Origin of the sequence: Muricoccus harenae, assembly GCF_009848505.1 — a bacterium.
GTDB classification, from domain to species: Bacteria; Pseudomonadota; Alphaproteobacteria; order Acetobacterales; family Acetobacteraceae; genus Roseomonas; species Roseomonas harenae.
In genome coordinates this window covers 1-57,016 of the sequence record NZ_WWDL01000030.1, presented here as the reverse complement: position 1 = coordinate 57,016, position 57,016 = coordinate 1, and the positions used below count along the sequence as shown (strand labels likewise).

Sequence of the window (57,016 nt, the reverse complement as noted above, 5' to 3'; positions counted from 1 at the left end):
GTCTTCTATTGCCGCGATGAGCGCGGCGTGGTCGCCATAGGGGAAGTCGGTGCGCCCCACTGAGCCGCGGAAGATCACGTCCCCCACCAACGCAATACCGAGCGCGGTGGAGACGAAGGCCACGTGGCCGGGCGTGTGGCCGGGGCAGTGCAGCACCGCGAAGTCCTGCCCAGCGACGGAGACCTTGTCGCCCTCCGCCAGCCAGCGGTCGGGAGTCACGCTCTCCAGCCCCTCGATTCCGAAGCGCGTGCCCTGATCGGCCAAGCCTTCGAGGAGGAAGGCATCGCGGCGGTCTGGCCCCTCGATCGGGACGGCGTCACCCTGCCGCGCCTCCAACTCGCGCTTCAGCGCGGCGGCACCGCCGGCATGGTCCAGGTGGCCGTGCGTGAGGAGGATGCGGTCCACCTTGAACCCGGCCTTATCCAGCGCGGCCAGGATGCGCGGCACGTCACCGCCCGGGTCGATTACCGTGCCGCGTCCGGTTTCCGCGTCCCAGATCAGGGCGCAGTTCTGTTGAAATGGCGTGACCGGGATCTGTGCGGCCTGGAGCTGGGGCATGGACCCGCCCTGCCATGCCGGGCCTGAGTGGTCAACGGCCCCGCCTTTCCACAAATCTCGACCGTCCGAATACCGGCGCGCCAAGGCCGCTTTCGAGGAGCTTACCGCGGAGCAGAGATGACCAACATGGCCGCGAAGCGGAAGGGGTAAATCTAGCCGAAAGCCGAAAGCCGAAAGCCGAAAGCCGAAAGGCCGCTTTCGGCCGGAGAGCAGAGGAAAGCTGATCTTCGTTCAGGTCACCGCTGACTGACGGTGGACGGCTATGGGGGGACCTCCGTGCGGTTTTGGGCGCGCCTCTTGGGAGGAAAGATGCGCGTCGGCCTCCGGGAGGGCGTTTGGTGATTCTTTTTCGCATCAAGTGGTGCGGCAGGCGGCCGGCCAGCGACGATCTGGCTTGGATGTGGTCCGAACCCTGTTTCTCTGAACTGCGCGGTGGCGAGTGGGCCATCTTGCGTCCACTCCTCACTCCTGCACTGCAGGCGGACCATCCCGCATGAGTTTCCGCCTTGGCCTGCGGTGTACTGGCATTATCCCAGATGGCGGCGAGCTGGCACCTGGAAGACGCTCAACGCGGCGCTCCGTGAGCGCCAGCGAATAGCAACAGGACGGGCGGCCCAGCCAACTGCCGAGATCATCGACAGCCAGGTCCGCAACGTTCGTCGATCCATCCCCGCAGCCCCGGCCGCCGCCTCTCGGTTCATGCCGTCCAGGACATTTGCGAGCGCGATAAGCCGCGCCGACACTGGCCCAACCTGATTCCGGCGCGCCAGAAGCCTCAGCTCCGCCCCCTTGATGTTGGCCCAGGTCACCACCGCCGCGCCCATCCAGTGACTTCCGCTAAGCCGGAGAACACGAAATCACGCCCCTGCGAACCACGCCTCACACAAACGAGTCAGCAGCTCGTGGAACGGGTATAAGAGGGCTCGCATCGCCCCTCCAGGGCGCAGCGCAACCAAAACCAGGGAGACGTTCTCGATGGCCACCCGCCGCCAAGCCCTCACCCTTACCCTTGCTGCCGGCCTCTCGCCGTCTGTCGCCCGTGCACAGACCGCGCAGGCTTGGCGGCCCGAGCGGCCGATCCGGATGATCGTTCCCTTCGCCCCTGGTGGCTCGAACGACATCGTCGCGCGGATCATTGCGGAAGCCGCCGGTCAGACGTTCGGTCAGTCAGTTGTCATCGAGAACCGCGCCGGGGCCGGCAGCGTCGTCGGCTCCGAGCATGTCGCGCGTTCGGCTCCGGATGGCTACACGGTGCTCATCAACAGTTCCCATGCGACAGTGCCGGCGATCGTCGCACGTATGCCCTATAACCCGGTCAGCGATTTCGTCGGCGTGGCGATGGCCGGCTTCTCCCCGCATGTGCTTGTCGTCAATCCACGACTGCCGGCGCAGACGGCGCAAGAGTTGGTGGCGCTGCTGAAGGCCGCTCCGGGCCGCTACAACCTGGCCACGGCCGGCCTCGGCAGCGGTGTGCACCTCGCCGGGGAACTGCTCCGCTCCATCGTCCAGGTGCCGGTTGAGGTGGTGCATTACCGAGGAGGCGGACCGAGCGTCGCCGCACTGATGGCCGGGGAAGCGCAGCTTGGCACGCCGACCATGGCATCATCGATCGGCCAGATCCGCGGCGGGGGGCTGCGCGCGCTCGCGGTACTTGCACAGCATCGCAGCCCGGCCCTGCCCGATGTGCCGAGCGCGTCCGAGGCCGGTCTGCCCGGCCTGATCCACGAGGAGTTCTTCCCCATCCTCGCGCCAGCTGGCACTCCTGCGCCTGTGGTGGCCACGCTCGGCGCCGCCTTCCGGGGAGCGATCCAGCAGAATACCGCGAAGCTCAACGAGATGGCTGGCGTCGCGCCGCGAGGGGGCTTCGAGACATCTGAGCAGGTGATGAGCTTCGTGCGCGAGGGGGTCGAGCGCTACACGGCGATTCTGCGCGCAGCGGGCGTGCAGCCAGAGTAGCTGCGCCCAGCGCAACGGCGCCTCAGCCGCCGCGCTGCTTCCGGAGATCACGCCATGCTGCCAGGTTTCCCGAGATGGATTGTCAGCATGGCCAGGATATCTCTGCACCGTCGGGTTCGGGGCGATCTGGGCGTTGAGGGGGGCGGGTGCAGAACGGCGTGACGGATGTTGGCCGAACGCAGCCAGCCGGCGTGTCGCCGTAAACTTGGCGGGTTCGGGAGCCGTGGCCCCCGCGCGCGTGATGCGCTTTGTGTAGCACCTTGGTTTGACAGGTCAGTCCCTCAAACTGGCCTCTTCCCAGCGAGGCGCGGCGGGCATTCAATCTTGAGCGGCTTGCGCGTGCAGCGGAGCAGGCTGCGCGCGGGCCGCTCCTGATCGCCCGCCTGAACTTCCTCGGCTGATCTGGAGTGATGTGGACCGGCAGCTACGCGACGTATCTGGCGCGCCGATCTGCCTGCAACGCGCTGGCCCCTCGTTCGGAGGCCGGACCATGTCCACCTCCACCGGGGGTGCCCATCAGCACGGTGTCTCCCCTCAGCAGTACATACTGTCGCTTGGGATCCACGGCCTGTCCGTTGATGTGCAGGAGACCAGGCGCCCCGGCTTCCCCGCCTTCGATCCCGAACGCCGGGAAGAGGGTGCGCTCGGCCAGGAACGAGACAGCGATCGGGGTTTCGGACCGGCTTTCGATCAGCACTTCCTGCCCCAGTCCGCCTCGGTGGCGGCCGGGGCCGCCGCTGTTCGGGCGCAGCCGCTTATGGTGCACCCGCAGCGGAGCAATATGCTCCGTGATCTCGACGGGCGTGGAGGAGACGTTGGAGGGCCAGGATAGGCAGGAGATGCCGTCGCCTTGCATATTCGCCCCCATGCCGCCGTTGAAGAAGAACATGTTGGCGTAGGGCTTGCCGGCGGCGTTAACGCCGGACTGGTTCATGCCCCACATGGGCGATCCACAGGCCGCCATCACCCGCTCCGGCACCACCTGGCCAAGGCAGCCGAAGACGAGCATGGGGATGTAGTGCCCGATCAGCATGCGGGAGCCGCCAGAGGCCGGAAAGACCGGGTTCACGATGCAGCCGGCCGGGGCCTCGATGCGGATGGGGCGCCAGGCGCCCTCGTTGTTCGGCAGGTTGGGGCTGGTGCAGACCTTCACCCCATACATGGTCATGGCATAGGTGTAGCAGAGGGCGCAGTTGATCGCGCGGTCCACCTGCGGGTCCGTGCCGGTGAAATCGGCCGTGATGGTGTCGCCCTGGATCGACAGGGCCAGGCGCAGGGTGATGGGCTTGTCCATCAGCCCGTCCGTCTGGAGGGAGCTGGTATAGGTGCCGTCCGGCAGAGCCGCGATCGCAGCGCGCATTGCCGTCTCGCAGCGTGTGTGGATTTCGGCCGCGAGGTCGCGCAGGTGGTCCAGCCCGGCCTGCTCCATGAGGATCAGGAGCCGCTCCTCCATCAAGTCCAGCGCCACAACCTGGGCCCAGAGGTCACCCATGGTCTGGTCGGGCGTGCGCACGTTCTTGCGGATGATCGAGACCAGCGTGTCGTCCTGCTGGCCGGCGCGCAGCAGCTTCATGGGCGGGATCTGAAGGCCCTCCTCGAAGACCTCGCGCGGCTCTGGGCTGCGGATCTTGCCGCCAATGTCGGGCGCATGGGCGGTGGAGGCGCTGAACGCCACCAGCCTGCCGTTGCGGAAGATCGGCTTAGCCACGGTGATGTCGGGCAGGTGGCCGGTGCCGAGCCAGAGATCGTTGGTGATCAGCACGTCGCCGGGCTGCAAGCTCTCCTCCGGGAAGTGCCGGATGAAGTGCTTCACCGTCTCAGGCAGGGTGCCGATGAAGCTCGGGATGCTTTCCGTGGCCTGCACCAGGGATTGTCCATCGGCATCCGTCACCACGCACGAGAAGTCGTAGCTCTCCCGCACCAGGGTGGAGAAGCTGGTGCGCACCAGCGCTGCCGCCGCCTCATCAACAAGGGAGATGAGGCGCCGCCAGAGCAGCTCGATCTCCACGGCGTCGAAACGCCGCACGTCCTCAACCGCGCTCATGCCACGCGCTCCGCCAGGATTGAGCCGTCGGGCAGCACGCTGATGCGGGCGCCGGGTCCGACGACAAAGGTGCTCTCGTTCTCCTCGAAGACCGCAGGGCCTTCGAGCTGCACGCCGGGGATAAGGGCGTAGCGGTCATAGACCGGCGTCTCGATCGCGCCGGTATCGGGGAAGTGGACGCGGCGCCGGCCCTTTAGCGCCTCCGCGCCTGCCTGCCCGCTGCCGATGCGCAGCGTCTCGCCGGCGCCTGGCATGGGGGCGGAGATGGAGAGGCGCAACGCCACGAACTGCACGTTGGCGCCCGGCGGCGTTCGGCCGAAGAGCTGGCGATAGGCCAGCTCGAAGGCGGCGAGCACGCCCTTCGCCTCCAGTTCCTCCGGCAGGGCCACGGTGATCTCCGAGCCCTGCCCGACATAGCGCATGTCCGCCAGCCGCCGGACGCTGCGGCGGGAGAGGTCCGCACCCGTGCCGTCGACAATCGCCAGGGCTTCCGCCTCCAGCGCCTCGAAGATGGCGGCGATCTCGTTCCACCGGGCTGTCGCCAGCGCCTCGTTGCGGGAGGCAACGCGGTCGATGCGGGCAGGGGCCATCAGCATGCCGATGGTGCTGCCCGCCCCGGCGCCGGGTGGGCAGACGACGCGGGAGACGCCGAGCTTGGTGCCGACATTCCAGGCATGGACGGGGGCAGCGCCTCCGGTTGCCAGCAAGGCGTAGTCACGAGGGACCCGGCCCCGCTCGGCGATGGCGACACGGGCGGCGCCGGCCATGTTCTCGTTCACCACGTCATGGATGCCCGGCGCGCCACGCCCCGCCTCGAGGCCGAGCCGCGTAGAAAGCCCCTCCAGCGCCGCCACGGCCGGGCCGGGATCGATCCGCATCGTTCCGCCTAGGAAGAAGTCTGGGTTCAGGTATCCCAGCGCCAGGTCGCTGTCGGTGACGGTTGGCTCCGTGCCGCCGCGGCCGTAGCAGACGGGGCCGGGCTGCGCGCCCGCGCTCTCCGGGCCAACATGCAGCGTGCCGAGATCGGACGGGCGCGCGATGGAGCCGCCGCCGGCGCCGATCTCAATCAGTTCCACGGTCGCGATCTGGACAGGCAGGCCGGAGCCGCGGAGGAACCGCTTGGTGCGCGCCGCCTCGAAGCCCCAGGCCACCAAAGGCTCGCCATCATCCACCAGGGCCAGCTTGGCGGTGGTGCCACCCATATCGAAGGCCAGTACCCGCTCCAGCCCTGCATGGCGGCCGAACCAAGCGCCGGCCAGCGCGCCAGCCGCGGGGCCGCTCTCCAGCAGCTGCACGGGCGCGCGCTTGGCCTCTGCCACATGGGTCAGCCCGCCATTGGAAAGCATGAGGAAGAGTCCGCCCGGGATACCGGCGCGCTTCAGCGCGGCCTCCAGCGTGTCCAGGTAGGTCTCGGCGATGGGGCGGACATAGGCGTTGGCCACGGTGGTGACCGCGCGCGGGTACTCGCGGATCTCGGGCGCGATGTCGCAAGAGAGGGAGATAGAAAGCTGCGGAAAGCGCTTGGCGATGACCTCGGCCGCCATGCGCTCATGCACCGGGTTGGCATAGGCGTGCAGGAAGCAGATCGCGAGGCTGGTCACGCCCTGCGCCACGAGATCCGCCACCTCGGCCAGCGCGGCCTCCACGTCCAGCGGCACCTCTATGCTACCATCAGGCGCCAGCCGCTCCTTCGCCTCTCTCCGCCAGGGGCGGGGAACGAGGGGCTTCGGCATCTCCAAGAAGACGTCGTAGAGCTCATATTTCCGCTCCCGAGCGATCTCGAGCACGTCGGCGAAGCCGGCCGTGGTGAGGAGGCCCGTGGCCGCGCCTTTCCGCTCGATCAGCGCGTTCGTGAAGAGGGTGGTGGCATGCACCACCCGCCCGATCGACCCCGCCTGAATGCCGCTGCGAGGGAGCAACTGCTCAAGACCTGCGATCGCGCCGCGAGAGGGATCATCAGGCGTCGTGCTTTCCTTCCAGATGGAGGCGCGGCCGTCGGCGGGGTCCAGGATGACGAGATCAGTGAAGGTTCCACCGATATCGATGCCCAGTGACAAGGAACTGGGCGAAAGGGACGCGATCATGAGCTTCCTTGAATTGGCGCGGAGGGGCGGCCGTCAGTCGCCGCGGATGTTGTTGGCCTGCGCGACGTCCTTCCAGCGCGCGCGGTCCCGGAGGATGCGTTGCTCGAAGGCGGGACCGGCTTCGCCGAGCGGCAGGAGTCCGCGCTCGGTGAGAATCTTCGCCGTCTGCGGGTCGTTGACGACGGTGTTGAACATCTCGCCCAGTGCCGAGCGCACTTCCGCCGGCATGCCGGCCGGGCCGGCTAGGCCAAACCAGTTGTTGATCTCCATCGCCGGAATGCGCCCTGCGAGCGGCGCGAGCTGCGGCGCCAGCGGCGTCGGCTCCTTCGCTGTCACGCCCAGGCCCTTGAGTTGGCCGGCGCCAATCTGCTGGGCCACCTCGGCGACGTTCGCCACCATCATGTCGACCCGTCCGGCCGAGACATCGAGGGTCGCGGGTGCGCCGCCGCGATAGGGAATGTGCGTCATCTGCACGCCCGCCGTCCCGCAGAAGAGCGCGGCGCCGAGATGGTTGATGGATCCGTTTCCGGAGGAGGCGTAGGTGGCTGCACCACCCTTCGACCGGGCATAGGCAATCAACCCGTCCACGTCGTTGAACGGCGCGTCCGGTCGCACGACCAGCGCCATCGGCGTGCCAGCCAGGGCGGAGACGGGCGTTAGCTCCTTGTCCAGATCCAGCGGCACGGGAATGCCGGGAATGGCAGGCAGCACGCTCATCATCCCCATGATGGCGCTGCACAGGGTGTAGCCATCAGGCGCGGCGCGTGCGGCGGTCTGCGCGGCGATGAAGCCGTAGGCGCCGCTGCGGATCTCGGGCACCACGGACACGCCACGCAGGCGCTGCACGCCTTCGCCCACCACGCGGACCAGAATGTCCACGGCGCCACCGGGCGGATAGCCCACCAGGATCCGAATGGGCTGTTGAGGCGTCCAGGCGGCCTGCGCCGGCGACGCGGTGCGTGACATGAAGGCGGCACCGGCTGCGCCGGTCAGCCAAGCGCGACGCGGCATTCGGAAGAACGTCATGAAGTCACCTCCTGGCGGGCCGAGTGAGGCAGGCATCCATCCCACGGCCGCCGGATCGCTGCCCGGGCGGCTCATTGTGGCCGTTCCATCCCATGTGCATCTGGCATGGGTCTTGGCCACGCTGCCGCGGCTGGTTTCCGGCTGAGCCCCAGGTTCAGCCCGATGTCGCGGAACCGCAACTGAAACTCGCGCATGTCTTCATGACGATCTAGAATGAACCGCTGGATGCGCCGCCATGTTCCTCCCACCTCCGCCCTGCAGGCCTTCGAGGCCTGCGCCCGCCATCTCAGCGTCTCTCGCGCCGCGGAGGAGCTGCGGCTGACCCAGAGCGCGGTCAGCCGCCAACTTGCGGGGTTGGAAGCGCTGCTTGGCCTGCGTCTTTTCCAGCGGGTGCGGCAGCGGCTGGTCCTTACGCCGGCCGGTGCTGCCTATGCGCCGCAGGTCCGTGCCAGCCTAGCGCGCCTCGAGGGCGCCACTCTGGAACTGCTGGCGCATCGCGGGGCCGGCGGGACGCTGAACCTCGCGGTTTCCCCGACCTTTGGCGCGCGCTGGCTCATGCCGCGCCTGCCGGGCTTCCGCGCCGCCTATCCGGCAATGATGCTCAACTTCCGGAACTACACCACGCGGCTGACGCCTATGGACTTCGCGGCCGAGGATGTGGATGCCGCAATCATCCTCACCGGCGCCGCCGCGCCCGGCATCGTCAGCCATGATCTGGTCGAGGATGCACGGCTGCCTGTCTGCGCACCGGCGGTGGCCGCCATGCTGCGCAGCCCGGCTGACTTGTCTCGCCAAGTCCTGCTGCAGCAGACCACGCGGCCGCGGGGCTGGGTGGAATGGCTGGCGGAGGCCGGGCTGGAGGGAATCGACGGGCTGCGCGGGCCGCAGTTCCAGCACATGGCTATGGTGGCGGAGGCCGCCGCGGCCGGGCTGGGGGTCGCGCTGCTTCCAGGCTTCCTCATCGAGGCCGACATAGCCTGCGGCCGCCTCGCTACGCCCTTCTCGCAAGTGCTGGGCGGCGGCATGGCCTATCGTCTCGTCTATCCGGAGGCGGCGGAGGAGGTGCCAGCCCTGCGGGCCTTCCGCGATTGGCTGATCGCAGAGGCAGAGGGCGCTGCGGCACACCGCGCCTGATCTTATTCCGGCCGACGATCATGCGGGTTGCCACCGGTATGTATACATGCATTCATGTGTGCATGAGTTGGAGCATGGCAAACCGCGATAGCCTGGATCGGGCACCGTCTGGCATGACGGCGGCCGAATTGGTTTTCCGCCAGCTTCTCGGAGCCATCACCAGCGGCGAGCTGACGTCCGACACAGTGGAAACCGAGGAGCGCCTCGCGGCGCGCTACAAGGTCAGCCGCACCCCGCTTCGCGACGCGGTGCGGCGGCTCGAACAGTTGCGGCTCCTGGTCCGCGAACCGGCGCGGGGCCTCCGCGTGCCACCCCTCTCGATGGGGGAAATGCATGACCTGTCCGCTACGCGCGAAGTGCTGGAAGGGCTGCTCGCCAGCGCCGCAGCCGATGGCGTCGCGCGTGGCATGGTCCGGCTGGACCGGCTGCGGGACATCCATGCGCGGCACCTTCGCGTGCTGGGGATCGGGGATCCCGAGCTCGTCTTGTCCGTCGGCTACGATTTCCACGAGGAGTTGCGTCGGCTGAGCGGGAACGAGTCCGCCGCGGCGTGCCATGAGCAGGTGCTGGTCGGCTTCGAGCGCTATCGTCATCTCGCGCGCGCCGTGCCGGAGCGCCATGACCGGATCGCGGCGGAGCACACGGAGATTCTTGCCGCAATCGAGGCTGGTCGGGCGCAGGCCGCAGAGGTCGCGATGCGGCGCCACATTGCTGCAGGCCGCGAACTCTACGTCGAAGTGCTTTCAAGAACGATTTCAAAATAACCAAACGGGAAATGCCACCGCACGCGGCTTGCCTCACCATAGGGGAATCGGATCATGCTGCGTTGCCTTTTCGTCGCCATACTGCTCACCGCCACCGGTGCCGTGCCGGGACTGGCACAGGGACAGCCATCAGCGCCGGCCTTCCCCACGAAGCCGGTGCGCATCGTGGTGCCCTTCTCCGCAGGCGGCACCGCCGATGTGTCCGGTCGGATCATGGCGGAACATCTCGGCGCCCTCTGGGGGCAGCCGGTTGTCGTGGAGAACCGCCCCGGTGCGGGCGGTAACATCGGTGCCGAAGTGGTGGCCCGCTCCCCGGGGGACGGCTACACGCTACTGGTCGGCACCGTCGGCATCCACGCGGCCAGCGCGATCTATCCCCGGCTGACCTATGATCCGGCCAAGGACATCGCGCCCGTCACCGTGCTGATCGACGTGCCCAACGTCATCATCGTGAACCCCTCCCTTCCAGTGCGGAACCTGCAGGAACTGGTCGCGCTGGCGCGGCAGAAGCCGGGACAGCTCACCTTCGGCTCCGCCGGCAACGGCAGCTCCACCCACCTCGCGGGCGAACTCTTCCTGCTGAGCGCCGGCGTGCAAATGTCGCATGTGCCCTATCGCGGCAGCTCCATGGCGCTGAACGACCTGGTCGCCGGCAATTTGAACGCGATGTTCGAGAACCTTCCCACCGTCCCGCCACTGGTGCAGGGCAACGCCGTGCGTCCCCTCGCCCTGACCTCCGCCACGCGTTCCGACGCGCTGCCGGATGTGCCGACCGCCGCTGAAGCCGGTGTGGAGGGCTACGTTGCCACCGCCTGGATGACCCTCGCCGCCCCGGGCACCGTTCCGGAGCAGCTACTTGAACGCCTGAATGCCGATGCCCGCCAGGTGCTGGCGCTGCCGGTGGTGCAGCAGCGGCTGCGGCAGCTCGGTGCGACGCCGGTGGGCGGAACGGTTGCCGAGTCCCGCCGCTTCTTCGCCACAGAGACGGAGAAGTGGAACCGCGTCATCCAGGCCGCGAACATCCGGCTCAACTGAGGTTTCCATGACGACCTTCGACCCCGTTACGCTCGAGCTGCTCTGGACCCGCCTCGTCTCCATCGTGGACGAGGCGGCGGCGGCGCTACTTCGAACCTCCTTCTCCACCATCGTCCGGGAATCGCATGACTTCGCCTGCGTGCTAACCGATGCGCGCGGCCATTCACTGGTGCAGGCCACGGACGGTGTGCCTTCTTTCCTGTGCACCGTGCCGCGCACGATCGGCCATTTCCTGGCCGAGTACCCGCCGGAGACGCTGGAGGAAGGGGATATCCTCATCACCAATGACATCTGGCTTGGCACCGGGCACCTGCCGGACATCACGGTGGCCAAGCCCATCATGCTCGGCGGACGTCTGCTTGGCTTCGCCGGTTCGGTTGCTCATGCGCCGGACATCGGCGGCCGCATTCGCACGGCGGAGTCGCGGGAGGTCTTCGAGGAGGGATTGCAGATCCCGATCATGAAGGTGGTCCGCGCCGGAACGATCGACGAGACCTTCGTGAAGTTCCTGCGCAAGAATACCCGCGTGCCGGACCAGACCATGGGTGACCTCTACGCCCAGTTCACGGCGTTGGACCTGATGGAGCGGCGGCTCCGCACCCTCCTGGCCGAGCATGGGCTCGATGACCTGGTGGCGCTGGCGGACGAGATTCATGCACGCTCGGAGAAGGCGACCCGCGCCGCGATCCGCGCCGTGCCGGACGGCACCTACCACGCGGAGGTCGTGACTGATGGGCTTGAGCAACCCATCCGCCTCAAGCTGGCGCTGAAGAAGCAGGGCGATAGCATCCTGGCCGATTACGAAGGCACGGACCCGCAGGTCCCGCGCGGCATCAATGTCTGCCTAGCCTATACCCTCGCCTATACGGCCTTCGCGGTGAAGGCGGCGCTGTGCCCGGAGGTGCCGAACAATGAGGGCGCCTTCCGCCCCATCACGGTCTCCGCGCCACGAGGCTGCATCCTGAACTCCACACCGCCCGCGGCCGGTGCCAACCGCGCGCTGACCGGGCACTTCATCCCGCCGATGATTTTGGAGGCCCTGGCGGAGGCGATTCCGGAACGGGTGATCGCCGGCGTCGGCTCGCCGCTCTGGAGCCTGAACTTCGCGGGCACGCGGCCCGACGGCTCCCCCATCGCCAACCAGTTCTTCATGAACGGTGGTTACGGCGCGGCGGCGGGGCATGACGGGGCTAACGTCCTCTCCTGGCCATCGAACGTCTCCGCCGCACCAGTGGAGATGATCGAGCAAGGCAATCCCTTCCGCATCCGCCACCGGCGCCTGCGGACAGGCACCGGCGGAGCCGGCGCGCATCGCGGCGGCACAGGGCAGGAATGGGCCTTCGAGAGCCGCTCCACCACGCCGGTCGCCATCACCTTCATGGCCGAGCGGACGAAGCCCGAGGCCGCCGCACGTGGCCTTGCAGGCGGCGGGGCAGGGGAGCCGGGCGCCGTGCTGATCGATGGCGAGGTGGTGGACCCGAAGCGGCAGCACATCCTCAATCCGGGCAGCACGGTTGAGTTGCGAACCCCCGGAGGCGGCGGCTTCGGCCCTCCCTCGCAGCGCGATACCCTCTTCGCCCAGCGGGATCACGAAGACGGCTTGGTCACGGAGATGCCGGCATGAGCGCCCTGGCCATCGACATCGGCGGCACCTTCACGGACATCGTGCTCTATGACGACACGACCGGCCGCTTCGCCGCCCACAAGGAGCTGACCACCCCCGCCGATCCAGCCATGGGCGTGGTGGCTGGAATCCGGCACCTCTTCGCGCAGGAAGGAACGGATGCCGCCGGGGTGACGCGCGTGGTCCATGCGACGACGCTGTTCACCAACGCCCTGATCGAGCGCCGCGGCGCGCCGACGGGACTCATCACCACCGCCGGCTTCCGCGACACACTCGAGATCGGGCATGAGCGGAAGTACGAGCTCTACGACCTTCATTTGCCTCTGCCGCAGCCCCTGGTCCGCCGTGCACTCCGGCTCGAGGCGGTTGAGAGACTGGCACCGGACGGGGCGGTCGAAATCCCCCTGGACGCGGCCAGCGTCCTGGCCGCGGCCGAGAGGCTTGTGGCGCAGGGGGTCGAGTCCATCGCCATCGCCTTCCTGCACGCCTATGCGAACCCTGCCCATGAGCAGGACGCGGCGCGGCTTGTGGCGGAGCGCCACCCCTCGGTGATCCTGTCCCTCTCCAGCGACGTCGCCCCGCAGATCCGCGAGTTCGACCGAACCTCCACTACGGTGGCCAATGCCTATGTGAAGCCGCTGGCGGAGAAGTACCTGAACCGCCTCTCCGGCGATCTGGCTGCGCTGGGGATCACCGCCCCGCTCTTCATGATGCTGTCCAATGGCGGCCTGACCCATGTGGACGAGGCGAAGCGCGTGCCTGTGCAGCTGCTGGAAAGCGGCCCAGCCGCTGGCGCGCTCTCGGCCGCCTTCTTCGGCGAGCGCTCCGGCTGCCGAGACCTGCTGGCCTTCGATCTCGGTGGCACCACGGCCAAGCTGGCATTGGTGCATGGGGGCGAGCCCCTGGTGGTCCATAAGTTTGAGGCGGGGCGGGAACGCCGCTTCACCTCCGGCAGTGGCGTGCCGCTGACCATTTCCACGATCGAGCTGATCGAGATTGGGGCAGGCGGCGGCTCCATCGCGGCCCATGACGCGCTGGGGCTGCTGAAGGTCGGCCCGCGCAGCGCCAGCTCCGTACCCGGCCCGGCCTGCTACGCCCGTGGCGGGACGGAGCCCACCGTCACCGACGGCAACCTGCTGCTCGGCTATCTCGATGCGGAGACCTTTGCCGGCGGGACGATGAAGCTCAGCATGGAGGCTGCGCGAAGCGCGGTCGGCGCCCTGGCCTCCAAGGCCGGGCTGGACGTACCGCAGACCGCTGCCGGCATCCATGCCGTGGTGAACGAGACCATGGCCGCCGCCGCCCGCGTTCACGTGGCGGAGCAGGGGCATGATCCGCGGGACTTTGCGCTGCTGGTCACGGGCGGAGGCGGCCCGCTGCATGGCTGCGAACTGGCGCGGCGGTTGGGAATCACGCAGGTGATCTGCCCGCCCGGTGCAGGCGTCGCTTCCGCCCTGGGCCTGCTGCTGGCCCCGGCGCGGGTGGATCGCGTAGCCACAATCTCGCGCCGGCTGGACGGAATGGACTGGCCCACACTGGAGGAGGCCTATGCGAAGCTGGAGTCGGAAGCCCGCGCCGTTATCGCCGCAACCATCGGGGAGGGAACGCGGCCCATCCTGCGACGCGCCGCCGACCTTCGCTTTGTCGGCCAGGGCTATGAGCTGATCACCGAACTGCCACCCGGGCCCTATGACGCCCGCATGGAGGCGGCGATCCGCGAGGCCTTCCTGTCAGGCTATGAACGCGTCTTTTCCCGCAGGCCGGCCGTGGCGGCCATCGAGATCATCAACATCCGGGTTTCGGCCACCGGGAGCACGGCCGGGAGCAGCCTGGATCCGGAGGTTCCGAAGGCCGCGCAGGGTGACCCGCGCACCGGCACCCGTCAGGCGCGGTTCGGCCAGGCCGAATATGAGGTGCCGGTCCTGGATCGGCGCCGCCTGGCGGCCGGCACGGAGATCACCGGCCCTGCCATCGTCGAGGAAGCCATGTCCACGCTGCTCATCCCGCCTGGCGCCCGCGCCATGGTGGAGGCGGGCGGCAACATCGCCATCCACCTGGCCCAGCCCGCCACCGCCATGGCGCCCGAGCGCGAGACCGCCTGATGACCCTGCCGCTCTCCCACATCAAGGTGCTGGACCTCACCCGCGTCCGGTCCGGTCCCACCTGCGTGCGCCAGCTCGCCGATTGGGGCGCCGACTGCATCAAGATCGAGGCGCCGGATGAGATCGACACGGGCAAGGGTATGGGCGGCGCCCGCAATGGCCCGGATTACCAGCATGTCCATCGCAACAAGCGCAGCATCACGGTGAACCTGAAGCACCCTCAGGGGCTTGCGGCCTTTCGCCGCCTGGTGGCGCAGGCCGATGTCGTGGTGGAAAACTACCGCCCCGACGTGAAGGACCGGTTGGGCATCGGCTACGAGGCGCTGGCCGCGATGAACCCGCGCATCGTGCTCGGCTCCATCTCCGGCTTCGGCCAGGAGGGCCCCTATGCGCGGCGGCCAGGCTTCGACCAGATCGCGCAGGGCATGGGGGGCCTGATGTCCGTGACGGGCCTGCCCGGCCAGGGGCCGGTTCGGGTCGGCATCCCTGTCGCGGACCTCACCTCGGGCCTGTTCTGTGCGATCGGCATCCTGATCGCCCTGCTGGAGCGGGAGAGGACAGGCAAGGGCCGTTGGGTGCACACCTCGCTGCTCGAGGCGATGATCGCCATGATGGACTTCCAGGCCACTCGCTGGACGATGGCGCGGGAGGTGCCGCAGCAAGCCGGCAATGACCACCCGACCACGGTGCCCACAGGGCTGTTCCACACGGCGGACGGTGTGATCAATCTTGCGGCCGGCGGGGATGAGATGTGGCGCCGGATCGTGGAGACGCTGGATATCGGGGAGGAGGCCCAGGCCCCGGAGCTGGCGACGGAAGCTGCGCGCTCGGCGAACAGGGCGAAGGTGAATGCCGTGCTCCAGGCGAAGCTGCTGCAGGACACGGCGGAGAGTTGGATCGAGCGGCTGAACAAGGCCGGCGTGCCGACCGGGCCAGTTTATTCCATGGATCAGGTCTTCGCCGACCGGCAGGTGCAGCACCTTGGCCTGAGCTTCCCGGTCCGGCACCCGAGGCTTGGGGAGATCAACCTCGTGCGCACGCCTATCCAGATGCCGGGCGTGACGAACCCGAGGCGTCCCACACCCGACAGGGGCGAGCATACGGATTCCGTCCTGGCGGAGTTTGGCTTCACTCCGGAGGAAGTGGCGGCATTGCGGGCGGAGAAGGCACTGTGACCGCCCTCATCCGCTTCGAGGTGGCGGACGGCGTCGCGCGGCTGACACTCGACAATCCCCGCCGGCTGAACGCCATCAACGCGGAGATGTGGCAAGCCCTGCCCGGCTTGCTCGCCCGCGTCGCGGAGGATCCTTCCATCCGGGTCCTGGTCCTCGCCGGCAGTGGCGATCGCGCCTTCTGCACCGGAAACGATATCAGCGAGTTTGACACCATCCGCGCCGATCCTCAGGCTGCGGAGCGCTACAACGCCTGGCAGCGAGCGGTCGCGACTGCGCTTCAGACACTTGAGAAGCCGGTATTGGCGGCGCTCCACGGCTACTGCCTCGGGGCCGGCTTCGAATTCGCCCTGATGTCCGACTTCCGGCTTTGCGCGGCGGATACGCGCATCGGCATCCCAGCCGCCCGCCTTGGCCTGCCCTACAGGCTGGAGGACATTGAGAAGGTCGTGGACGTTGTCGGCCTTGCCCGCGCACGGGAGATGGTGCTGCTCGGGCGCCAGTATGCGGGAGAGGAGGTGCTCTCCCTCGGCATTGCCCAGCAACTCCTCCCGGACCTCCCGGCGCTCGACACGGCGGTTGCGGCGCTGGCACAGGAGTTGGCGGCCAACGCGCCCCTGAGCCTGCGGGCTGCCAAGATCGCCTTTCGAGAGCTCTCACGGCGGGGCGACCCTCCGGACCTGAAGCAGGTCAAGGCGGCGGAGGATGCCTGTTATGCGAGCGCCGACTATGCCGAAGGCCGGCGCGCTAGGCTGGAGAAGCGGAGTCCGGTCTTCACAGGCCGCTGAGGAAGGCGCTTCAGCCCAAGGCCTGGCGCATCCACTCCGCCCAGCGCAGGGCCGCCGCGTCGGTGCCGGGTGCGGTGACGATCTGGACCCCGAGTGGCAGGCCATGGGGACCGAACCCGGCCGGGACGCTGACCGCGGGGGCGTGCAGGGCGGTCCAAAGCAGGTTGAAGGCCGGATCGCCGCTCCACCCGAGGCCCTCTGGCGCCTCGCCGACGGCGGCGGGGGTGAGAACGGCGTCATAGTCCGAAATCGCGCCGGGGAAGGCCGCACGGGCAGCGACGAAGGTATCACGCGCCGCCATCAAGACCTCTGGCGGCTCTGCGCGGGCTCCTGTCAGCCGGTCACGTAGAATCTGGGACATGCGGTCGGCATGCGTCGCCAGCTCCCAGGCCAGCGCCTGGGCGCCTTCCATGTTCATCACCACCGGGTGCGCCTTGGCCGCGGCGGCGACAATCTCGGGCATCTCGCCGCGGGTGACGCGGGCGCCGGCACGGCTGGCGGCCTCCGCCGCCCTCTCCATCAGCTCCAAGGTCTCGGGAGCGGCCTGGGCGGCGGTGGGACCCATGCAGAGCAGCAGGTGCGGTGCGCGGTCAGGCCTGGCCTCCGGGTTTCCGAGGTCCCGGCCCGTGATCCCGCCGATCATGAGCGCGGCGTCGCCCACCGTCCGCGTCAGTGCGCCGATCGTGTCCAGGCTTTCACTCATCACCTTCATGCCGGCACGATGAATGGCGCCATGGCTCGGCATGTAGCCGACAATGCCGCAATAGGCGGCGGGACGGAGGATGCTGCCCGCCGTCTGTGTACCATAGCCGAGCGGGAAGAAATGGGCCGCGACCCCCGCAGCGGATCCTGAGGAGGAGCCGCCCGGCGTGTGCTTGCGGTTTACCGGGTTCGTGGTGGGACCCGGCTCGCGAGTGGCGAACTCCGTCGTCACGGTCTTGCCGATGATCACGGCGCCGGCCCTGCGCGCCATGGCGACGGCGGCCGAGTCCGCCCGGGGCACGAAGCCTGCCCAGATTGGCGAACCATAAGCCGAGGGCATGCCAGCGACGTCCAGCACGTCCTTCACACCCAGCGGTAGCCCGTGCAGGGGACCGGAGTTGGCGCCGGAAGAGGCGAGGCGATCCGCCTCCCGCGCCGCCTCCATCGCAGTCCCCGGGTCCATATGGGTGAAGGCACGCAGGCTCGGCTCCCGCGACCGGATGCGCTCGAGATGCGCCTCCATCACGGCGGCGGCTGTGAGCTGGCCCGAGCGAATGCGCCGCACGAGTTCGGTGGCGGGGAGAAGGCTGGGATCGCTCATGCGGCTTTGGTCTCGAACCTGTGGCCAGCCTCAGGGGAGGGCGGCAGGGTGGTGCATTCGCTGAGGAGGCGGCCGTAGCCGTCAACCCGGTCGGGGATGCCGGCCAGGCGAAGGGCATTCCAAAGGCAGGCCTGGTTGCTGGTGACCACGGGCTTGCCGAGGTCCTGTTCAATGCGCGTGATCATGCCGATGGAAGCGAGATTGGTGCAGGAGATAAAGATGGCCTCCGCCTCCGGACGGTCCACGAGCCGAGCCATGCGATAGACATGCTCCGGCGGCACGCGCCCGATCGCCCGGCGCTCCGCCTGCGTCTCGCCAAGCCGCAGGCCGTGAAGGGAGGTGACCTCGAAGCCGCGCCGCTGCAGGAACTCTCGCTCTGCCTCGTTGATGAAGTCGACATAGGGTGTGGCCACCGCAACCCGGCGCACGCCCAGCGCCCGGAGCGCGGTCACGACGGCGCCGGCCGTGGCAATGGTGCGGATGCCGGTCCGGCCCTCTATGTCCGCCACTATCTCCTCCAGCGGGCACACGATGGAACCGGAGGTGCAGCCATAGGCGATAACGTCCACCTCGGCAGTCGCCAAGTCCTCTGCGCAGCGCATTCCGGCTTCGCGCAGGCGCTGGAAATAGGCTTCGCTGAATTCGCCGGTGGAGGTGGCACGGGCAGAGTGCACCGTGACGCCCTCCGGAACCATCCGCCAGAACTCCGTCTCGTTGATGGTGTTGGTGGAGGGGATGATCAGGCCGATCCGCGCCCGCCATGCATAGGGGCTGTAGTCCGCAACCGGCTTCATGCCGGCACCCCGCTCGGCGGTGTCATGACCGAGTAGATCGAGACTGCTTCGGCACCGTAGGCGACGGCGTTCTCCCAGATTGTCTTTCCCTTCTCCGCTGTGGAGGGCAGCGGGTCGTCCCGCAGGCCCATGGGGGAGTCATCGGCCATGTTGGCGAAGTTGATGAAGTGCGAGCCGCCAAAGGCGATCTTGTTGCCCGAGAGGGCCCGCACCTTGTCATGCGGCGAAGGCGAGATCACGGGCGGCTTTGCCCGGTCCATGAAAACCAATTCGGGGCAGAGATGCAGGGCGACGGAAGTCACCATCTCCGCGGCATGGGCTGTCGGCGCTGAGGTCGTCTCGAATTTGATGCCGCCCACGTCGCGCATGACGGAGAAGACGTCGATCAGCGCACCCATGGTGCCGTGCCTCCTCCGTAGCTCACGGCTTACGCCCTCTAGCGGACCGAGCGACCCGTTGTGCACATTGATAAAGAAGAAGCGCTTGAAGCCTTGCCCCGCCAGTCCGTCGCAGGCATCCAGCAAGTATCGCTCCAGCGTTGCCATATCGACGGAGCAGGTGCCGGGATAATCCAGGAACATATGCGAGTAGTTGAAGGGCACGACCGGCACGACGGCGATGCCGGCACGCTCGCCGATCTCGGTCGCATAGGCCTCGCAGATGCGGAGCTCCGTCCCCGTGGCGAGGTGAGGGCCATAGCATTCGGTGGCGCCGATGGGGACGATTACCGTGTCCTTCGTTTGCAGATAGGCCCGGATATCGGCATAGGGCACGCGGTCAGTGCGCATTCAGCGTTCCTTGATGGTGTGGAGGGTGGCCGGCACGGTCACTTCCAGGGATGGGTCGCCCAGAGGGCCCGCAGATCCGCTTCCAGCTTCCTCAGATGCGCGGCATAGGCAGCGGAGGTCATGACCCGGATGGGCAGGGACGAGGAGGCCATGACGGCGGCGAAGTCAGGATCTGCCACCATCTTGTCGACGCCGGCTGACAGCGCCGCAGTGGCCTCGGGCGAGATCCCCGCAGGGGCGCCCAGGCCGCGCTGGGACCCGACCTCCACCTGGACGCCGGCCTCCTTAAAGGTTGGCAACTCGGGCATGTCGGTCAGCCTCTCCGGCGCCATGACGCCAAGTGTGCGCCAGTCCGCCTTGCCCTTGGCGAAGGCGACGCTCTCGGCAAAGGTTGTCGTCGCGACGTCGATCTGGCCGCCGAGCAGCGCCGTAGCGACACCGGAGGCGCCCTGGAAGGGAACGTGCTCCGCGTTGATGCCAGCCGCGCGGGCGAGGGACAGCATGGCGATGTGGCCAACGGCGCCGATGCCAGCTGTGCCGTAGGTCAGTTCACCGTTCCGATCCTTGGCGGCGGCGATGAAGTCTCGGATTGACCGAATGGGGCTGGAAGAACGGACCGAGATAGTGACGGGGTCGTCCGCCAGGTTGGCGATAAGGGAGAAGCTGCTGAGCGTGAAGCGGGGTTGCGCCCGCTCGATGGGAATGGCGAGGATGTTGGGTGCGTTCAGCAGGCCGAGCGTGTAGCCGTCCGGCCTCGCATCGGCGACAGCTCCCCAACCGATCTCGCCGCCGGCGCCTGGTCGGTTGACCACCACGAAGCCCCGCCCTCCCATATGCTTGTCGAGGAAACGCGCGGCGATGCGTGCCGTCAGGTCCACGCCGCCGCCGGGCGTGAAGGGAACAATGATCTCCACCGGACGCTCTGGCCAGGCAGCCGCACGCGCACGGCCGGCCAGGAAGGGCGCGGCGGCCAGTGCGCCAAGCTTTCGCCGCGTGAGGCGGCCGGTCGTGAGCGTCGCTTCGGCAGACTTCGGCATTGCGCGGTTCCTTCGGCGCAAAGCGCCCTGGAGTGGCCATGAACCGTGTCACTGGCATCGGCGAGCGTTCCCCCGCCTTTAATCCCTTGCCCGTCAGCGGGGCGTCCTTCGCGACCGTCGCGTTGCGCTCCGCCTGATCCTGATCTTTCGACACGCTGCCTCATGCTTGCAAATGATATAAAATCCTGATCCCATAATTTTCTTGCATGGGACGGTGCGGGGGAGCCTTGATGAAGCTGCAGCGCCTTCGTGCTTTGCGCGCCATCATGAAAACCGGCTCGGTCACGCGGGCGGCGGACGCCATGAACCTCACCCAGCCTGCAGTGAGCCGTCTGATCGGCGGGTTGGAGGAAGATGTCGGCTTTGCGCTTTTCGTGCGGGAACAGGGGCGGCTGCTGCCTACCAGCGAGGGGGAGCTATTCTTTCAGCGTGTGGAGCACGTGCTGGCCGGCGTGGATGACTTGGCGCGCATTGCCCAGGAGATCGGATCACACCGGCAAGGATCACTGGTCCTGCTCTGCACGCCTCAGGCTGGCTACACGATCTTCCCGGAGGCAATTGGCCGCTTCACCAAGCGCTACCCAAACATTCGGGTCGACCTGCACATCGTGCAGCGGAGCGAGGTTGGTCATGCCGCGCGTGCCACGCCCTACGACATGGGATTCACGGTCGTCCCGTTCGACAACCCGAACCTGTCGGTCCGCCGTACCTTCACGATACCCGCGACGGCTGTTGTCCCCGCGTGCCACCGTTTGGCAGGGCGGTCATCGCTCACCATCCGGGACTTTGCGGGCGAGGATCTCGTTATGCTCACGCGCGACAATTCCATTCGCGGGAAGCTCGAACTTGAGTTTGCAAAGGCGGGGATCACCTATCACATAAGAATGGAGACTTCTTCCCCGATCGTCGCTTGCAAGCTTGTCGCTCAAGGTATGGGCTTGGCTGTCGTTGATCCCTTCAGCCCAATGATGGCGCAGGCCGATACAGTCGTGGCAGTTCCGCTCAAGGGTGCCATTGACCTGACCTACGGGTTCTTCTTTCCTGAGAACAAGCCGATTTCCCGGCTCAGCGATGACTTCATGGAAATCGTAACGGGCCTTGTCAAAGCGGCCTAACGCGTCGGGCAACCTCCAGAACGTGCTCCTGACTATTTGGGCGAGGGCAGGCTCGGGAGTGCGGACCCAGCCGGGTGCTCCGGCCGCTAATGCCAATCGGGCCAGATCCGCACGGGAGGCACAGAAGAAGTGCTCCCGGATGTTGCCTGCGCTCACATTGGGATCATGGAACATGCGGTATCCCGCAGCCACGGGAGGACTCGCTTGGAAATCCGGTATCTTGCGGGGAGGTCGGGAGGAAAGAGCCGATTTCTAGAACACATGTACGCGGTGGCTGGTAAATCCCAACTTCGAATCAGAACAGCGACATAGCCTGATAGTCCGGCGTCCATCGGCGCTGTGCTTCGGCGCTGTCGTCGCATCCCAGTGTGACAGGTTCAGAGTGGCTACGCCGGGCATGTCTTCTGGAAGCGACGTTAGCCGCCGGATGTACCAGATCAGCGCCACTCCAACGCCGGAGCGACGTGCTTCAGAATGCCCTCGATGACGTGGGCGCAATACTCGACGCCAAGTTGGTTCGGGATGGTCAGGAGGAGGGTGTCTGCCTCAGCGATCGCCTCGTCGGTGCGGAGTTGCTCAACGAGGGTGTCGGGCTCGGCGGCGTAGCCACGGCCGAAGATTGCGCGGGTGTTCTCGTCAAGGACGCCGACCTGGTCCTGCTCCTTGCCGCCACGGCCGAAGTAGGTGCGGTCGCGGTCATCGAGCAGCGGGAAGATGCTGCGGCTTACCGAGACGCGGGGAGGACGGGCATGGCCGGCTTCCTCCCAGGCAGCGTGGTAAGCGCGGATCTGCTTGGCCTGCTGGATGTGGAAGGGCTCGCTGGTCTCGTCGTCCTTGAGCGTGGAGCTCTGCAGGTTCATGCCCTGCTGCGCCGCCCAAACCGCCGTGGCGTTGGAGCCGGAGCCCCACCAGATGCGGTCCCGCAGGCTTTCCGAATGGGGTTCGAGGCGCAGCAGGCCCGGTGGGTTGGGGAACATCGGGCGTGGGTTCGGCTGGGCGAAGCCTTGGCCGCGCAGCACCTCCAGAAAGACTTTGGCGTGGCGGCGGCCCATATCCGCGTCGGTCTCGCCCTCTGCCGGCGCGTAGCCGAAATGGCGCCAGCCATCGATCACCTGCTCGGGCGAGCCTCGGCTGAGGCCGAGCTGCAGGCGGCCGCCGCTGATGAGGTCGGCGGCGCCGGCATCCTCGGCCATGTAGAGCGGGTTCTCGTAGCGCATGTCGATGACAGCGGTGCCGAGCTCGATGCGGCTGGTCTTTGCGCCCATGGCGGCGAGGAGAGGGAAGGGGGAGGCAAGTTGGCGGGCGAAGTGGTGGACACGAATATGAGCGCCGTCCGCGCCCAGCTCCTCCGCTGCGACGGCGAGGTCGATGGATTGCAGCAGGGCGTCGGCGGCCGAGCGGGTGCCGGAATTCGGCGAGGGCGTCCAATGGCCAAAGGAGAGGAAGCCAATCTTCTTCATGGTGGGGGTGGTCCAGCTGGGCGGAATGCGATCCGCCGGGAGTGGTGAGATCTCACGGACCGTCAGGGCTGAACCGTGAACGCCGGTTGTCCGTATGGATAGTAGTCCGTCAACGTCAGGTTCTCATAGGTCAGGCCATCTAGGCGAACCGTGCCAAGGAATGGCTGTGGGGGTTCCACGAGGAGGATCGTGCGGGCGAAGCCGCTGTCGTCGAAGCCACGGCGGAAATGCACGCGCGATTTGATCGCGATGACGTCGAAATCGCCAGGCTTCAGGCCCATGGCCCAGAGTTCGGACGGCTCAAGAATCTGTGTCAGGAAGGGGCTAATGACCAGAACATTGCCATGGCCGAAGCCTATGCAGGCCCAGCTGAGTCCGCCGCCTGTAGCACGCCCCGACGTCTCCGTCCCGATGGTCAAAACCGTTCCGGAGATCCGCACGGGATTGCCCGCTGATACGTCAACCCGGCCACCGACCTCCATGTCGAACGCATCTCCGGGTCTGGCACCGCTGGCGGCCAGGGCCTTGAGGACATCTGGCGACGCGATCGTCGCGATCAGCGTGCGCTCTAGTTGCTGGTCGACGATCTCCCGGAAGAGCCAAGTTGCGTAGCCAGAGCGGTCGCTGTGATCTGCCAGCACGACGGGTACTTGGCCAGCTCTGACAGCCGCCTTGGCCTGCGTTACACCATCTGCGATCAGGAGCACGCGGGTGGAGTTCAGCAGCGCCTCGCGCTTGCGCCAGGCAGTCTCACCCATGTCGCGTGCCACGCGCTCTGCCATCGCAGGGTCGCCGTTGGTTATCACCTGGAAGGTCATGCCGGCATCCGGGACATCGGCCCAGGGGAAGCCGAAGAAGACGTTGACGAACACGTCCGGCTCCCGTGCTTCCCAGGCCAGGGCACGCTGGATGAGATCGGACCATGGGGGTGCGCCAGTCCATTGCACACCCGTCGGGGAAATGATCGGAACGTTAACGGTCGCAGCCGTCGGTCGGAATTTGCCCCTAATGGCGCGCACAAGCATACGGGCGGCGCGCTCGCCCTGCAGGTGCATGTCGTAGTGGGGGTAGTACTTGACCGTAAAGGCCATGTCCGCGTGCTGGAAGAACGTCTCGTCCTCATTACCGTGCGGGTCGAATGTTGCCGCAATGAAGGCGTCGCGGCCAACCACCTCCCTGACACGCTGGGCGATGTCAGCCTCAGGGCGTGGGACACCACGCACGGCCATCGCGCCGTGAAGTGCCAGGTAGACACCGTCAAGCTTCGGCTGGGCCTTCAGCTCCGTGATCATGGTGCCAAGGAAGTGCTCGTAGGCGTCCTGGGTAACCCACCCCGAACCTGATCCAGTCCGTGGCCACAGAGGGGAGGTGATTCCAACCAGTTCAACGTCATCATACTCACGAGCCACTTGGACAAAGCCGCCCATGTACCCCTTGGGGTCGGTCCGGAGCAGATCCTCCCCAGATGCGGGGGACCCGGGGTAGATGAAATCCTCGCGCGTCGTGTCGTAAGGGAGGAAGGTGACTGTCTCATGCATGAACTGCAAAACGGCGATGCGCATCGGCCACCCTTCCGAGGTACTCTGGAACGGTATTCGCACCCCAGCCAAGGTCAAGGCCCGTGCCTAATATCTCGCATGAAGGCTGTAGAAGCCTGTTCCGTAATCGAGTTCGATGACGGCCCACTGCCTGGTGCGGTTGGTCCTTGGTCCTGCCCCTCGAAGCAGGTCCGTCGGGAACGCAACTTTTTCGGGCTTTCTGAACTCCTGAGGATGGGGAGGTGCCGTGAAGCGGAAGCGGTACTCAGAGGAGCAGATCGTCTCTGGCCTAGGACAGGTGGAGAGCGGGACGCCGGTAGAGGAGATCTTCCGCAAGATCGGCCTCTCGGAGCCGAGCTTCTCTTCCTGGAAGAAGCCGTTTGCGGGGATGGGGACGGCCGGGATTCGGCGGTTCAAGCAGTTGTTGAGTGAGGCCGCGTAGCGGACGAACAAGGCCAAACTCAAGCGGCTTGTCGCGGACATGAGCCTGGACAGGACCATGCTGCAGGACGTGCTGCGTAGAAAATGGTGAGGCCCGCCTTGCGCCGGGAGGTGGAGCGCCATCTGCAGGGCGCCTAGGCCATTGGCGAGCGACGAGCGGCGGGCCTGCCACGTCACGGGGTTCCGTCGCTCGTCGCAGCGCTAGCGCTCACGGCGGGATCCGCAGACCGAGCTGCGGATACGGCTGCGGGACCTCGCCGCCAACCGGGTTCGCTACGGGCACCGGCGACTGCATATCCTGCTCAGACACGGGGGAGGCCTGTGGACCACAAGCGCACATACCGGCTCTACGCCGAGGAAGGGGTCACTATCCGGACCAAGCTGCCTCGCCGCAAGCGCGCCTGGCGCTACCAGGCCGGCAGGCCAGGCGCTTCGGCGCCAAACGAGATTCGGCCCACGAACTTCGCCTTGGATCAGCTGTTCAATGGCCACCCGATCCGCATCCTGGCTGTACTGGACGCCCACGCGCGAGAGGCGCTCTTGATCGTACCGGAGTGCCTTTCCGGGCCATTGACGTGGTACAGGAACTCGATCCACTGGCGCACGATCGAGGTCGGACAAAGACGCTGAATGTTGATAACGGGCCGGAAGGCTTCCGCGAGGAGAACAAAGTCTATCCGGCTCGTCCGTTCACTGCGCCGGTGGTAGAGTCCCACTTTGGCGCTCATGCACAACTAATTCCGAAGCAACTCGGTCCGCTGTGCGTTTGAGGGGATGTGCGTCCTTGGCGCGCATAGCCCAGCAACGGAGTGATCCAGCTGAGCCGGGTCATCGCGACCCCCAGGATGCCAGTCGCAGGCCAGCACACCGTCTTGCGCCGTCAGCGGAAGACAGCACCCAGGGAGAAGCGCCATGCCGGATGGCAAGAAGGTCGGAGAAGAGGCACTCCCTGAGATCCCTGCTGATCCTGATGGGGGGAAAACGGGGGAAGGGGCGTTCGCACTCCAGAATGGCCAGGGGCTGCCTACCCCTGATGCATTGTTCAACCTCTGGGCGTCTTGGATGAAGACGATGTCGGAGGCCGGCCAGCCCTGGGCGGGTGGGGGTCTGTGGCGGCCAATGCATGGTGTTCATCCGGCCGGGGCAATGTTCGGTACCGCCGCAAGGGAACTCGGTGCTCAATTTGCAAAGGATCCGGTCCTGCGTTCGGTCGACCGCATGTGGAACGCCAACCCAATGCGAGACGTGGTTCCGGTCGACTGGGCGGAGGTGGCGCGGGCGTTGCGGATGGTCTGGCTCCGCAGCCTGAGCCGCCCAGCCGATGCGATGGCCTCCGCCGCCAGGCTCAACGCCGATCTCTGGCGCTCGTCACTCGAGGCCTGGAGCCAGACTGCGCAGCGCTGGCTGGGGGCCGCCGAGCCCCCCACGACAGGGCCGACGGCCAGGCCGGCCGACAAGCGCTTCGCCGCGCCCGAATGGCACAGCAACCCGGTATACCGCACGCTGAAGGAAGCCTACCTGCTCGCCTCGGACTGGCTTCTCCAGCAAGGCGAGGCGGATGGACTGGATGAGGCGGAACGGCAGCGACTCACCTTCCATCTGCGCCAGTTCGTGGATGCGATGAGCCCCTCCCTGCTACTCTTTTCCAATCCCACCGCCCTGCGGCGAGCCATCGAAACCGGCGGGGGCAGCCTGGCGGATGGAGCACGTAACCTCCTTAAGGACCTGCGTGCTGGGCGCCTGAGCCTGGTGGATACGGACGCCTTCGCGCCCGGGCGCAACCTTGCCCTCTCTCCAGGCAAGGTTGTGCACCGCAACGAACTGATGGAGCTGATCCAATACGCTCCCACGGGTGGCAAGGTCCACAAGACGCCGCTGCTGATCCTGCCGCCCTGGATCAACAAGTACTACATCCTCGACCTGCAGCCGAAGAACAGCATGGTGCGATATTTGACGGAGCAGGGCTTCACCGTGTTCATGGTATCCTGGAAAAACCCGGATGCCTCAATGGATGGCATCACCATTGAAGACTACATGGATCTCGGTCCGCTAGAGGCCAGCGAAGTGGTGCGCGAGATCACGCGGAGCCCCACTGTCAACGTTATGGGCTATTGTATCGGCGGCACGTTGCTGGCGATGACGCTTGCCTGGCTGGCCGCGAAGGGCGACGAACGCTTTGGCTCGGCGACCTTCATGGTGTCCTTGCAAGATTTCTCAAGGGTTGGTGACACCGCGGTCTTCATGGGTGACGAGTCCATCGACCTGATCGAGCAGCAGATGATGGAACGCGGCTATCTCGACAGTCGCGAGATGTCGAACATGTTCAACCTCCTGCGTTCCAATGACCTGATCTGGGCGAATGTCGTCAACAACTACCTCATGGGCGAGAAGCCCGCGGCTTTCGACCTCCTGTACTGGAACAGCGACGGGACGCGGATGACCCGTGCGGCCCATAGCTGGTACTTGCGCAACACCTATCGTGAGAACAGGCTGATCGTGCCGGGCGGGATCGAGCTGAAAGGCGAGGCTATCGACCTTGGCCGCATTCAGCAGGACATTTATGCCGTGGGGGCGGAGAGGGACCACATTGTCCCTTGGGACGCAGCTTGGCGCGTCACGCAGCTCGTTGGCGGTAAGGTACGCTACGTGCTTGCATCCAGCGGCCACATTGCGGGCGTCATCAACCCGCTGGGCGGCAAGGGCAGCTACTGGACCCAGGCGCCGGGAGTGCCCGCTGCTCCCACGGCCGAGGCATGGAGGCGGGATGCGGTAGGGCATGAAGGCAGCTGGTGGAGCGACTGGAGCGCATGGCTCCGTGAACACTCCGGTCCCAGGGCTGCACCACCGCCGATGGGCAGCGCCGCGCATCCGGCACTGGAGGATGCCCCCGGCCGCTATGTGCTGGAGAAATAGAAGCGAACGGAGGTAAAGTCATGAAGTGTACGATCGAGGTCGACTGTACCCCGGAGGAAGCCCGGCACTTCTTCGGCCTTCCCGATGTGAAGCCGCTGCAGGACGCGGCCATGGCGAAGATCGGGCAGCAGATGAACGACGCCATCGCGAATCTCACGCCGGAGGCGATGCTCCGGACCTGGCTTCCGCTGGCTCCGTGGACGCCCGCCCAGATGCAGGAAGCCATGTCCAGCATGTCCAAGGCCCCGTTCGGCGCAAGGCCGCGTGAGGACTCCTGAGGCAGCCGCGGGGGAGGCCGGGCCTTCGCCACGGCTGGCCGGCGGGAGCGGCGCACAGCGCATCCGCCGCAGCCTATTCCTGCCGGGCCTTCAACGCGGCCATCAAGGCCCGGTCGCGCCATGCCACCCGTCACTCCCAGTTCTCGGCAGGCAGGAGGGCGCGGCGCTCCCGTTCCAGCTGAGCGACCAACTCGGGGTCCAGGGGTCATTCTGCCCACTCTCGGCACACATGCGGGCATAGGACGGCCCCATCCTTTCCGCATGGGCGGCGATGCCGCCCCGCGTGTTCAGATCCGCCGTCTCGAAGGGACCGATATGTGACCAGCGGCGGCCGTGGCCATCACGCACCACCTTATCCACATCTTCCACCGAGGCGACGCCATCGCGGACGAGGCAGTAGGCTTCTCGCAGCAACGCGCCCTGCAGCCGATTGAAGATGAAGCCCTCCACCTCCCGCCGGACGTGGACGGGCGAGAGGCCCGCGCGGGCGAAGAGCGCCGCGGCACGCGCCGCAGCCACCTCCTCCGTGAAGGGCGCGGGCACGATCTCCACCACCGGGATCAGGTATGGAGGATTGCCGGGATGCGCGACCAGGCAGCGTGCGCGCCCCGGCAGACCTGCCGCGAAGGCGGAGGCCGGAAGAAAGGAGGAAGAACTGGCCAGTACGGCCTCAGGCGGCACGAGCCGGTCCAACTCGGCGAAAAGATCCCGCTTCAGCTCCACGCGTTCCGGCGCGCATTCCTGCGCATGCTGCGCGTCCTTCGCCGCTGCCTCCAGCTCGTCGAGGACGGTGACGCGATCGAGGATGGCATCCACGGGCTCGCCGAGTAGGCTATAGACGTCGAGATCGAGCAGACGGGTCCGGACCTCGCCAGTCCCGGCGGCTGGCCGCGCGGCATCGGGATCCCGGACCCGCACAGGCAGGCCGGCGCGGGCGAAGACCAGTGCGAAGGCGACACCGATGCTTCCCCCGCCGGCAATCGCGACGGGCGCTTTTTCGGGGGGCCGCTTATGCGCCGGCAGCTCCCACGGTCATGCCGCCGCAGACATAGAGCGCTTGGCCGGTAACGAAGCCGCTGCGTGCATCCAGCAGGAAGGCGACGGCATTAGCGACGTCCTCGGGCGTGCCAAGGCGGCGCACCGGAACGGCCTCGATGATTGCGCGGGTGCGCGGGCTGTTATGTGGATTGGCGCGATCGAACAACTCGGTCCGGATGGGGCCAGGACCAACCGCATTGGCGGTGATGCCATGCTCGCCCAATTCCAGCGCCCAGACCTTGGCCATCCCGATCAGCCCGGCCTTGGTCGCGGCATAGACGGTGCGCAGTTCCTTCCCCAGCGCCGCGCGGGAGGCCATGTTCACGATGCGCCCGAAGCCGGCCTCCTTCATCCCGGGCAGGAGGGCCTGCGCGCATTGCATCGTGCAGCGCAGGTTCAGCGAGACAACGAGATCGAGATCGGCCAGCGTCTGCTCCTCCAGCGGGCCGGGGCGCACGGCGCCGACATTGTTCACAAGGCGCGTGATGGGGCCGCCGCGCAGCGCTTCCTCAAGCGCGCGTGCCGTCTGCTCCGGATCGGAGAGGTCGGCGCGGATGAAGCCCTCTCCCTCGCGGTCGATCACCACCGGCTCGTAGCCCTCGGAGCGGCAGCGCTCGGCCACCGCGCGCCCGATGCCCGATGCGCCACCTGTAATCAGCACACGTTCCGTCATCACATCCGCCGTCTCGTCAGTCGGGCCGAACCTTGGCGCGGCGGATCACCTCCGTCCAGCGCGTGATCTCGGCGTCGATCAGGCGCTGGAACTCCTCGGGGCTATCGCCCACGGGCTCGCCGCCCAACTCCGCGATCTTGGCGCGAGTTGCCGGCTCCGTCACGGCCGCATGGATCTCTGTGGCAAGCCGCTCGATGATGGGGCGCGGCGTGCGGGCCGGGGCCTGGATGCCGAACCATGCCACCGTTTCGACGCCTGGCAGGCCGGCCTCCCGCACCGTCGGCACATCAGGCAGCGAGGGGCTGCGCTTGGGACTTGTCACCGCCAGGGCGCGGAGCCGCCCGCCCTGGATATGGCCCATGGAGGAAGGAAGGTTGTCGATGGCCATATCGACGCGGCCGGCGATCGCATCGGTCAGCATCGGGCCGGAGCCGCGATAGGGCACATGGATCAGGTCGATCCCCGCCTCGGCCTTGAGCAACTCGCCCGTCAGATGCAGGCTCGAGCCGTTGCCGGAGCTGCCATAGGTGAGGCCGCCCGCGTTGCTCTTCGCGCGGGTGACGAGGTCCTGCAGAGTGCGCGTGGGGGAGCCGGCATGCACGGTCAGGACATTCGGCACATTCGATACGTTGGAGACAGCGGCGAGGTCCGCCGGCTTGTAGGTGATGCTGTCTTTATAGAGCTCGTAGTTGATGGCGGCCGTGCCAATGGTGGCCATCAGCAGCGTGTAGCCATCCGGATCCGCCTTGGCGACCACGTCGGAGCCGATGCTGCCGCCGGCGCCGCCCCGGTTTTCTACAACGAAGGTCGCGCCCAGGCGCTGCTGCAGGCGTTCCGCCAGGATGCGGGCGAGCAGGTCCGTGGTGCCGCCGGCCGGGAAGGGCACGATGAGGCGAACCGGGCGTGACGGCCAAGCCGCGCCCTGGGCGCCGGCGGGCTTCGGAAGGAGGCTGCCGCTGGCGGCCAGGAGGGCAGCGCCGCCCAGGGCCCGGCGCCGGGTCATGTTGTGCATCGACGCTTGCTCCCGACAGAGTTTTAGAAACGCTTCCCGGAGCCGTGTCGCGTTGCCCAATTTGACAAACCTGCGATCACGATGCGCTGACCTCCAGCGGCTTGTGGCGCTGGCCCTGGCCGCCGTGGAGGTGACGCATGGAAGGTCGAGAAGGGAAGTGAAGACGCCCTGGCAGCTTCGCGGGCTGCCCTCAGTGCCGGCGTGCTGGCCGTGTCCTTGCGCCGGCGGGCGCTGCTTTGTTGCTGGCTTTGAGAGAGGCACGGGCGCCGGAATCAGGCGCCGCTCGCCCCATGGCGCGGCGTCCATGCGCGAGGCGAGGTTGGGCGTGCCGATCAGCGGCCTGGTGGTAGAACGGAACCCGCCCTGATGGAGCCAGGGCGGCGTTGTCAGGGGGGCTCGGTCACCGGCACCCTTATCTGCGGCGGTTCCGACTCAAAGCGGCGTCAGGGGATGATCCGGGCCTGTCGCAGCGTGGTGAACAGGTCGAAGAAGGCATCGTCCGTCGCCCGGTAATCGAGAAAGCCTAGCTTTCGGCTCTTGCTCATGTCGGTGACGACCTCGATTGGGCGGCCCAGATCGGCATCCGTGTGCCAGGCCGAGGCCAAACGGTTCAGGTCCGGCTCGGCAAGGTTGTGCCGCTGCGCGATCTCGCGCCAGGCCGGAGCGGCATCGGCCAACTGCTGCTCCAGCGGCGTGCCCTGGCCAGGGAAGGGGGCCGGCTGCAGGCCGAACCATTCGGCGATGCGGCTCCACATCCAACTCCAGCGGAAGACGTCGCCGTTGACCACGTTAAAAGCCTCGTTCCGCGCCGCCGGGGTGGTCGCGGCCCATTCCAGCTGGCGCGCCAACAGCCGGGCATCCGTCATGTCGGTCAGCCCGTTCCACTGCATCGCGGAGCCAGGAAACAGGAAGGGCCAGCCGGTCTCGCGGCACAGCGTGGCATAAGCGGCGAGGGTGACGCCCATGTTCATGGCGTTGCCGACGGCATAGCCGATGATGGTGTGCGGCCGGTGCACGCTCCAGCTGAAGCCGTCGCGCGCGGCGGCGGCGAAGACCTCGTCCTCCTGGGCATAGTAGAAATTCTCGATGTCCAGGCGCGGCTGGTTCTCGCGAAAGGGCGTGGCGGGCAGGCTGCCCTTCCCATACGCCTCGAAGGGCCCGAGATAGTGCTTCAAGCCGGTCACCAGCGCGACATGGGTCACGCCGCCGCCGGGTCGCAGCGCGTCCAGCAGGTTGCGCACCATGACGGCGTTCACGCGGATGTTCTCCGCCTCTGTGGGCTGGCGCAGCCAGGTGGTGATGAAGACATGAGTTGGGCGCTGGTGGCGCAGTGCCGCCTGCAGCCCGGCAGGGTCGAGCAGGTCGGCCGCGACTGGCCGTAGCCCCTCAATATCGCCCGGCGGGCGCCGCGCGAGGCCGCTGACCTGCCAGCCCTGGCCGAGAAGGCGCCGGGCCAGGTTGTTGCCCACGATGCCGCTGACGCCCGCGATCAGTGCCGATCCTGCCATGTTCCCAAACCTCACCTGCTCCTCCCAGGCCCGTAGGTAGGAGCCCCGGCACGGCGCGGCTAGGAGGCACCCCTCAGGGGCATAGTCACCTTACGGTGCCCCTCCATGCGCGAGAGGAGTCCGGAACTCCATGAGTTTGGTTGCGCGCCGTGGCGCATGCTGGAGCTGTGCAGCAGCTAATGGCCCCCATGGTGCTCCACGCGCTGCAACCGCTGGATGGCGGGACCTGCAGCACCGGTGATCTGCAGCGCAGCCTGCCCGGCATCAGCAAGAAGGCGCGACCGGTGACCGCAGGGTGGCGAGGCCGCGAGGGTCGCTGCGGTGGCAGCCTAAGATCCACGGAGCATGACGGAGCGCCCGCTGCGCGGCTTCCAGCCCTCCGCCTGCCCTCGTCGCTGCCGACGAACGCGCCTGCTGAGCTCGATCCGGCGGCCGAGAACCGATGGCTGCGCCGGGCGTTGTGCGCCGGGGCTTATCGGGTTCCATGATCCGACTGGGAACGCGAGCCGAATCCCCGGCGTGTCTGGCCCAAAGCGGAGGACAGGATGGTACAGGCGAGCAGGCCGGAGACAGGCTTCCGGACCGAGACGGACTCCATGGGCGAGGTTCAGGTCCCCGCCGACCGCCTTTGGGGCGCCCAGACGCAGCGGTCCCGCGTGAACTTCCCCATCGGCGTCGAGCGCTTTCGCTTCGGGCGGCCGGTGATTCGTGCCCTGGGCATCCTGAAGAAGGCCGCGGCGCTGGCCAATGCGGAGCTCGGTCAGTTGCCGCAGGAAAAGGCTGATCTGATCGCGCGGGCGGCACAGGAGGTGATCGACGGCCAGTGGGACGCCGAGTTCCCCCTGGTCGTGTTCCAGACGGGGTCCGGCACGCAGACCAACATGAATGCCAACGAGGTGATCGCTAACCGGGCCATCCAGATCGCGGGCGGCCAGCTTGGCTCGAAGAAACCGGTGCACCCGAATGACGACGTGAACCACAGCCAGTCGTCGAACGACACCTTCCCGACCGCCATGCACATTGCCGCGGTGGAGGTACTGTTCGACGTCACCATCCCAGCCGTGCGCCAGTTGCGCGACACCCTGGACGCTAAGGCCCGCGAGTTCGGGCAGGTGGTCATGGTCGGCCGCACTCACCTGCAGGACGCGACCCCGGTGACGCTGGGACAGGTGATCGGCGGATGGGTCGCCCAGTTGGATGATGCCGTCGCCACGATCGAGCACGCGCTGGCAGGCCTCTACCGCCTGGCGATCGGCGGCACGGCGGTGGGTACCGGCCTTAATGCGCACCCGGACTTCGGGAACACCGCCGCCCGGTGGATCGCGAAGGAGACAGGCAGGCCCTTCGTCTCCGCGCCCAACAAGTTCGCGGCGCTCTCCGCCCATGACGACCTGGTGAATGCCAGTGCGGCGCTGCGCACGCTGGCGGGCGCCCTGATGAAGATCGCCAACGACGTGCGCTGGTATGCCTGCGGCCCGCGTGCGGGCTTTGCCGAACTGCGGATCCCGGAGAACGAGCCCGGCTCGTCCATCATGCCAGGCAAGGTCAACCCGACGCAGAGCGAGGCGATGACCATGGTTGCCGTTCAGGTCTACGGCAACGACGCGGCCGTAGCCTTCGCGGGAAGCCAGGGCAACTTCCAGCTCAATGTCTACAAGCCAGTAATGGTGCATAACGTTCTGGAATCTGGTGAGCTGATCGCCGATGCCTGCCGTGCCTTCGACGAGCACTGCGCCCGTGGCATCGAACCGAACGAGGGGCGCATCCGCGAGCATCTGGACAACTCGCTCATGCTCGTCACCGCCCTCAACCCACATATCGGCTACGAGAAGTCGGCCAAGATCGCCATGACCGCCTATCGCGACAACTCGACCCTGCGCGAGGCGGCGCTGAAACTCGGCCATGTCACGGGCGAGCAGTTCGACCAGTGGGTGCGCGCTGAGGAGATGACGGGACCGAAGCCGTAGATTCTCCTGCCGGGAGCCCGCCGCCCCTGAGCCCACTTTCGCGGTTGCCGATGACTCCGCCGGGCCCAGCCCGAGTGAGCCGGCGGCCGCGAAGGAGGCACACATCCTGCATCGGGCGGCGTCCTTCTGCCGGAGGACTTTGGCGCTGGCCCGGGCGCCCAGAGAGGCGCCATCCAGCGGGAGATACTCGGTTGGAAGTAGCGCCCTCAGTAGATTCGCTGTCTCAGACGGCAAAGGGAGACAAGCAATGGACACCCTGAACTTCACGCCAACGCCGACGCCGCTACTGATGAAGCTGGCCGGTGTAAGGCACATCCAGGCCATGCGCGTCAGGCTTTACCCTGTGGCGGCGGATCGTAGGAACGACAGCATCGCAGGCCATGTTGTCTCGTTGGCCCCGGCATTGGCCTCGGCCGTACCGCCACCCGTGGTAATGACACCGCTGACCGGGTGAGGCCAGACGATGTGCGTCGTCGGCTGGTAGGGATGAGTGATGGCGTGGCCCGCTCCCTCGCAACGCAGATGAGCGTGCGGCCAGGGATGCTTTGCGGCAGTTAGGGCTTCCTCCACCATCTCTGCATAGCGCGTGCTCGGCCAGGACCCGTCGTCGGTGCCCGATATGGTCAGCACCGGACGGCGAATCCGCTCTACCGGAATGCGAGCTCGAACAATAGCCTCCGCGCAGTTCCGCATCGCGCCCTCGCTTGACTACCTCGAGGAAAGCCATTCGGACCTGCTGCTCGGCCGCATTGCTGAGAAGCCGGTCGCCTGGGGCCTTTGCCCCTCCCTCAGCTCGCCGGGGCTAGCGCCGCACGGCAAGCACGTGCTCAGCCTGAATGTTGGTACCGCGCCCTACCGGCTGAAGAGCGGGAATTGGAAGACGGAGCGCGAGGCGCTGGCCCGCCGCACCATCGCCGCCTGTGCCGAGTACATGCCCAACCTGCCGGACATCATCACTGACTGGCGCTGCCTCAACCCCGAGGATTTCGAGCGTGAGTTCGGGCTGGTCGGCGCCAACATGGTCCATGGCGACCTAGCGCCCTGGAACAGCTTCTGGATGCGTCCGCTGCCCGGGTTGCACGAGTACCGCACGCCCAGCCGGGGCCTCTATCTCTCCGGCAACGGAACCTGGCCGGGCAACTTCATTTCTGGCCTTTCCGGCCACAACGCTGCCCAGGCCGCGCTGGCGGACCTCCGCGCTGGTCTGTTGCACGAACGCGTCTGAAAGCTCCCATGAACCGCATTGCTCTCGACTGCCACGCGCATCTGGCGCCTATCCTGCCGGAGCGCCTCGCAGGGCTTCCCGGTGTCGAATGGTTCCCGGAGGAGCCACGCCTGCTACTGGACGGCAAGGTGACTCTCGCCACCCCTGCCGTCTTCCGGCCAGAGGCGCTGCTCGTCTGGATGGATGCCAACCGCATCGACCGCGCCTGGTTCTCCGTGCCCCCGCCGATGTACCGCGCCCACCTGGACGAGGCCGCAGCGCGCCAGTGGTGCGATTACGTAAACCCGGCCCTTGCGGAGATCGGCGCCCGTTATGCGGACCGGCTGGCGCCGAGCTTCCTTCTTCCCATCCGCCATCCCGCCCTGGCGGCGGAGATCGTAGGCGAGTTCGCGGCGCGCGGCGCTCGTTTCGCCATGGCGGCGGGACACGCCGCCTCAGGTCTCGTGCTGTCGGACGCCGCCTATGCGCCGCTCTGGGCTGCGCTGGACCAGGCTGGGGCCTTCCTGCTGCTGCACCCCACTGCGGGTCGCGATCCGCGCCTGGACCCCTTCTTCCTGCACAACCTGCTGGGCGGGCCGGGCGAGACGGCGCTCGCGGCCGCGCACCTCGCCATGTCGCGGGTGATCGAGCGCTTCCCGCGCATCCGCTTCATCCTCTCCCATGGCGGCGGCAGCGCAGCGATGGTGGCAGGCCGGCCCTCACGCGGCCAGGCCGTGCGGCGCCCCGGCGCGGACACGGGCGCACCACCCATGACAACCGCGTTCCGCCACTTCCTGGCGGACTGCATCACACATTCCGACGCCGCTCTGGCCCTCGCGGCCGAGACCTTCGGGCGGGACCACATCCTCTTCGGCTCCGACTGGCCTTTCTCGATGGGGCTTACCGAGCCCCACGAACAACTGGCGGGCGTCGCACCGGATCTGCGGAAGCAGGTCCTGGCCGCGGATCCGGAGCGGGTGTTGTCCGCAGCGTGGTCGCCTTGAGTCACTCGAGTGTTCACGGCCACCGGCATGTCGGTCCTCAGATGGGGGCCGGAAGCGGGCTGTCGGCCTTCGGGGAGCAAGCTTCAGCAGTTTGATGACGAGATTGCGCGTATAGCGGCTAGGAACTGCCGGGCGATCGAACTTGGCGCGGCATCTCGTTCGCGAGCTGCGCAGACTCGGGTGCCGACGGCGGCGGGACCACCGCTCCCGTCGCAGGCTGATCCAGCGTCGCAGAATGCCAAGCTCAGACGCTAGCTCGAGCGCACGCGGATGGAACGCGACGTGCAAAAAGAAGCCATCGGCATCTTCGCGGAGGTGCCGGGGTGAGGATCGGGTTCATCAAGCAGCGTGCGGCCGCCCACCCGGTGCGCCTCATCTGCCGCGTGCTCGATGTGTCGCCGAGCGGCTACTACGCTTGGCGGTCCCGCCCGGAGAGCCCGTGGGCTGCTGCCAACCGCCAGCTCCTCGTTGAGACCCGCCGCGTGGAGGCGCGCCACCAGGACCGCTACGGCAGTCCACGCATGTACGCCGAGCTGCGGGCAGAAGGCCACCGCTGCAGTCGCGGCCGCGTCGAGCGGCTGATGCGAGCGCATGGCATCCGTGCTCTTGCCGGCCGGCGTTTCCGCCCCTGCACCATCGACAGCCGTCACCTTCTCTCGGGCACACCGAACGTGCAGCAGCAATTCGTCGCTTCTGCCGCGAGCCGCGTCTGAATCGCCGACATCACAGACATCCCGACCGGCGAAGGATGGCTCTACTTGGCCACGATCCTCGACCTCGCGACGAGAAAGATCGTTGGTTGGACGATGAGGCTCCACATGCGCACTGAGCTGACGCTGGCAGCCCTGATGATGGCGGTGCAGCGGCAACGACCGGGCTGTGCGCTGATCTGCCACTCCGACCGTGGATCGCAATATGCAACCGAGGCCTATGCTGATTAGCCCGCCGCGATCGGTGCCGTCGCCTCCATGAGCGAACCGCCTGCTGCTACCACAACGCGCCCATGGAGAGCTTCTTCCACACGCTCAAGGTCGAACTCGTCCATCAGCGTCGCTGGGCGACGAGAGACGAGGCGCGCCGCGGCCTGTTCGCCTACATCGAAGGATATGACAACCGGGCTCGCATCCACTCAGCCCTCGAATACATTACACCTGAACGAGCCAAGACGCAGATGGCGAGCTAATCCCGCGTCCATGAGAACGGGGGACCCTCATTCAACTGCTGCCTCGTGCCGGTACGCGCCCCTCTCCGATGTCCCACCAGATGCCAGCCATCAGACTGAGACCTTCGCGGAGCAGAGGTGCCAGGGCGTGCTCGTCCGGGCCGTGCTGGTTGCAACCGGCGTAGCTGTTGGGGATCCACATCACTGGAACATTCAACTCCTCCTGGAAGATGTCCGAGGGATTGGAGCCCGATGAGTTCGGTATGATGTTCGGTGCACGGCCATAGGTGCGCTGCATGGACGCGGCGATCGCCTTCACCCAAGGATGATCCGGATCTGTCCTGGACGCGCTGAACATATCGCGCTCCATCACCGGCACGATCTGCACTTCCGGGAAGCCATGCGCGTCGAGGTGGCGCCGCAAGGCCGGCATGATGTCGTCACCCTTTACATCCACGGTGTGGCGCACCTGCAAGCGTGCGCGAGCCTCGGGCTGCACCGCATTGGTGGGGGCGTCGGGATGGCCCGTGATGAAGGAGAGGACAATCACGCTCGTCCAAGCGAAGATCCGCTCCGTCACGCTCATGCCGGGTTCACCCCAGCCAGGATCAGGTATCGGCGTCCCGGGCACGTCCTCAAGGACCAGGTTGTTGCACGCCTCGCGGACCGAGGGCGGCACGTTGGCAGGCAACCACCCGTCAACGAGGATGCGGCCCTCGCGCGTGACGATGCTGGCAAGGGCATGGGACAGGATGAAGCCGGGATCGGCGAGCACGCCGCCCCAGTGGCCCGAATGGGCGGCGTGATCCCGCAGCTTCACGACTAGGTCGAAAGCCACGCCACCCCGCGCGCCGAGCTTCAGATCCGGCAGGAAGGTAGCCTGGCGCGGGCCGTCGAGGCCGATGAAGGCGTCGGCCGAAAGCAACGCGGCATCGCGGCGCATGATGTCGCGCAGTCCAGGCGATCCGGCCTCCTCGCCTGTTTCGACGAAGATCTTGGCGTTGAAGCCGAGGCGGCCCCGTTCCTCGATCAGCGCGCGCAGCGCCTGGATCGCAATCAGGTGCTGGCCCTTGTTGTCCACCGTGCCGCGGCCATACCAGCGCTCCCCTTCTACCACCACCTTCCACGGGTCCAGGCCAGCGCGCCACTTCTCCGGCAGGCCACGCACCACGTCCCCATGGCCGTAGATCAGCACCGTCGGCAGCGCGGAGTCCTCGATGCGGCTGGCCAGCAGGACGGGCCCCCGATTCGGACGGGGATTTTCCAGAATGGTCGCTTCGAAACCCATGCCGTCAAGCTCGGGCGAGAGCGCGTCGGTGCAGTAACGGCGCAGCGCGTCGACGCTGTCCGGCATCTGGCTTTCGGATGGGACAGCGACCAGGCGTCGCAGCGAGGCGAGATATCGCCCATCGTCGAAATAGCCCTGGGCGCGTGCGATAGCGCCTTCCCGGCTGCCCTTGTCATTCCTGCCTGACATGTTTTGCCGCTTCTCCCGCTGCGTTCTCCTGGCCGATGGTTGCATTGCCAGGCAGGCTGTGAAAGCGTTGACAGCTCGTTTCCTGAATCTATCGTTCGTTGGGCGGGGGAGTATTAGATGGGGCTCGTCGCGCGCTTTTCCTTGGCTGCTACGCTGCTGTGCAGCCTTGCTGCCGTCGATGTCCAGGCTGGACCTGCGGATAACACGCTGCGCTGGGCTTCGGACAGCGAGCCTGCAAACATCATCCCTTACCAGAACACCGTCCGAGAAGGGGTGGTGATGGGCTACCTGATCTGGGATGCGCCCACCTACCGCGATCCGGCGACCGGGGAATACAAGCCGCATTTGGCTGAATCGGTCCGCATGGTGGATGACACCACCATCGAACTGCGCATACGCGAAGGTGTCGTCGCCCATAATGGCGAGGTGGTGGATGCGCAGGACGTCGCCGACACCGTCAACATCATGCTCGACCCGGCCAACCGGATCGTGAACTTCCAGCGCATCACCTGGCTATCGGGGGCCGAGGTGGTGGATTCGCGGACCGTGCGGCTGAAGATGAAAGAGTCCTTCGGGCCCTGGCAGGAGTACCTGACCAACGTTGTCATCATGCCGAGCGAGTATCTGAAACGCGTAGGCCTCGAGGGCATGGCCCGCGAGCCGGTTGGCACCGGCCCCTATCGCGTGACGGAGCTGGCGCCCGGGCGGCAGACGGTGCTGCAGCGCTTCGATCAGTACTTCGGCGGCGCCAAGGGCCAGCCGGCCATAGAGCGCCTCATCTTCCGCCGAATTCCGGAAGCAAATACCCGCATGGCTGAGCTGCTGACCGGCGGCCTGGACTGGATCTGGCGCGTCCAGCCCGATCAGGCGCGCAACCTTCGGAGCCGACGCAATCTCACCATCTCCAGCGGTGAAACCGTCCGCATAGTCTATATGTCCATGGATGCAGGCGGGCGGACCGGGCAGGAGAACAACCCGATGACGGACCTACGGGTGCGTCGGGCCATTTCCCACGCGATCGACCGGCCTGGCATTGTGCGCAACCTGGTGGGTGAGGGCGCGAATGTGCTGCACACCCCCTGCCATCCTGAGCAGTTTGGCTGCACCCAGGAAGGCATCACGCGCTATGATTATGATCCGGCGCGCGCGCGAGCCCTGCTGGCCGAGGCAGGCTACCCGAACGGCTTCGATGTTTCACTGCAGGCTTATCGCGATCGGTCCTGGGTCGAAGCGGTCATCGGCCAGCTTCGTGCGGTTGGGATCCGTGCACGGTTGGATTGGGTGCAGGCGGATACCTTCTCCTCGGATGTCCGGGACGGAAAGGTGCGGCTGAACATGGGTGCCTGGGGATCCACCTCGCTCTACGACGTGGCGGCTATCACCTCCTACTTCTTCAAGAACACGCCAAATGACATGGCACGCGACAGCGAAGTGGCTGCACTGCTGGAGCGCGGCGACCGCGCAACGGATCCGCAGGCCCGGATCGCGGCCTATACACCGGCTATCAGGCGCATCACCGAGCAGGCCTATTGGTTGCCGATGTGGACCTATCCGCTGACCTACGCCTTCAACAGCCAGCTGGAGTTCCAGCCATCGGCCGACGAGGTTCCCCGCTTCTTCCTTTCGCGCTGGAAGCGCTGAGGCACGTATGCTGCGTTTTGCGGCGAAGCGGCTTCTGCTGGCGCTGGCGGTTGCTTTCGCGGTTTCCGTCATTGCCTTCCTGCTGCTGCGGGCTTCCGGCGATCTGGCCGGCACTCTTGCAGGGGAAGAGGCCTCGCCCGAGGAAATCGAGCGTATCCGGACGCTCTACGGCCTGAACCGGCCCCTCGTGGTACAGTATGGCGAATGGCTGCTGCGCTCGCTCTCGGGCGATCTGGGTCGCTCGCTCTTCTACCCGGATAGCGTGGCGGCCTTGATCCTGGACCGGTTGCCCAATACGGCGATCCTGGCGAGCTTCGGGCTGGTCATCGCGCTGCTGCTTTCCATCCCGCTAGGCATGGTGGCGGCCTTGCGGCGCAACACCTGGATCGACCGTGCCGCCCTCGGGCTGGCGGTACTGGGTCAGGCCATGCCCTCCTTCTGGTTTGCGCTGCTGCTGATCTTCTTTTTCGGCCTCACCTTGGGCTGGCTGCCTGTGTCCGGTACAGACAGCCTGGCCAATTTCGTTCTGCCCGCCGTGGCGCTCGGCTGGTTTTCCACTCCCGTTCTGATGCGGTTGACACGTGCCGGAATGGTGGAGGTGCTGGCGGCCGACTACATCCGCACCGCGCATGCGAAGGGGCTGCCGGTGCGTGTGGTACTGGTGAAGCATGCGCTGCGGAATGCGGTGGCACCGGTGGTCGCCCTTGCCTCCGTGCAGTTTGGGAACATGCTGTCGGGATCGGTGGTGATCGAAACGGTCTTCGCTCTGCAAGGCATTGGCTATCTCGCCTGGGAGGCGATATCCCGGAAGGACTTCCCGGTGGTGCAGGGCATTTTGCTGGTTGTCGCGCTCTTCTATGTGCTGCTGACCCTGGTGTCGGACCTGTTGAACGCCTGGCTTGATCCACGGATCCGGGAGGGTTGAGATGGAGCCAATTCCCGCCGCTACCGCCATCGCCGAGGTAACTCCGGTCGAAACGCCCCCCGCAGCTTCGCTGGGGCGCCGGAGGTGGTCGCGCTGGCTGTCCAATCCGGGGCTGGTCATCGCGGCGCTCGTCCTTGCCGCGATCGCCTTGCTGGCGATCTTCGCGCCGCTGATTGCGCCGCATGATCCATATGCGCAGTCGCTCGATGCCCGCATCCTGCCGCCTGCCTTCGTGGATGCGGAGCGGGCGGACCCCGCCTATCTGCTAGGTACCGACAATCTCGGCCGGGACTACCTGTCGCGGCTGATTTACGGGGCGCGCATTTCGCTGCTGATCGGGTTCTTTACCATGCTCGTCTCGGGCACGATCGGTACGACGCTCGGCATCGCGGCGGGGTATTTCGGCGGCCGAACGGATACGGTCGTGTCCTTCCTGATCACCACGCGGCTATCCCTGCCAGTGGTGATGGTTGCGCTGGCCGTGGTGGCGGTGCTGGGCGGCTCGCTGGAGGTGGTGGTTCTGGTGCTGGGCCTATTGCTGTGGGACCGCTTCGCGGTGGTGATGCGCAGTGCCACCATGCAGGTGCGCGGGCGGGAATACGTCACCGCCGCCCGTGCCATCGGCTGCTCGGTGCCACGCATCCTGTGGAGCGAGGTGCTCCCCAATGTGGTCTCGGGTCTCGTCGTGATCGCCAGCTATGAGATGGCGCAGGCCATTTTGCTGGAGGCGGCGCTTTCCTTCCTGGGTCTGGGCGTGCAGCCGCCGCTACCTTCCTGGGGACTGATGGTGAGCGAGGCCAAGGAGCTGATGCTCTTCGAGCCATGGATGATCATGCTGCCGGGCATGGCCATATGCGTCCTGGTGCTGGCCATTAACCTGTTAGGCGACGGCATCCGCGACGTGACTGCGCCGGAGGGCCGCTCATGAGCGGGGCAGGGGACCTCTTGCTGGATGTCCAGGGGCTGGAGGTGGACATCCCGGTGGCGGGTGGCACGCTGCACGCGGTGCGTGGCGTGTCACTGTCGGCCCGGCGTGGCGAGACCCTGTGCATCGTCGGTGAATCCGGCTGTGGCAAGTCGCTCACCTCGCTTGCGCTGATGGGGCTGCTGCCGGCCAGTGCGAAGCGGCGGGCGGAGCGTCTATCCTTGGCGGGGGAGGATCTGATGTCGGCCTCGCCTCGCCGCCTGCGTGCCCTTCGCGGCGATCGCATGGCGATGGTCTTTCAGGACCCCATGACCTGCCTGAACCCGTCCCTGACCATTGGCGACCAGCTCACCGAGACCTTCTTGCGCCATGGCAAGGGCAACCGCCGCGCCGCGCGTGATCGGGCCGTGGCGCTGCTGGAGCGGGTGGGCATGGCGGCCGCGACGAACCGGCTGGGTCAGTACCCGCACCAGCTTTCCGGTGGGCTGCGTCAGCGGGTGGTCATTGCCATGGCGCTGATGTGCGGGCCTGACCTCGTGCTGGCGGATGAGCCGACCACGGCGCTCGATGCGACCATCCAGCTGGGCATCCTGCAACTGCTGGCAGAGCTGCAGCGGGAGATGCATATGGCACTGGTCCTGGTGACCCATGACCTCGGCATCGTCGCCCGCATCGCCGACCGTGTGGCCGTAATGTATGCCGGGGAGGTGGTGGAGGAGGGCCCGGCAAGCATCGTGTTCGGCGCCCCGCGCCATCCCTATACGCGCGGGTTGATGGATTGCATCCCGCAGCCGGGCCGAACGGCGCCGGGTACGCGGCTTGGCACCATTCCCGGGATGGTGCCTTCCCTGGTGGGAGATTTGCGCGGCTGCTCCTTTCGGGGCCGTTGTCCCTACGCCATGCCCGTTTGCGCCGAGCCAGTGGCGGTGCGTGATGGTCCGGATGGCCATGCCTGGCGGTGCGTGCTGCCCGGCGAGACCCTGGTGCGCGCGGCATGAGCGCCATCCCACCGATCCTCGAGCTTCGCGGCGTCCATAAGCGCTACACCGTGGGCGCGGGCATGCTGGCTCGCCGGCGCACGCTGACGGCCGTCGCTGGTGTTTCCCTGAAGGTCGATCGGGGCGAGGTGCTAGGCCTCGTCGGCGAGTCCGGCTGCGGCAAGAGCACGCTGGCCCGCATGATGCTCGGGCTGGAAGAGCCCAGCGAGGGAGAAGTGCTGCTCGATGGCCGCCCCATCGGCAGCCTTGGGCGGCTTGAACGGGGCCGGCTGGTGCAGCCGGTCTTTCAGGATCCCTATTCCTCGCTCAACCCGCGGCGAAATGTTGCGGCCATCATCGGCCTGCCGCTGGCCGTACATGGCGTCGGCACCGCCGCCGAGCGCCGGGATGCAGTGGAGGAGATGCTGGGTCTAGTAGGCCTGGCGCCCCGCCATGCGGAGGCCTTTCCGTCCCAACTCTCGGGCGGGCAGCGCCAGCGCGTCGCGATCGCGCGCGCCTTGGTGCTGCGCCCCACCTTGGTGGTGTGCGACGAGCCGACCTCGGCACTGGACGTGTCCGTCCAGTCGCAGATCCTGAACTTGCTGCTCGATCTCAGGGAGAAGCTGGGCCTTTCCTACCTGTTCATCAGCCACAACCTGGCCGTGGTGCAGATGCTCGCGGGACGAGTGGCGGCGATGTATCTCGGGCGGGTGGTGGAGGAGGGAGTGGCGGAGCGCGTGCTCGGCCATCCCCGCCATCCCTACACAGCGGCGCTGCTCGCCTCCGTCCTCACGCCTGATCCTTCGCTGGGCCTGCCGGAGATGCGGTTGGGCACTGCCTTCCCCAATCCGCTTTCGGTGCCCCCCGGCTGCGCCTTCCATCCGCGCTGTCCCGCCGTGTTCGACCGCTGCCCGCGCGAGGCCCCGGCCTTGCTGCCTTGCCCCGAGGGGGGGCGTGCGGCCTGCCATCTCGTCGAGCAGCCGGAAGGTGGCCCGCCACCAGCCGGACTGGTTCAAGCTGCCTGAAAGACCGCCATGAACGACGTCTCCACCGGCCTTCTGGCCTTCGACACGCCTGAGCGTTTCCTGGAGGGGCTGAATGCCTGGGTGGCGCTGGAAAGTCCCACTTCAGATCCCGGCGCGGTGAACCGGCTGATGGACCGCGTGCAGGCCGATTTTGAGGGTATCGGCGCAACGGTGGAGCGGGTGCCGGGCACGCAGGGCCGGGGCGACCACCTCGTCGTGCGTGCCCCTTGGAACGGGCTTTCGAACGAGCGCGGCGTGACGCTGCTCGCGCATCTCGACACGGTGCATCCGATCGGAAGCCTTGCGCTCAATCCGATCCGCACCGAGGACGGGCGCGCCTATGGTCCCGGCATCAACGACATGAAGGCGGGGGCTCATGCCTGCTTCGTCGCTCTGCGCCGGCTGGTCGAGGAAGGGCGGACCACGCCGCTGCCGCTGACCATCGTCTATGTCTCGGATGAGGAGGTGGGCAGCCAGACCTCCCAGGCACTGATCGAGGCGGAGGCGAAGCGCTCGAAACATGTGCTCGTGCTGGAAGCGGCGCGTGGCGGCGGACGGGTTGTCACCTCGCGCAAGGGGCTGGCACGCTACGATCTCGCGGTGCGGGGCGTTCCGGCGCATTCGGGCAGCGCGCACAAGGCTGGCCGCAGCGCGGTTAAGGAACTGGCTCACCAGATCATCGCTCTGGAAGGGATGACCGATTATGACCGTGGCATCACGGTCAGCGTCGGCATGGTGTCCGGGGGCACGGCAGCGAATGTGGTTCCGGAACACGCGACGGCCAGCATCGATCTTCGCGTGCCGACCATGGCCGATGCGAAGGAGATGGTGGCGAGAATCGAGGGGCTGGCTCCGGTTACCCCCGATGTCACACTGACGGTAACCGGCGGGATGAACCGCTTTCCCTATACGAAGCAGGAGCGGCCGGACGTGGCGGAGCTGTTCGACCATGCCCGCTCCCTGGCCGCCGGGATCGGCTTCGATCTGCAGGATCTGCCTTCGGGGGAGGGCTCGGGCGGATCGGACGGGCAGTTCTGCATCCCCTACGCGTCGGTGCTGGACGGGCTGGGGCCCTTTGGCGGGGCATCGCATACGAATGGCGAGTTCCTGGAGATCGTCACAATCGAGCCGCGCGGCACGCTCCTTCTGCATCTGCTGCAGACATTGAAGTGAGGACGAGGGCGGAAGGACGTGAACTGGCGAACGAGGAGTGGGTACTTGGCATGAGCAGCCGCGAGGGAGCCATCGCGCGAGCGGAGCGCTGCTTTGACGAGGGCCGCTATATCGCCGCGCTCCGCCGGCTGGTCGCTGTGCGCACGGAGAGCCAGCGGCCGGACTCCATGGCCGAGTTGCGCCGTTACTGCGAGGGGACCATCCCGGCGCTTCTCGACGGCATGGGCTTTTCCAGCACGGTTGTGGAGAACCCCAAGCCGGGCTTCGGGCCAGTGGCGCTGGCGACCCGCATTGAGGACCCGTCGCGCCCGACCGTGCTGATCTATGGCCATGGCGACGTGGTGCATGGCCAGTCCGGTCGGTGGAGCGAGGGGCTCGATCCCTGGTCGGTCGTCGAACGCGACGGTCGCTGGTACGGGCGCGGGGTCGTGGACAACAAGGGCCAGCACCTCATCGCAATCGAGGCGTTGCGCGCAATCCTGCAGGAGCGGGGGCGGCTTGGCTTCAACGCCAAGATCTTCATCGAGACGGGCGAAGAGGTGGGATCCCCCGGCCTGCGCGAATTGATAGCGTCGGAGCCGGACCGCTTCGCGGCGGATTTTTTCATCGGCCTGGATGGCCCCCGCCAGGCCCGTGCCGTGCCCGAGCTCCGGCTGGGCGCGCGAGGTGGCGTGGCCTTCGATTTGGTTGTGCAGCTCCGCGAGCATGCCGCCCATTCCGGGCATTGGGGCGGGGTGCTCGCCGATCCCGGCTTCATCCTCTCCCACGCCCTTTCCAGCATCGTCACGCGCGACGGCCGCATCCTCGTCGATGGTTGGACGCCGAAGCAGATTCCAGATGCAGTTCGCCGCGCCTGCGCAGGGCTGGTCTTCGAGGACATTCCAGGCCTGCCCCAGCCCGATACCGGATGGGGTGAGCCTGGCCTTTCCAAGGCAGAGCGGATCTATGCCTGGACAAGCGTCATTGTCCTCTCCTTCATCACAGGCCATCCCGACGCCCCCACCAACGCCGTGCAACCCGAGGCGCGCGCACGCTTGCAGGTACGGCACACGGTGGAAGTGGATGGCACAGAGATCATCCCGGCGCTCCGCCGCCATCTGGAAGCGACCGGGCTAGGTCAGGTGCGGGTGACTCCCGTGGCCGAGCGGGACACTTTCCCCGCAGGCCGCACTGATCCTGACAACGACTGGGTGACGTTCACAGCCGCGTCCTTGCAGCGCACAGCTGGACAGGCGCCGAATATGGTTCCCAACTCATCCGGCGGAAATCCGACGGAGGTCTTCCTGAGCGGGCTTGGTGCACCTGTGCTCTGGATTCCGAGCGGTTATGCCGGCAGTAACCAGCATGCGCCTGACGAACATGGCCTGCCCGAAATGCTCAGAGATGGGCTTCGGTTAATGACCGGAGTCTGGTGGGATCTGGGGGACCTAAGGGGCTGAAACTGCGGTAATTCCAACGGGGGAGCCTGTGTTGCCTTCGATTGGCTGTCTGGCAGACCCTAAAGCATGGCCCGCAGCGCGCCTCGCCTCGTAGGCAGAGGGCGTCAACATCGGCAAGGTCTTGAGGAAAGCCACCACTGCCCAGCGCTCGCGCTCGGCCATGCGAAACTTCCAGGCAGGCATCCCTGACATTTTGATACCGTTGGTGACCGCCCAGTAGATCTCACGTGCCGATCGGTCCCTCCCCGCGATCACCAGATTGGGCGGGGAGGGCATCATGCCGAGGCCGATCGCTCCCGGCGCGACGCCAGGCGCGCCGTGGCACGCTACGCAGTGCTGGTCGTACAGGACCTGTCCTGTCAAAACGAGATCAGCGTCCCCCAAATCTGGCGGCTGCGGCGCCTCGAGCGCTGCGTGTGCCCATATCGACTGGCGCCGCGCCGTCGTGAGCAGCCAATAGACCGGGGCGGTGTGCTGCCGTGTTGCCGCCACGTCATATATCCCGGAATAAACATAGGCCAGCAGGCTGACCGTTCCCAATGCCAGCAGCAATACGATGCCCAGGGATAGGCGCAGGAGCTCACGCCACATCTACTCCGCCTTCCTCGGGGTGCAGCGGCCTGCATTCGGTACCCGGGATGCTTCGGCCCGCCAACTGAAGCGGCCGGCCGTCCGCTCGGCCACTGGCTCGGCGCGTTGCGTGAACAGATGTACGGCGATGCCGAGCACATCGCTTTTGCTCGCATCCGCAATCTGTGCCTTTGTGCGAGCGACAGCCGCAACGGGACTTTGCAGGCAGCGAACCATTTCGGCCTCGGTGTTCGGGAAAACGCTGCCGGTTATCCGGCGGCGGGTAAGCGGCGGTCACATGAACCCGCGAGACTCCAAACCGTTTCCATCCTTCGTCAACCAGCGCCACTGGCAGGTGGGGGAGTTCTCATCCGTCGGCAATCTTTCCATTTCGGCCGCCGCTGCAATCTCCGTCAGCTGACGCAACAGGGCGGGGCGCGTCTCCCCCAGATCGAAGGGCAGGGCTGCGAGGGCCGGGTAGTGCGCGGAGAAGCGCAGCAGCGTGGAGGGTCGAATGCCTCGGAACCACCCCTTTCGCAGCATCGCCACCCACATCTGGACCGACCGGGTGAAGACGACGGTCCGTGGATACTCCAGATCGCGGCTATGGAAGACTTGCGAATTGAAAGCGCCGAGGATGCTGTCATAGGGCAGAATGGCCAGGGCTCGTCTACCAGACCGGCGAAGCTCACGCGGCGGCGAACCAGGAGGTTGCGCCTGCCTGCCATCGCGACCAGCGCGTCCTCGAAGAGCACCTCTGACCATATGTCGGGTTCCGCTCCCGCGTTCGCCACCTGGGTTGCGGCGAGGTCGAGGTCGCGCCTGCGCAAGCCTTCCAGCAGATCCTTGGCCTGCGCAACCTCCACCTGGAAACGCATGCGCGGGTGGCGTGCGGCGAGACGGTCGATGACGACCGAGATCAAGCGGTCATCGGCTCGGTCGCACCGACGCGCACCTTGCCCTGGGCAGGGTCCGCCAGGAAGCGGATCTCCTCGACCCCTTGTCGCAGCTCGTCCAGCATCGCCGCGCCGCGTTCGAGCAGGACGCGCCCTTAGGCACTCGGCGTGACGCCACGGGCGGAGCGGTCGAGGAACTGGACAGCAAGGCTGCGCTCCATCTCGGCGATCGTCTTCGAGATGGCTGGCTCGGACAGGGGCAAGCTTTCGGGGGCATGCGCCATACTCCCGAACCCCACCACCACCCGCAGCATGTGAAGGTCGCCCGGCAAGACCGGCTGGTGTCGACGGGCAATGAGCGCGTCCTGCCCTTGTTGGGGTAGCCCGGTCGCTGGCCGATGGGCATGGCAATGCGGAGATGCTCGCCCGCCGCCGAAAGACGACATTGTCAGCTTGGGATCCCAGATCTCGTTAGCGGCTAGAGAGGAAGGCTTCCACCAGGCGCTGTTGACGACTGAGCTCGTCGGCCAAGGGCTGGTGCACCTCGCGCCTGCCGTTCCGCAGCCCGATCTCGAAGAGGCCAACCGGGCTATATCGGCCGTCCTCCCAGAGAGGGTATGAGATCACCGGGTAGAGACAGATTCCCTCCAGTGGCAGGCCGGCACTCATCGCGGCGCGCATCTCCTCGCCGATGTAGCGCAGCCACTCGGCACGGGCATCGCCTTCGATGCTGGTTTCCGCCAGGAGGATGGAACGGCCATACCGCTCGTAAACTTTGGTGATCAGTTCCCGGGGTGGCCTGTGGCCCTCTTCGCCTGGACGCAGGGTTCGCCCTTCGAGCTCCCATTGATTGTCCCAGTAGTAGTTTACGCCGATCACATCGAGCAGCTCCGGGCCACCGCCCAATTCCGGATCGCGCCTCCCGCAGAGCATGTCCCAGGCCTCGAACTGCATCTCGTGATGGGCCCGCGCGATCTCGGGGGCTTGGCCCTTTTGAGGGACGACGCTGATCATGGGATCAATGGCCAGGAAGCGCGCCTCTGGTGCGGCCTCTCGGACCGCGAGGGTTCCCGCGATGGTCGCCCGGACGAGCTGGTGCTTCAGCTCGCCGGCGCGCCCGGCCGCCGCAGGCCGCATCAGCCCGCGGTCGCTGCCCGCCCAGGTCATGAATGAGATCTCGTTGATCAGGCAGAGCAGGGGCGGCTGCCCGGTTTCTTGCAGATGGAGCTCCGCGAAGCTGCGGGCATAGCGGGCAAAACGCTCCACGAAGGCGGCAGAGAAGATGTCGAGATCATCCGGCCAGCCGTAGTGGCAGAGGTCCCAGGCCACCTGTGTGGCCGTGCTCACCGCCGCGCGCAGCATGGGTAGGACTGAGCTCCAGTCATACTGGCCGGGTGAGGTTTCCACGAGATGCCAGCGCACCCCGTCTCGCGCCGTCCGGATGCCGTGCGTTGCCAGCTGCAGGTAATCCTGCACGACATAGGCGTCGTGTTGCGTGCTGGCGAGGAGGTCGAGCCGAACGCCATCGCCCCGGCGGTGGGTGGAGCATTCGAAACCGCCGAGAAAGAAGCTTCTGAAGAGCCTCGGCCTGAACTTATCGCCCGGCGGCCCGGGATCGGTACTGGGCGGACCGCTCGGCAGGGGGGCCGCCGAAGCGGCCGATCTTGCGAGAATGGCAGCCGGAACTGCGGCCAGCAGGTCTCGGCGCAAGGTGACGGGGGGCGGCATCAGGGCCTCCGTGAACGGTAAGTGGCTTCTAAGCCGTAACGCGTCCGCGGCAGCACCAGTGCGACTCTTCCGGGAGGAGTGACACAAGAGCCTCCGTCCGCTCAGGCTGCACGTCTTCGCGATGTGCCGGCTGCGTCCGAGGGAGGACGACGCGCGTCCGGCAGACCGTCAACCGCGTTCTCCGTCGCTGTCCATTTCGCCGCTCTGATGATGGGGCGTCCTGGAGCAGGTCGGGGTTTCGCTCCCGCGGCGGGCTCAATCATGGCAAGAACGGCTGCGGTGACGGTGCCGTGGCGGATCTCGGTTGCGGTGGCCCAGGTGGCTGGGGATGACCGGCGAGGGCGGGAAGCGGAAGGCACGCGGCCGTGGCGCATCAGCGCCCTCAGGAGCGTGCACTTGCCAGCGTTCCGTGAGGCGAACAGCACGAGGGGCGCGGCTGGAGACGGGCTTGCTCCCAGCCGCGCCACGGAAAGCGCCTGCTCCAGCGCCATGGCCGCCTCAGCCGACGGGGCATGGCTTCGCGCGGAGCATGGGCGACACCGTGGGGTTAGGTGGGTGGTGACCGCGAATTTCCGCGCGGCGCATCCAAGCCTAGCCGGTCCATAAAAAAATCGCCCACAGAGAGGGCAGTGGGCCAGGAATGCCACCGGGGCCTCCGCAGATGGTTAATAGCCGCGGAAACGGGCTGCGGATCCGGGTGTCGCAGCCCGTCCGAAAAAACATGGCAGGGTACGACAGGAAGGGCCTGACCGCACGGAAACGGAAGGGCTCCACCTCTGTTCTGCTGCGAAGGATAGGAAGGGCCATAAGAATGGACGCTCGGATCGGTATGCCGGCGCCGCAGGTGATGCGTCGGTCACGCATTCGCGAGGGGCATAGCACGCCACTCGGTGCGACCTGGGACGGGGTCGGGGTCAATTTTGCGCTGTTCTCAGCCCATGCGACGAAGGTGGAGCTTTGCCTGTTCGATCAGGCAGGCGAGCAGGAGCTTGAGCGCATTGAGTTGCCCGAGTTCTCTGATGAGGTCTGGCATGGCTATCTTCCGGACGCTCGCCCGGGAACGGTGTATGGTTATCGCGTCCACGGCCCCTACGAGCCCGAAGCGGGGCACCGGTTTAACCCGAACAAGCTGCTGCTCGATCCCTATGCACGGACGATCATCGGCGACTTGACCTGGGGGCCGGAGGTCTTCGGCTACCGTCTTGAGACGGAAGACGACCGCACCTTCGACGAGCGCGACAGCGCGCCCCTGGTGCCGAAATGCCGCGTCATCGATCCTGCCTTCACCTGGGGACGCGAGCGCGGCCGGGCCGTGCCCTGGGACCGCACCATCATCTACGAGACCCATGTGAAGGGCTTCACTCGCCTACACCCGGCCCTGCCAGAGGCTATGCAGGGCACTTATGCCGGCCTCGCGGCCCCAGAGGTGGTGGATTACCTGCGCGACCTCGGCATCACCTCGGTCGAGCTGCTGCCCGTGCACACCTTCATTAATGACAATTTCCTGCTGGAGCGGGGACTCACCAATTATTGGGGCTACAATTCCATCAGCTTCTTTTCGCCGGCGCGCCGCTATGCGCGCGACCCGGCCTTCGCCTTTGCCGAGTTCAAGGAAATGGTGGCCCGGCTGCACGAAGCCGGTCTCGAGGTGATCCTGGACGTGGTCTACAACCACACCGCCGAAGGCAATGAACGCGGCCCGACCCTGTCCTTCAAAGGGATCGACAACGCCAGCTACTACCGGCTGTTGCCTGATCAGAAGCGCTACTACATCAACGATACCGGCACCGGGAATACGCTTAACCTATCGCATCCGCGCGTCCTGCAGATGGTGACGGACAGCCTGCGCTACTGGGCCACTGAAATGCGCGTGGACGGGTTCCGCTTCGATCTCGCGACCATCCTGGGCCGCGAGCCCTATGGCTTCGATGAAGGTGGCGGCTTCCTGGACAGCTGCCGCCAGGACCCGGTGCTCTCACGCGTCAAGCTGATCGCCGAGCCCTGGGACTGCGGCCCGGGCGGATATCAGGTGGGTGGCTTCCCCCCGGGCTGGGCCGAATGGAACGATCGCTTCCGCGACACGGTCCGGGCTTTCTGGCGCGGCGATGAAGGCCAGGTGGCGGAACTCGCCGCCCGCCTGACTGCCTCGGGCGACAAGTTCAACCGCCGCGGGCGCAAGCCCTGGGCCAGCGTGAACTTCATCACAGCGCATGACGGCTTCACCCTGAATGACCTTGTCTCTTATGACGAGAAGCACAACGAGGCGAATGGAGAGGAGAACCGCGACGGCCATTCCCATAACCTGTCCTGGAACCACGGCGCTGAGGGGCCCACCGAGGATCCCGAGATTCGCGCCATGCGCGAGCGCCAGAAGCGCAACATGCTGGCGATGCTACTGCTCTCCCAGGGCACGCCCATGATCCTGGCTGGCGATGAGTTCGGCCGCACCCAGCAAGGCAACAACAATGTCTATTGCCAGGACAACGAGCTCAACTGGGTAGACTGGGCCGGCATCGGCGAGGAAGGTAAGGCCCTGGCCGCCTTTACGCGGAAGCTGATCGCCCTGCGTCAGACCTTCCCCTTGCTGCGCCGCGGCCGCTTCCTCACCGGTGCCTATAACGAGGAAATCGGCGTCAAGGATCTCGCCTGGCTCACCCCCGCCGGAACCGAGATGGAGCCGGAATACTGGGAGGATCCGAACACGCGCTGCTTCGGCATGCTGCTCGACGGAAGGGCGCAGACCAGCGGGATCCGCCGGCCCGGCTCCGATGCCACGCTGCTGCTCATCGCCAACGCACATCATGACGTGGTGGAATTCGCGCTTCCTGATCCGACTGCGGGCCGACGCTGGATGCTGCTGGTGGATACCAACCGCCCGGAACTGGATGAGCCGGAGGCCTTTGAGCCTGGCCATCCCTATCTGGTCACGGGCCGATCGCTGCTCCTCTTCGTGCTATGGCCCGAGCGCGGCGGCGGCTCCATTCTTGCCGCCGCCCGTGGAGCGCTGCTGGCGGGCACGGCGCCACCAGCCATGCCAAGTGAAGGGGGCTAGAATTGCGACGCTCCTGAGACAGAGGGAAAACTGCCTGTCGCAGGCTTTCTGACCGGATGGTGCAGTCGCCCGCACTAGCGTCGATTAGCCAGGGTGGCGGCAGGGTTGGAATGAAGGTCTGCGGCAGCCGGTGCAGCCGCAGACCTTCCACGTCCTGGATGACGGAAGGTTTGAAACGAACGTCTCACCGCCGACGTGCCCGCGCCGCTCATGAAAACCGAGGTCGACCCGACGCTGGGCTCTTCTTGTCACCCGTCCCGGCGCGGGCAGACAAGCCAAGAGCGGTGTCAAGCAAGCCTGACCGATGCTCATCGCCGTAAGATCCTGGGGCGGGCCGCTCGAGCACCTGTGGTGGCGCTGGTAACCTCGTCCTGTCGCAACACCTGGAGTCTGGGCCACGCGGTGCCGAGAGTGGACTGCTGGCCTGGGACAACTACTTCCCAAACCTGCACCGAAGCAGTCGTGAATGCCCTGCGACAGGGCTTGGCGTCGGCTCCAGGTGGACGAACGCCTCTGATGCGGCGTTGCAAACGCTTCTGGTCCAAAGACCCCCTTCAATGGAGGAACGGCACCTAGGCTACCCGCCCAGATCCCGGCACAATCGCCGCAAGGCTCGGCCGCGTGTAGAATCGGGCGGGCGGAAGGGTGGAAGCGGATATTGAGATTGCCGTTGTGGGTTAGCGCCCTGATCGCGACCCTGATCGTTCAGACCGTCAGCTCCTTCGCCACCATTGCCATCCCGCTGCTGGGCCCGCCGCTGATGGCGCGTGCCGGCCTGCCGCTGGAGAGCATCGGCCTCGTCTCCGCCATGACGTCGGCCGGTATCTGCTGGTGCCTGGCCTCCGGCGGACCGATGCTTGGCCACCACGGGCCAGTCCGAACGCTGCAGATCGGCTTGGCTTGCACTGCGCTCGGCCTACTCATGCTGTCACAGCCCCTGGGGCTACTCGGACTGCTCGGCGCCCTGGCGATCGGCTTCGGCGCCGCCCCCAACACGCCGGCAGGCAGCCAGATACTGGTCCGTGCCGCTCCACCCCGGCATCGTACGCTGATATTTTCGATCAAGCAGGCTGGCGTTCCCCTGGGCGGCGCCTTGGCCGGGCTCGTGCTGGCGCCGCTGGTGCTGGCGCAGGGCCTGTCCGCCGCATTGGGGGCCGTGATCGCCGTGACCTTGCTCACGATCCTGGCGGTGCAACCCTTCCGCCGGCGCCTGGATGGAGAGAGAGGTGCTGCGCAGCCAGGCTGGGCGCGCGCGCTGCTTTCGCCGGCGGCGCTGGCGCGATCCGTCAGCATCCTCCGCGCGCATCCCTCTTTGCCGCTGCTGACCGTCCTCGGCGCTTCTTTCTCGGTGATGCAGTCTTGCCTGATGGCTTTCACCGCGACCTATGTGGTCACCCGCCACGCCGCCTCCCTGGCCGAGGCCGGACAGATTGTCGCGCTGATGCAGGGCGCCAGCATGGTCGGTCGCGTTGCCATGGGCTGGGTGGCCGACCGCATGGGCGGTGCCTTGCGACACCTGGCCATGCAGGCCGTGGTCTCGGCCCTGGCGGTCGCGCTTCTGGTCGCCGCCGGCAGCCAGGGCTCCTGGGCGCTCTATGGATGCGCAGCGCTGGCGGGTTTCACCGCCATTGGTTGGAACGGCGTGCACATGGCGGAACTTGCGCGCGTTGCGCCGATGCATTTGGTCAGCGACGTGACCTCGGCAGCCAGCCTCTTCGGCTTTGCTGCATCAATCTGCGGGCCGCTGGCCTTCACACTGACCGTGAACTGGCGCGGCAGCTACGGCCTGGCCTTCCTCCTCGTCGCGGCCCAGCTGGCCGCCTTTGGGCTGGCCAGCCTAGTCTTCCTGCGGCGCGACGCATCCAGGCCCGGAGGCTGACTCCTGGGTCTCAAAACTGGTTTGAGAACCGGCAGAGACGGCCCAGCCGGAGTTCCGAGCCGGGCAACAGGCCAGCAACCACGGCTTCACCTTTCATGTCGGCCGGAGAGCTCAGGACGGGACGTAGCTTCCATGCGGCAAAGCTCCTTCTGGGCGAAGCCAGCCTGTGGCGCTTCAGCGTCTGGGCAGCAGGGTCTGCAGCGCCTGCGCTACCGCGGCACGCACCAAGGCAGGAACGGTCAGCACCGAGCCGCTGACCGCACCTAGCACCAGCGTCCGCTGCCGCCCCAGCGCAACCAGCGCCTGGCTGGCCACATGGGCTGGGTCCTGCGCGCCAGGCGGGTTGCGCCCGTAGCCGGAGCGCTCGCTGAAGCGAGTGCGCGTGGCGGTGGGGCAGAGTGCCAGGATGTCCACGGGGCGGGCGGAGAGTTCCGCGGCCAAGGCCTCGGTCAGCGACAGGTCGAAGGCCTTGGTGGCGGCATAGGTGGCCAGCCGCGGCACCGGCAGGAAGCCCAGGCCGCTGGACACCACGATTAATCCGGCGCGGCGCCCCTCCGCCTCGGCGTGAATGAGCATGCCGGGCAGCAGCCGGCGCATCAGCACGAGCGGCGCCATGGCGTTGAGCGACACGGTGTTGCGCAGATCAGCCTCGGGTGCGGACAGAAAGTCACCGAAGGGGCCGAAGCCGGCGTTGCAGATGAGCAGATCGGCGGCGAAGGGCGCGGCTGCAGCGCAAAGTGCGTCGAGACCCTTATCGCTCGTCAGATCGGCGGAGACGGTTTCCACCCGCCTTCCGGAGGCGCCGTCTCCGAGCGTCGTCGCGAGGCGGCCCAGCGCCTCCTTGTTTCGTCCAGTCAGCAGGAGGTCGGTCGTGGTGGGCAAGGCACGAGCGAAAGCCTCGCCGATGCCGCTGGTGGCTCCAGTGATCAGCGCTGCGCGGAAGGAATGCCCCATAGGTGCCTCAGGGTGGTGAGTAGGTGGCCAATGAGAGAAACAGAGCGGCGGCGCGGAAGTTCCGACGGGCCGAGCGAAGGGCACGCCCGCCCGCCGTGGAGGCGCTAACGGCCGGCTCATCCTGCCAAACCATCGGAAGCACCTTACAAGAGCTTCCGATAGTTGCCTTAACACCCGAGGGGCACGAGCCGCTGGTCCGGCTCAAGCATGGCGTGCGTCGCAGCGCTCGAGCGGCAGCGAGCTCCGGCTGCAATACCGGACCCGTTTCCAGCGCCGCGCCATGGGAGGGATCAGTGACCAGCCAAAGCAGCAGCGGACACCCTCGGCGTAGAGTCGCAAATGCAGCCGAAGCCAGATCACGGCGAGACAAGCTACAGGGGCTGCGACAAGCTCGTCGGCAAGGCGGCCGTGATCACGGGCGGCGACTTAGGAATCAGCCGCGCGGTCGCTATCGCATACGCACGTGAGGAAGCGGACGTTCTCATTTCGTACTTGGACGAGGAGGACGATGCGCGGGAGACGCAGCACTGGGTCGAGAAGGCGGCGCGTAAATACGTGCTGGTTCCGGGAGAAACCGCCGACCCTGCACACTGCCGCACCACTGTCCAGCGACCCATCGATGGGTTCGCCCGGTTGGACATTCTCGTCAACAACGCCGCCTTCCAAAGGCTTGCCGTTGCTCCACGGGGCGTGCTTCAGAGACGTGGCCTAGCATTACAGTTGCGTCTTTCCTCGATCTCTGAATCCATGGGTGATCATGGTTCAGGGGACGTGGATGAGGGGCGCTTCGATTGAGACGGTGCTGGAGCTCTGGGCATCGTCATTGCGCGAGA

The 57,016-nt window shown here is 66.7% G+C and carries 45 protein-coding genes and 3 pseudogenes (1 of these 48 cut by a window edge); 26 read left to right on the top strand and 22 right to left on the bottom strand.

The annotated features are described in order from the left end of the window. Positions 1-558: the 5' portion of an MBL fold metallo-hydrolase gene (locus GSE44_RS19565; RefSeq protein ID WP_159350521.1), read on the bottom strand. Its footprint begins 108 nt before the window's first position; the window shows 558 of its 666 coding nt (coding positions 1-558); it begins with the start codon at positions 556-558; its stop codon lies off the left edge, out of view. Positions 559-1,533: 975 nt separating this feature from the next. Here GSE44_RS19565 and GSE44_RS19560 point away from each other — a divergent pair. After that, positions 1,534-2,514 carry a Bug family tripartite tricarboxylate transporter substrate binding protein gene (locus tag GSE44_RS19560; RefSeq protein ID WP_159350520.1) on the top strand — a complete coding sequence of 327 codons (981 nt, stop codon included), beginning with the start codon at positions 1,534-1,536 and terminating at the stop codon, positions 2,512-2,514. A 424-nt stretch (positions 2,515-2,938) separates the two neighbouring features. On the opposite strand, the gene GSE44_RS19555 is transcribed toward GSE44_RS19560, so the two are convergent. Genes GSE44_RS19555 through GSE44_RS19545 form a run of 3 tightly spaced genes read right to left on the bottom strand, consistent with a single transcriptional unit; the run spans position 2,939 to position 7,668 of the window. After that, complete coding sequence (locus GSE44_RS19555; RefSeq protein ID WP_159350519.1) at positions 2,939-4,558, bottom strand: hydantoinase B/oxoprolinase family protein; 1,620 nt, start codon at positions 4,556-4,558, stop codon at positions 2,939-2,941. Further along, the gene (locus GSE44_RS19550) at positions 4,555-6,642 is read right to left on the bottom strand and encodes a hydantoinase/oxoprolinase family protein (RefSeq protein WP_159350518.1); all 2,088 of its coding nucleotides are present in this window, start codon (positions 6,640-6,642) and stop codon (positions 4,555-4,557) included. Before GSE44_RS19550 ends, GSE44_RS19555 begins: the two co-directional genes overlap by 4 nt. A 33-nt stretch (positions 6,643-6,675) precedes the next feature. Next, the gene (locus GSE44_RS19545) at positions 6,676-7,668 is read right to left on the bottom strand and encodes a Bug family tripartite tricarboxylate transporter substrate binding protein (protein ID WP_159350517.1); all 993 of its coding nucleotides are present in this window, start codon (positions 7,666-7,668) and stop codon (positions 6,676-6,678) included. 213 nt (positions 7,669-7,881) lie between these two features. Here GSE44_RS19545 and GSE44_RS19540 point away from each other — a divergent pair, with 213 nt between their 5' ends. The 7 genes from GSE44_RS19540 (at position 7,882) to GSE44_RS19510 (ending at position 16,287) form a co-directional block, all read left to right on the top strand. Then, on the top strand, positions 7,882-8,802 hold the full coding sequence (locus GSE44_RS19540; protein WP_159350516.1) for a LysR substrate-binding domain-containing protein: 921 nt from the start codon (positions 7,882-7,884) through the stop codon (positions 8,800-8,802). 113 nt (positions 8,803-8,915) lie between these two features. Beyond that, entirely contained in the window at positions 8,916-9,566 is a 651-nt protein-coding gene (locus tag GSE44_RS19535; protein WP_159350515.1) for a GntR family transcriptional regulator, read from the top strand. Positions 9,567-9,620: 54 nt separating this feature from the next. Beyond that, positions 9,621-10,601 carry a Bug family tripartite tricarboxylate transporter substrate binding protein gene (locus tag GSE44_RS19530; RefSeq protein WP_159350514.1) on the top strand — a complete coding sequence of 327 codons (981 nt, stop codon included), beginning with the start codon at positions 9,621-9,623 and terminating at the stop codon, positions 10,599-10,601. A gap of 7 nt (positions 10,602-10,608) precedes the next feature. Beyond that, positions 10,609-12,225 carry a hydantoinase B/oxoprolinase family protein gene (locus GSE44_RS19525; RefSeq protein WP_159350513.1) on the top strand — a complete coding sequence of 539 codons (1,617 nt, stop codon included), beginning with the start codon at positions 10,609-10,611 and terminating at the stop codon, positions 12,223-12,225. After that, a complete protein-coding gene (locus GSE44_RS19520; RefSeq protein ID WP_159350512.1) occupies positions 12,222-14,327 on the top strand; it encodes a hydantoinase/oxoprolinase family protein in 2,106 nt (701 codons plus the stop codon). The genes GSE44_RS19525 and GSE44_RS19520 overlap by 4 nt, the downstream gene beginning before the upstream one ends. Further along, positions 14,327-15,502, top strand: coding sequence for a CaiB/BaiF CoA transferase family protein (locus tag GSE44_RS19515; protein ID WP_159350511.1), 1,176 nt, complete (start codon positions 14,327-14,329; stop codon positions 15,500-15,502). The genes GSE44_RS19520 and GSE44_RS19515 overlap by 1 nt, the downstream gene beginning before the upstream one ends. Further along, complete coding sequence (locus tag GSE44_RS19510; protein WP_159350510.1) at positions 15,499-16,287, top strand: enoyl-CoA hydratase-related protein; 789 nt, start codon at positions 15,499-15,501, stop codon at positions 16,285-16,287. Before GSE44_RS19515 ends, GSE44_RS19510 begins: the two co-directional genes overlap by 4 nt. A gap of 10 nt (positions 16,288-16,297) precedes the next feature. Here the strand turns inward: GSE44_RS19510 and GSE44_RS19505 are convergent, their stop codons facing one another. Genes GSE44_RS19505 through GSE44_RS19490 form a run of 4 tightly spaced genes read right to left on the bottom strand, consistent with a single transcriptional unit; the run spans position 16,298 to position 20,209 of the window. Beyond that, positions 16,298-17,590 carry an amidase gene (locus GSE44_RS19505; RefSeq protein WP_159350509.1) on the bottom strand — a complete coding sequence of 431 codons (1,293 nt, stop codon included), beginning with the start codon at positions 17,588-17,590 and terminating at the stop codon, positions 16,298-16,300. Next, positions 17,587-18,384 carry a maleate cis-trans isomerase family protein gene (locus GSE44_RS19500; RefSeq protein ID WP_159350508.1) on the bottom strand — a complete coding sequence of 266 codons (798 nt, stop codon included), beginning with the start codon at positions 18,382-18,384 and terminating at the stop codon, positions 17,587-17,589. The genes GSE44_RS19505 and GSE44_RS19500 overlap by 4 nt, the downstream gene beginning before the upstream one ends. Next, positions 18,381-19,172: a creatininase family protein gene (locus GSE44_RS19495; RefSeq protein ID WP_159350507.1), complete on the bottom strand. Its 792-nt coding sequence runs from the start codon at positions 19,170-19,172 to the stop codon at positions 18,381-18,383. The genes GSE44_RS19500 and GSE44_RS19495 overlap by 4 nt, the downstream gene beginning before the upstream one ends. Before the next feature lie 38 nt (positions 19,173-19,210). Beyond that, positions 19,211-20,209: a tripartite tricarboxylate transporter substrate binding protein gene (locus GSE44_RS19490; RefSeq protein WP_159350506.1), complete on the bottom strand. Its 999-nt coding sequence runs from the start codon at positions 20,207-20,209 to the stop codon at positions 19,211-19,213. 230 nt (positions 20,210-20,439) lie between these two features. On the opposite strand from GSE44_RS19490, the gene GSE44_RS19485 reads away from it, so the two are divergent. Next, positions 20,440-21,324 (top strand): LysR family transcriptional regulator, encoded by an 885-nt coding sequence (locus GSE44_RS19485; protein ID WP_159350505.1) that lies wholly within the window; start codon positions 20,440-20,442, stop codon positions 21,322-21,324. 437 nt (positions 21,325-21,761) lie between these two features. Here GSE44_RS19485 and GSE44_RS19480 read toward each other — a convergent pair whose 3' ends face one another. Both GSE44_RS19480 and GSE44_RS19475 read right to left on the bottom strand, forming a co-directional pair. Beyond that, on the bottom strand, positions 21,762-22,784 hold the full coding sequence (locus tag GSE44_RS19480; RefSeq protein ID WP_159350504.1) for an LLM class flavin-dependent oxidoreductase: 1,023 nt from the start codon (positions 22,782-22,784) through the stop codon (positions 21,762-21,764). Between the two features lie 62 nt (positions 22,785-22,846). Beyond that, a complete protein-coding gene (locus GSE44_RS19475) occupies positions 22,847-24,346 on the bottom strand; it encodes a M81 family metallopeptidase (RefSeq protein WP_159350503.1) in 1,500 nt (499 codons plus the stop codon). Positions 24,347-24,569: 223 nt separating this feature from the next. Between GSE44_RS19475 and GSE44_RS25820 the strand changes: the two are divergent. From GSE44_RS25820 to GSE44_RS19460, 3 genes and pseudogenes are all read left to right on the top strand, one after another. Beyond that, positions 24,570-25,413: pseudogene (locus GSE44_RS25820) on the top strand (transposase); the annotation flags it as partial. Positions 25,414-25,675: 262 nt separating this feature from the next. Next, positions 25,676-27,676 carry a PHA/PHB synthase family protein gene (locus GSE44_RS19465; protein ID WP_159350501.1) on the top strand — a complete coding sequence of 667 codons (2,001 nt, stop codon included), beginning with the start codon at positions 25,676-25,678 and terminating at the stop codon, positions 27,674-27,676. 20 nt (positions 27,677-27,696) lie between these two features. Continuing rightward, positions 27,697-27,954: a DUF6489 family protein gene (locus GSE44_RS19460; RefSeq protein ID WP_159350500.1), complete on the top strand. Its 258-nt coding sequence runs from the start codon at positions 27,697-27,699 to the stop codon at positions 27,952-27,954. 102 nt (positions 27,955-28,056) lie between these two features. Here the strand turns inward: GSE44_RS19460 and GSE44_RS19455 are convergent, their stop codons facing one another. The 4 genes from GSE44_RS19455 to GSE44_RS19440 form a co-directional block, all read right to left on the bottom strand. Continuing rightward, entirely contained in the window at positions 28,057-28,935 is an 879-nt protein-coding gene (locus GSE44_RS19455; RefSeq protein ID WP_268893671.1) for a 3-hydroxyacyl-CoA dehydrogenase, read from the bottom strand. A gap of 28 nt (positions 28,936-28,963) precedes the next feature. Further along, positions 28,964-29,665 (bottom strand): SDR family NAD(P)-dependent oxidoreductase, encoded by a 702-nt coding sequence (locus tag GSE44_RS19450; RefSeq protein ID WP_159350499.1) that lies wholly within the window; start codon positions 29,663-29,665, stop codon positions 28,964-28,966. A 16-nt stretch (positions 29,666-29,681) separates the two neighbouring features. Further along, positions 29,682-30,677: a Bug family tripartite tricarboxylate transporter substrate binding protein gene (locus tag GSE44_RS19445; protein ID WP_159350498.1), complete on the bottom strand. Its 996-nt coding sequence runs from the start codon at positions 30,675-30,677 to the stop codon at positions 29,682-29,684. A 443-nt stretch (positions 30,678-31,120) separates the two neighbouring features. Beyond that, positions 31,121-32,185, bottom strand: coding sequence for an SDR family oxidoreductase (locus tag GSE44_RS19440; protein WP_159350497.1), 1,065 nt, complete (start codon positions 32,183-32,185; stop codon positions 31,121-31,123). Positions 32,186-32,730: 545 nt separating this feature from the next. Between GSE44_RS19440 and fumC the strand changes: the two genes are divergently transcribed. Further along, positions 32,731-34,152: a class II fumarate hydratase gene (gene fumC / locus GSE44_RS19435; RefSeq protein ID WP_159350496.1), complete on the top strand. Its 1,422-nt coding sequence runs from the start codon at positions 32,731-32,733 to the stop codon at positions 34,150-34,152. A gap of 336 nt (positions 34,153-34,488) precedes the next feature. On the opposite strand, the gene GSE44_RS26515 is transcribed toward fumC, so the two are convergent. After that, positions 34,489-34,845: an acyl-CoA thioester hydrolase/BAAT C-terminal domain-containing protein gene (locus GSE44_RS26515; protein WP_159350495.1), complete on the bottom strand. Its 357-nt coding sequence runs from the start codon at positions 34,843-34,845 to the stop codon at positions 34,489-34,491. On the opposite strand from GSE44_RS26515, the gene GSE44_RS19425 reads away from it, so the two are divergent. The 3 genes and pseudogenes from GSE44_RS19425 to GSE44_RS25810 form a co-directional block, all read left to right on the top strand. Continuing rightward, the gene (locus GSE44_RS19425) at positions 34,763-35,377 is read left to right on the top strand and encodes a phytoene desaturase family protein (protein WP_201306149.1); all 615 of its coding nucleotides are present in this window, start codon (positions 34,763-34,765) and stop codon (positions 35,375-35,377) included. The genes GSE44_RS26515 and GSE44_RS19425 overlap by 83 nt on opposite strands. Positions 35,378-35,385: 8 nt before the next feature. Beyond that, positions 35,386-36,360: an amidohydrolase family protein gene (locus tag GSE44_RS19420; RefSeq protein ID WP_159350493.1), complete on the top strand. Its 975-nt coding sequence runs from the start codon at positions 35,386-35,388 to the stop codon at positions 36,358-36,360. A gap of 120 nt (positions 36,361-36,480) precedes the next feature. Then, positions 36,481-37,543 (top strand): annotated as a pseudogene (locus GSE44_RS25810) (IS3 family transposase); the annotation flags it as partial. A 31-nt stretch (positions 37,544-37,574) separates the two neighbouring features. On the opposite strand, the gene GSE44_RS19400 reads toward GSE44_RS25810, so the two are convergent. Then, on the bottom strand, positions 37,575-38,999 hold the full coding sequence (locus tag GSE44_RS19400) for a M20/M25/M40 family metallo-hydrolase (protein ID WP_159350489.1): 1,425 nt from the start codon (positions 38,997-38,999) through the stop codon (positions 37,575-37,577). A 117-nt stretch (positions 39,000-39,116) separates the two neighbouring features. Here GSE44_RS19400 and GSE44_RS19395 point away from each other — a divergent pair, with 117 nt between their 5' ends. From GSE44_RS19395 to GSE44_RS19365, 7 genes are read left to right on the top strand one after another with little or no spacing between them, the layout of a single operon-like run. Beyond that, entirely contained in the window at positions 39,117-40,640 is a 1,524-nt protein-coding gene (locus tag GSE44_RS19395; RefSeq protein WP_159350488.1) for an ABC transporter substrate-binding protein, read from the top strand. A 7-nt stretch (positions 40,641-40,647) separates the two neighbouring features. Beyond that, the gene (locus GSE44_RS19390; protein WP_159350487.1) at positions 40,648-41,565 is read left to right on the top strand and encodes an ABC transporter permease; all 918 of its coding nucleotides are present in this window, start codon (positions 40,648-40,650) and stop codon (positions 41,563-41,565) included. A 1-nt stretch (position 41,566) separates the two neighbouring features. Then, positions 41,567-42,493 (top strand): ABC transporter permease, encoded by a 927-nt coding sequence (locus tag GSE44_RS19385; RefSeq protein ID WP_159350486.1) that lies wholly within the window; start codon positions 41,567-41,569, stop codon positions 42,491-42,493. After that, entirely contained in the window at positions 42,490-43,488 is a 999-nt protein-coding gene (locus GSE44_RS19380; protein ID WP_159350485.1) for an ABC transporter ATP-binding protein, read from the top strand. The genes GSE44_RS19385 and GSE44_RS19380 overlap by 4 nt, the downstream gene beginning before the upstream one ends. Next, positions 43,485-44,492 carry an ABC transporter ATP-binding protein gene (locus GSE44_RS19375; RefSeq protein WP_159350484.1) on the top strand — a complete coding sequence of 336 codons (1,008 nt, stop codon included), beginning with the start codon at positions 43,485-43,487 and terminating at the stop codon, positions 44,490-44,492. Before GSE44_RS19380 ends, GSE44_RS19375 begins: the two co-directional genes overlap by 4 nt. Positions 44,493-44,501: 9 nt before the next feature. Further along, positions 44,502-45,665 carry a M20 family metallopeptidase gene (locus GSE44_RS19370; RefSeq protein ID WP_159350483.1) on the top strand — a complete coding sequence of 388 codons (1,164 nt, stop codon included), beginning with the start codon at positions 44,502-44,504 and terminating at the stop codon, positions 45,663-45,665. A gap of 50 nt (positions 45,666-45,715) precedes the next feature. Further along, a complete protein-coding gene (locus GSE44_RS19365; RefSeq protein ID WP_159350482.1) occupies positions 45,716-47,104 on the top strand; it encodes a M20/M25/M40 family metallo-hydrolase in 1,389 nt (462 codons plus the stop codon). Here the strand turns inward: GSE44_RS19365 and GSE44_RS19360 are convergent. The 5 genes and pseudogenes from GSE44_RS19360 to GSE44_RS19345 form a co-directional block, all read right to left on the bottom strand. After that, positions 47,093-47,695: a c-type cytochrome gene (locus GSE44_RS19360; RefSeq protein ID WP_159350481.1), complete on the bottom strand. Its 603-nt coding sequence runs from the start codon at positions 47,693-47,695 to the stop codon at positions 47,093-47,095. The genes GSE44_RS19365 and GSE44_RS19360 overlap by 12 nt on opposite strands. 273 nt (positions 47,696-47,968) lie before the next feature. Next, on the bottom strand, positions 47,969-48,217 hold the full coding sequence (locus GSE44_RS25805; protein WP_235924961.1) for a hypothetical protein: 249 nt from the start codon (positions 48,215-48,217) through the stop codon (positions 47,969-47,971). A gap of 122 nt (positions 48,218-48,339) precedes the next feature. Continuing rightward, a pseudogene (locus GSE44_RS26510) lies at positions 48,340-48,597 on the bottom strand (LysR substrate-binding domain-containing protein); the annotation flags it as partial. A gap of 128 nt (positions 48,598-48,725) precedes the next feature. Next, the gene (locus GSE44_RS19350; RefSeq protein WP_159350479.1) at positions 48,726-48,902 is read right to left on the bottom strand and encodes a helix-turn-helix domain-containing protein; all 177 of its coding nucleotides are present in this window, start codon (positions 48,900-48,902) and stop codon (positions 48,726-48,728) included. A gap of 139 nt (positions 48,903-49,041) precedes the next feature. Beyond that, positions 49,042-50,298, bottom strand: coding sequence for a beta-glucosidase (locus GSE44_RS19345; protein ID WP_235924960.1), 1,257 nt, complete (start codon positions 50,296-50,298; stop codon positions 49,042-49,044). Between the two features lie 811 nt (positions 50,299-51,109). Here GSE44_RS19345 and glgX point away from each other — a divergent pair. Both glgX and GSE44_RS19335 read left to right on the top strand, forming a co-directional pair. Beyond that, the gene (glgX, locus tag GSE44_RS19340) at positions 51,110-53,350 is read left to right on the top strand and encodes a glycogen debranching protein GlgX (protein WP_159350478.1); all 2,241 of its coding nucleotides are present in this window, start codon (positions 51,110-51,112) and stop codon (positions 53,348-53,350) included. Between the two features lie 670 nt (positions 53,351-54,020). Continuing rightward, positions 54,021-55,229, top strand: coding sequence for an MFS transporter (locus GSE44_RS19335; RefSeq protein ID WP_159350477.1), 1,209 nt, complete (start codon positions 54,021-54,023; stop codon positions 55,227-55,229). 174 nt (positions 55,230-55,403) lie between these two features. Here GSE44_RS19335 and GSE44_RS19330 read toward each other — a convergent pair whose 3' ends face one another. Continuing rightward, entirely contained in the window at positions 55,404-56,183 is a 780-nt protein-coding gene (locus GSE44_RS19330) for an SDR family NAD(P)-dependent oxidoreductase (RefSeq protein ID WP_159350476.1), read from the bottom strand. Between the two features lie 339 nt (positions 56,184-56,522). Between GSE44_RS19330 and GSE44_RS19325 the strand changes: the two genes are divergently transcribed. Then, entirely contained in the window at positions 56,523-56,978 is a 456-nt protein-coding gene (locus tag GSE44_RS19325) for an SDR family NAD(P)-dependent oxidoreductase (protein WP_159350475.1), read from the top strand. Positions 56,979-57,016: the final 38 nt, after the last annotated feature.

What these genes read in the sequence shown, in the direction of transcription:
- GSE44_RS19460 (WP_159350500.1), top strand. Translation starts at nt 27,697, where the DNA reads ATGAAGTGTACGATCGAGGTCGACTGTACCCCGGAGGAAGCCCGGCAC.
- GSE44_RS25805 (WP_235924961.1), bottom strand. Translation starts at nt 48,217, where the DNA reads ATGCTGCGAAAGGGGTGGTTCCGAGGCATTCGACCCTCCACGCTGCTG.
- GSE44_RS19535 (WP_159350515.1), top strand. Translation starts at nt 8,916, where the DNA reads ATGACGGCGGCCGAATTGGTTTTCCGCCAGCTTCTCGGAGCCATCACC.
- GSE44_RS19395 (WP_159350488.1), top strand. Translation starts at nt 39,117, where the DNA reads ATGGGGCTCGTCGCGCGCTTTTCCTTGGCTGCTACGCTGCTGTGCAGC.
- GSE44_RS19495 (WP_159350507.1), bottom strand. Translation starts at nt 19,172, where the DNA reads ATGCGCACTGACCGCGTGCCCTATGCCGATATCCGGGCCTATCTGCAA.
- GSE44_RS26515 (WP_159350495.1), bottom strand. Translation starts at nt 34,845, where the DNA reads ATGCGGAACTGCGCGGAGGCTATTGTTCGAGCTCGCATTCCGGTAGAG.
- GSE44_RS19555 (WP_159350519.1), bottom strand. Translation starts at nt 4,558, where the DNA reads ATGAGCGCGGTTGAGGACGTGCGGCGTTTCGACGCCGTGGAGATCGAG.
- fumC (WP_159350496.1), top strand. Translation starts at nt 32,731, where the DNA reads ATGGTACAGGCGAGCAGGCCGGAGACAGGCTTCCGGACCGAGACGGAC.
- GSE44_RS19550 (WP_159350518.1), bottom strand. Translation starts at nt 6,642, where the DNA reads ATGATCGCGTCCCTTTCGCCCAGTTCCTTGTCACTGGGCATCGATATC.
- GSE44_RS19445 (WP_159350498.1), bottom strand. Translation starts at nt 30,677, where the DNA reads ATGCACAACATGACCCGGCGCCGGGCCCTGGGCGGCGCTGCCCTCCTG.
- GSE44_RS19560 (WP_159350520.1), top strand. Translation starts at nt 1,534, where the DNA reads ATGGCCACCCGCCGCCAAGCCCTCACCCTTACCCTTGCTGCCGGCCTC.
- GSE44_RS19485 (WP_159350505.1), top strand. Translation starts at nt 20,440, where the DNA reads ATGAAGCTGCAGCGCCTTCGTGCTTTGCGCGCCATCATGAAAACCGGC.
- GSE44_RS19360 (WP_159350481.1), bottom strand. Translation starts at nt 47,695, where the DNA reads ATGTGGCGTGAGCTCCTGCGCCTATCCCTGGGCATCGTATTGCTGCTG.
- GSE44_RS19345 (WP_235924960.1), bottom strand. Translation starts at nt 50,298, where the DNA reads ATGCCGCCCCCCGTCACCTTGCGCCGAGACCTGCTGGCCGCAGTTCCG.
- GSE44_RS19480 (WP_159350504.1), bottom strand. Translation starts at nt 22,784, where the DNA reads ATGAAGAAGATTGGCTTCCTCTCCTTTGGCCATTGGACGCCCTCGCCG.
- GSE44_RS19375 (WP_159350484.1), top strand. Translation starts at nt 43,485, where the DNA reads ATGAGCGCCATCCCACCGATCCTCGAGCTTCGCGGCGTCCATAAGCGC.
- GSE44_RS19420 (WP_159350493.1), top strand. Translation starts at nt 35,386, where the DNA reads ATGAACCGCATTGCTCTCGACTGCCACGCGCATCTGGCGCCTATCCTG.
- GSE44_RS19440 (WP_159350497.1), bottom strand. Translation starts at nt 32,185, where the DNA reads ATGGCAGGATCGGCACTGATCGCGGGCGTCAGCGGCATCGTGGGCAAC.
- GSE44_RS19385 (WP_159350486.1), top strand. Translation starts at nt 41,567, where the DNA reads ATGGAGCCAATTCCCGCCGCTACCGCCATCGCCGAGGTAACTCCGGTC.
- GSE44_RS19520 (WP_159350512.1), top strand. Translation starts at nt 12,222, where the DNA reads ATGAGCGCCCTGGCCATCGACATCGGCGGCACCTTCACGGACATCGTG.
- glgX (WP_159350478.1), top strand. Translation starts at nt 51,110, where the DNA reads ATGGACGCTCGGATCGGTATGCCGGCGCCGCAGGTGATGCGTCGGTCA.
- GSE44_RS19400 (WP_159350489.1), bottom strand. Translation starts at nt 38,999, where the DNA reads ATGTCAGGCAGGAATGACAAGGGCAGCCGGGAAGGCGCTATCGCACGC.
- GSE44_RS19500 (WP_159350508.1), bottom strand. Translation starts at nt 18,384, where the DNA reads ATGAAGCCGGTTGCGGACTACAGCCCCTATGCATGGCGGGCGCGGATC.
- GSE44_RS19390 (WP_159350487.1), top strand. Translation starts at nt 40,648, where the DNA reads ATGCTGCGTTTTGCGGCGAAGCGGCTTCTGCTGGCGCTGGCGGTTGCT.
- GSE44_RS19540 (WP_159350516.1), top strand. Translation starts at nt 7,882, where the DNA reads ATGAACCGCTGGATGCGCCGCCATGTTCCTCCCACCTCCGCCCTGCAG.
- GSE44_RS19515 (WP_159350511.1), top strand. Translation starts at nt 14,327, where the DNA reads ATGACCCTGCCGCTCTCCCACATCAAGGTGCTGGACCTCACCCGCGTC.
- GSE44_RS19465 (WP_159350501.1), top strand. Translation starts at nt 25,676, where the DNA reads ATGCCGGATGGCAAGAAGGTCGGAGAAGAGGCACTCCCTGAGATCCCT.
- GSE44_RS19530 (WP_159350514.1), top strand. Translation starts at nt 9,621, where the DNA reads ATGCTGCGTTGCCTTTTCGTCGCCATACTGCTCACCGCCACCGGTGCC.
- GSE44_RS19380 (WP_159350485.1), top strand. Translation starts at nt 42,490, where the DNA reads ATGAGCGGGGCAGGGGACCTCTTGCTGGATGTCCAGGGGCTGGAGGTG.
- GSE44_RS19475 (WP_159350503.1), bottom strand. Translation starts at nt 24,346, where the DNA reads ATGCGCATCGCCGTTTTGCAGTTCATGCATGAGACAGTCACCTTCCTC.
- GSE44_RS19490 (WP_159350506.1), bottom strand. Translation starts at nt 20,209, where the DNA reads ATGCCGAAGTCTGCCGAAGCGACGCTCACGACCGGCCGCCTCACGCGG.
- GSE44_RS19325 (WP_159350475.1), top strand. Translation starts at nt 56,523, where the DNA reads ATGCAGCCGAAGCCAGATCACGGCGAGACAAGCTACAGGGGCTGCGAC.
- GSE44_RS19545 (WP_159350517.1), bottom strand. Translation starts at nt 7,668, where the DNA reads ATGACGTTCTTCCGAATGCCGCGTCGCGCTTGGCTGACCGGCGCAGCC.
- GSE44_RS19525 (WP_159350513.1), top strand. Translation starts at nt 10,609, where the DNA reads ATGACGACCTTCGACCCCGTTACGCTCGAGCTGCTCTGGACCCGCCTC.
- GSE44_RS19450 (WP_159350499.1), bottom strand. Translation starts at nt 29,665, where the DNA reads ATGACGGAACGTGTGCTGATTACAGGTGGCGCATCGGGCATCGGGCGC.
- GSE44_RS19370 (WP_159350483.1), top strand. Translation starts at nt 44,502, where the DNA reads ATGAACGACGTCTCCACCGGCCTTCTGGCCTTCGACACGCCTGAGCGT.
- GSE44_RS19330 (WP_159350476.1), bottom strand. Translation starts at nt 56,183, where the DNA reads ATGGGGCATTCCTTCCGCGCAGCGCTGATCACTGGAGCCACCAGCGGC.
- GSE44_RS19505 (WP_159350509.1), bottom strand. Translation starts at nt 17,590, where the DNA reads ATGAGCGATCCCAGCCTTCTCCCCGCCACCGAACTCGTGCGGCGCATT.
- GSE44_RS19365 (WP_159350482.1), top strand. Translation starts at nt 45,716, where the DNA reads ATGAGCAGCCGCGAGGGAGCCATCGCGCGAGCGGAGCGCTGCTTTGAC.